Source organism: Bacillus lumedeiriae, assembly GCF_044891285.1.
Lineage (GTDB): Bacteria > Bacillota > Bacilli > Bacillales > Domibacillaceae > Pseudobacillus > Pseudobacillus lumedeiriae.
This window is the reverse complement of sequence record NZ_JAUIYO010000003.1, coordinates 57672-115342: the sequence shown is the minus strand read 5'-3', so window position 1 is coordinate 115342 and position 57671 is coordinate 57672. Positions and strand designations below refer to the sequence as shown.

Genomic DNA, 57671 nt, shown 5'->3' with positions numbered 1-57671 from the left:
GAAGAACCTTCCTGGCACTTAAGACGAGCCATGTACTGAGAACAAAAGGCATCGTCAAAGTGGGAAGCCCATACGGTAAAAGCCAAGTAGCTACACTTGCTGTGAGCGGTACTGTCAAACAAGCGGCAATCACACCCGAGAGTGGTGCCAAGCGATGACGATCTTCATTAAATACTACAGATACAGCTAAAATCGCTAATATGGCATTATATCCGTAAAGCCCCTTATAAATCAAAGTATGCTCCCCGCCTAGTGCATACGACACGAGCAAAGCAGCCGCATTTCCTGCCACAGCATAAAGGCCGAGCTTCCATCCAGCCCAAAATACCGCAATAAAAAGCAGAATCCCAGATAAAATACTGTGGAGAAAGAAAGCTTGTCCGATTCCGTTGAGAGCTCCTTCCATCCAATCTATCTTTCCGGTTATGTCCAGCTCCCAATGAGATAAATCTTGGGGAACTAGGCCAGTAGTTAATTGGAAAGTCTTTAACCGGTAAGAAACGAGCAGCAGAAACCATGTCAGTATAATGAAAGGAAAGGTAAGAACCGGTATTCCTGTCTTTCCCATTAGGTGCATCATAGCAGCTGTAAAGACTGCTGCAATTGCAGCTCCGGCAAGCGCGATAATCCACTGATAAGGTCCAGTGAAAAACAAGATCAGCGCAATTCCTGTCAGTACAGAGTTATATCCAAATAACCCTTGATTCACGCTGTTTTCATCGGCTCCCCCTAATTTTCCAATGATCGTTCCTATCAAAGCCGATAATAGAGTAATGATACCTAAAGCATAAGACGAAGTTGTAATTGCCAATAGAATGATAAAACCAGTAACAGCATTTTCAATCAATATAACTTGAGAAATTCCCTTCAGCGATGCCGAGAGAAGAGAAAAAAGCGGCCCTTGATTGTAAAGTTTGTGATTGTTTAGCATCATGATCTCTCCTTTTTCTAACTTTTGTTATCATTCCTCCTTCATGGCCTTTAATATACGTTGTTAGAAAGACTTAAACCCATACTGGGATTCATGGTTTTTAGAGCACCTATTTGTGATTGTCGACAAAGCAAGTGAAATGTGTACACGTCGCAAACTAAATTCTACTGACAAGTGTCTTGTCAGTGACTTGATTTATTGTGCGAAATTGTTTACAATCCACTATGTATTCCTCCTCGGTTACAAAATACGAGTAATTTCGCCAAAGTTTTACAATCTCCGCAACATACTAAGAGGACTCACCTCAATCCAAGTTAACCTTATGAATAAAGTTTTCAGTAGCAGTTTAAATAATTATATGATGGGCCATTCTTATGAAAGGATGTGTTGAATCAAAACAAAAATTAATTTCACCTCGGTAATGTTTTATTGAGGAGGTTTTGTTTATTTCGTTACTACATAATTTAAGGAGGCTTTACGATGCAATTATTACCCCGTGAAATAGACAAGCTCATGATTGTAGTAGCTGCTGATCTTGCTAAACGACGGAAAGAAAGAGGTTTGAAATTAAATTACCCGGAAGCTGTAGCACTTATTACTTACGAAGTGCTGGAAGGCGCACGAGATGGAAAAACAGTTGCTCAATTAATGGAATATGGTGCAACGATTTTGTCCCGCGAAGATGTCATGGAAGGCATTCCAGAAATGCTTGATGATATTCAAGTCGAAGCGACTTTTCCCGATGGAACAAAGCTTGTGACAGTGCATAGTCCAATTAGATAAAAAGGAATGGGAGGCATCATCCATATGGAACCGGGACAATTATTTTTAAAAGAAGAAGAAATCGTTTGTAATGCTGGAAGAACAACATCCAAACTTTTTGTGACGAATACAGGCGACCGGCCCATTCAAGTGGGGTCTCATTTTCACTTTTATGAGGTAAACGAGGCGCTTCAATTTAGTAGAGAGGAAGCTTATGGGAAACGATTGAACATTCCAGCAGGTGCAGCTGTTCGTTTTGAACCTGGGGATGAAAAAGAAGTCGAATTGGTGGATTATGCTGGAGAACGCCGCGTGTATGGCTTTAACAATAAAGTCGATGGATCGTTAGAAAGAGAGGGCGAGCAATGAGTTTTAACATGTCGAGAAAGCAATATGCTCAAATGTACGGACCAACTACAGGTGATTCTATACGCCTCGCGGATACAGACATCATTATTGAAATTGAGAAAGATCATACCACGTACGGTGACGAAGTCGTATTTGGCGGCGGGAAAGTGATACGTGACGGGATGGGAGAGCATCCTCTTGTGACACGAGGAGATGGAATACCGGATACCGTCATTACGAATGCAGTAATCTTTGATTATACTGGCATCTATAAAGCAGATATTGGCCTTCGCGATGGGAAAATCGCCGCAATCGGAAAAGCGGGTAATCCGTTAATCATGGACAATGTGGATATTGTGATTGGAGCGGGTACAGAAATTATCGCCGGAGAAGGAATGATTGTGACGGCCGGTGGAATCGACACTCATGTTCACTTTATTAATCCAGAACAGATTAGAACGGCACTAACTTCAGGTCTTACTACTCTAATCGGAGGAGGAACGGGTCCTGCTGCAGGATCGAAAGCGACAACCGTTACACCAGGTGAATGGAATATGCATCGAATGCTCCAAGCAGCGGAGGGGATGCCAATTAATGTTGGATTCACCGCGAAAGGACAAGCTGCTACTGAAGAGCCGCTTGCAGAACAAGTGCGTGCAGGTGCCATTGGATTGAAAGTTCATGAAGACTGGGGAGCTACAGCTTCCGCTCTGGATCATGCATTAAGTGTAGCTGAAAAGTATGATGTACAGGTCGCTCTTCATGCCGACACCTTAAATGAAGGCGGATTTATGGAGAACACGATGGCAGCTTTGAAAGATCGCGTCATTCATATGTATCATACAGAAGGTGCAGGCGGCGGACATGCTCCCGATTTAATTAAATCAGCGAGCTTTATGAATGTTCTGCCATCGTCTACTAACCCGACGTTACCATATACGGTGAATACGATCGATGAGCATCTTGACATGTTAATGGTGTGTCACCATTTAAATCCATCTATTCCTGAAGACCTTGCTTTTGCCGATTCGCGTATTAGACGTGAAACGATTGCTGCAGAGGATATACTCCAGGATATGGGAGTATTTAGTATGGTAAGCTCCGATGCACAGGCAATGGGGCGTGTCGGAGAAGTTGTTTTACGCACGTGGCAAACAGCAGACAAAATGAAGAAACAGAGAGGGATCATGCAAGGAGACAGAGAGCTCTCGGATAATAACCGTGCGAAGCGCTATATTGCCAAGTATACAATCAATCCAGCCATCACTCATGGTATTTCCGAATACGTTGGTTCAATCGAAGTAGGGAAAATTGCTGACCTTGTTCTTTGGAATCCAGCATTTTTCGGTGTAAAACCCGAAATGGTTCTTAAAAATGGATTGGTTGTAGAAGGGTTGATGGGGGATGCAAATGCGTCTATTCCTACACCACAGCCGATTATCTATCGCCCAATGTATGCGTCGGTTGGAAAAGCTTTGTCGAAGAGTTCTATTACGTTTATTTCTCAAGCCGCTTTTGATGATCACGTACCTGAGAAGCTTGGTTTGGAAAAAATGATTCTTCCGGTTCGCGGCATTAGGAAATTAACGAAAAAGGATATGAAGCTGAATGCTGAAACGCCAGAAATAACTGTCGATCCACAAACTTATGAAGTAAGAGTAAACGGAGAGCTTATTACATGTGAACCAGTGGATAAAGTACCGATGGGGCAACGATATTTCCTGTTTTGAGGTGAATGTATTGATAGTTGAACATATCGTAACAAATATTGAAAGCATGGAAAGAGAAGAGATTGAGAAACGACACATCGAAAAAGTCTATCTTGAAAGCGCTGATTTAGTGAAGCGGATTCAAAGAGTAAAGACAGATCATGGCAAAGAAATGGGCATTCGCTTAAAAGCTCCGCGTGACCTTGTCGCCGGTGATGTTCTATATATGGATGATAAAAATCTCATTGTCATAGATGTCTTATCCGATGATTTATTAGTAATCAGTCCGCGCAGCCTGAAAGAAATGGGAACCATCGCCCACCAGTTAGGGAATCGCCATCTTCCAGCCCAATTTGAAGAGAACGAGATGCTTGTTCAGTACGATTACCTTGTGGAAGAATTGCTGCAAGAACTGCAAATCCCTTATAAACGTGAAGACAGAAAAGTTAAACAGGCCTTTCGCCATATCGGGCATAGTCATGGATAGAAACGTTCTTTCATTATTTCAACTATGCGATTCTAACTTTCCAACGGGAGCGTTCAGCCATTCATATGGTCTTGAGACATATATTCAAGAAGATCAAGTTCACGACCAACAATCGTTTTTACAGTGGCTTTATGTTTACTTAAACGAGCAGCTCATTTATTCGGATGGGCTTGCTTGTCATCTCGTATATGAAGCGCTGGAAAAGGAAGACTTTCAAAAAGTATGGAAGCTGGATCGAATGCTGACCGTGCAGAACTTGCCGCGAGAAACGAGGGAAGGTACTCAAAGGATGGGCGAGCGGATGGTAAAGCTCGTAGAAACCTTATATGATGTTCCTATTTTGACACAATACGGAGAACGGATAAAGGACAAGCAGTCATTTGGCCATCCAGCCATTGTTTTTACGATAATAGGGCACTATCTAGGCGTTTCAACAACAACTACTACGTTATATTATTTGTACTCGGTTGTTTCGAGTCTTGTGCAAAATGCCGTACGGGCGATTCCTTTAGGACAAACGGCAGGACAGAAAATCATTCAAGAGATTCAAGAGGCTTTAGTTGATGCAACAGCAAAAATTCAGACTATAGATGAAGAAGACTTCGGTATCGTTTCTCCAGGGTTGGAATTATCTCAAATGCAGCATGAACGCGTGAATATTCGCATTTTCATGTCTTGATATTGATGAAAGGGAGTGCTTTTATGGAACCTATTAAGATTGGGGTAGGAGGACCTGTTGGTGCAGGAAAAACGATGTTAGTTGAAAAGCTGACACGACATTTGGACGGGGAAATTAGTATGGCAGTCGTGACGAACGATATTTACACAAAAGAAGATGCTAAATTTTTAATGCAAAACGGGGTGCTTCCCGCAGACCGTATTATCGGTGTAGAGACAGGCGGATGCCCTCATACTGCGATACGTGAAGATGCCTCTATGAATTTCGCTGCAATTGATGAATTACAGAGGAAACACCCGGACGTCGAACTAATCTTTGTGGAAAGCGGCGGGGATAATTTGGCGGCGACGTTTAGCCCTGAACTCGTTGATTTTTCGATTTATATTATTGATGTTGCTCAAGGAGAAAAAATCCCCCGTAAAGGCGGACAAGGGATGATTAAATCTGATTTATTTATCATTAATAAAACAGATTTAGCCCCTTTCGTTGGAGCAAGCCTGGACGTAATGGAGGCGGACACGAAAGTTTTTCGCGGGGACAAGCCATTTGTTTTTACAAACTTAAAAGATAATACAGGGCTGGATCAAGTGATCGACTGGATTAAGAAAAATGCCTTATTAAAAGGATTGGAATAAGATGTCGGAATGGACAGGGGTTTTACGTTTAGATGTAGAGGATAGAGCGGGAAAAACCGTCGCAAAGAACGCATATTTCCAAGGGGCATTTAAGGTTATGCGTCCGATTTACCACGATGATTCCGGACAGGTTTGTTATTACATTTTAAATCCGGGCGGAGGCTACTTAGACGGCGACCGCTATCAAATGCAAATTTCGCTGGAGCCGCAAGCGCGACTAACTTTAACAACTCAATCAGCAACGAAAGTGTATAAAACTCCTAATAAATATGCTTATCAAGAAACAGAAATTTCTCTCAAAGAGGGCAGTTACCTTGAATATATACCCGATCCGCTTATTGCCTATCGACATGCGCGCTACAAACAAAAAAATGTGATTCGTATGGAGAAAGGTGCCACACTCCTTTATTCTGACATTATTACCCCAGGGTGGTCTCCAGATGGCGAACGATTCAGTTATGAGAGGGTTCAATTAATAAATGAAATCTATATGGATAATGAGTTGGCTGTTTATGATCATATTAAATTGAGTCCATCTGTTCAAAAGATAGATGATCTGGGATTGATGGAGGGCTTCTCTCATTTAGGTTCCATGATTGTAGTAGGCGAACAAACGAACAATGACCTTCTTGATCAGTTATATCATGCTGTTCCTACGAACACAGATGAATATAAAATTGGTTTATCGCATCTTCCCATCCCGGGGTTTACTATTCGTATGTTAGCGCATTCGACACAAATAATTGAGAGGGTATTTGCTGAATATCATCGTATGATTAGTCAAGAATGGTTTAATACAAGCCCCAGTTCCTTAAGAAAATATTAATGCTTCATCCCTGGCAGTCTCGTTGATTGCCAGGGACTAAACATGAAAATGCGGCTAAAGAATGTTGATCTTTGCGGCTTTTTTAATGTCGAAGTTTTTGGATGATTACTATTCGTTTCGAACATCAAACCATGTTACAATTTTTAAATGAATCATTTATATATTAAACACGTATTGTAGTGACACGAATGAGTAAAAATGTGTTACTAGTTTGACAATCTTAGTCATGACAAAGTCTAGTAAGTAAATATTGCAAGATTAGAAAAAGAAAGGGAAGATATATGATTCGCTTCATTATTTCAAGGTTATTGGAGGCAGTTGTTGTACTGTTTATCGGAAGCATCCTTTGTTTTGCTTTTATTCGTATGCTGCCCGGCGATCCGGCAGCAGCTATGTATGGGGATCAGCTTCTAAAAATGAGCCAAGCCGATCAAATTCGTATTGCCGAAAATCTTGGTTTAAATGATCCTTTGTATGCTCAGTATGCCAAGTGGCTTATACATGTGCTGCAAGGGGAATGGGGCCATTCGTATAGTACAGGGGAAGAAGTAAAAGTCATGGTTGCTCATGCGATTGAACCAACGGTTGTACTCATGCTCGCCTCAACGGCTATTATTCTTCTACTCTCTCTTTTCTTTGGCATTGTTACCGGCCTTCACCGGCACTCTTTTTTAGATCATGCTGTAACCATTGCTAGTTTTGTATTGATGTCACTTCCGTCTTTCTGGTTTGCACTCATGATGATGTTGTTTTTTTCTGTTTATTTAGGGATTTTACCGACATCAGGTATCGGTACAGAAGGAACAGGGGATTGGCTCCAACATCTTATCATGCCGTCTCTCGTTCTAGCATTATCCCACATTGGTTATTATATCCGGATATTGCGCAATCATATTGCCGTCACAAAAGAAAAAGAGTTTGTCTGGGCGCTGCAGGCACGCGGGATTTCAGAAAAAACGATTCTTTATAAGCATTTACTTCCTAATGCATCGCTTCCTTTTCTCTCCTTTATGGGGATGTCACTTTCGCTTACACTCGCTGGATCTGTTGTAGTAGAGACATTGTTTTCGTGGCCGGGTCTGGGGAGATTATCATTGAAATCAGCCCTTGCCCACGATTATCCCGTTGTCATGGCAACGATCTTATTGAGTATGAGTGTTGTTATTATTGGCAGTTTAATTATTGATCTCATTTGTGCCTGGATTGATCCGCGAACACGAGGTTATCTACTGAAGGAGGGGGACAGATGAGCAGAAAAAGAAAGTGGATCGTGAATGGGATCGCAGGTGCATTGTTTTTATTATTTGTTGTTACTGTATCAGCTCCTCTTCTTACCCCCTATGATCCATTGGCTGTAAGTCTATCAACCGTTTTACAGCCTCCAAGTACTGTTCATTTATTTGGCACAGATGAACTTGGACGTGATGTACTCACACGTTTGTTATATGGAGGCCGTGTATCACTTGCAGTTGGAATGGCTGCGATGATCATTGCTGTTGTGATTGGTGCCGGTTATGGGGCAGTCAGCGGTTTTGTTGGAGGTAGTATTGACCGCATCATGATGAGAATGCTTGATACACTCATTAGTATTCCTAGTATCCTTTTAATGATTGGCATTCAAGTACTGCTCCCACATAGTTTACTGACGGTTGTATTCATTATTGGCATAACAAGCTGGATGCCTATTGCCCGTCTTATCCGTACAGAAGTCCTGTCGTTAAAGGGCGAGATCTTTGTTCAAGCTTCTGCTGTTGTTGGGGCTTCATCGCTGCAATTGTTAGTTAGACATTTATTACCGCAATGTTTGCCGACCATCACGGTGATGTCTATTAGCGGTGTCAGTCATGCTATTTTAGCTGAAGCGACGTTAAGCTTTTTTGGAATCGGCATACCTCCGCATGAACCTTCTTGGGGGAATATGTTAGCTGGAGTACAAAACTATTTGTTATCCGGGATATGGTGGATCGCTGTATTTCCAGGTCTTTGTATTACGTTTACTGTTTTAGCAGTTACATTTCTTGGAGATCTATTGCAAGATCAGTTTGCACTGCCGCAATTGAAGAAAGGCGGAAGAAAATGATGGACGAGCCAATATTAACAGTTGAAAACCTTTCCGTTCTGCTGCAGACAGGTGAAGAGAAAAAGCAGTTGTTGAAAGATATTTCATTTCATGTGCCCAAAGGAAACATTGTCGCCATTATAGGCGAAAGTGGTTCGGGAAAAAGCCTGACGGCAAAGACGATGCTCGACTTACTGCCGAAAGGAATCGACATCGCTTCCGGCCGCATTCATTTTTTACATGATGATGTGCTTGCCATGAATAAAAAACAGAAGCGTCATTACCGCGGAAGGCAGATAGGGTTTGTTTTTCAAGATACATATGGAACATTGGATGCTATTCGAACGATTGGGCAGCATTTTCAAGAATTATTTTCTGCTCATACAAAAGTTTCTAAACAAATAGCAAAAGAGAAAACGATTGAGTTATTACGCCAGATGCAATTATCAGATCCAGAGAATGTATATGATGCCTTTCCGCATGAACTTTCTGGAGGAATGAGACAGCGGGTTCAGCTTGCGTTAGCTTTGGCGCTCGATCCAATGTTATTAATTGCTGATGAACCGACAACGGCGCTCGATTTATACATTCAGGCTGATATGCTTCAACTGATGAAAGATTGGAGCACACGTACAGGCGGGAGTGTGCTGTTGATTACTCACGATCTCGGAGTAGTGGCAGAGATAGCCGATTTTGTCGTTGTGATGAAAAACGGAACCGTTGTGGAGTCAGCACCCGTGACCCAACTATTTGATGCGCCTGTTCATGAACATACGAAGCAATTGCTGCATTATTATCAGGAGTTGACAAAGACACGGGAACAGTCTGAACCTATTAGTCATGAGCCGCTGATCACAGTGAAACACGCCGCCAGGACTTATGTGAAAAAGAAGTGGTTTCATAAACAGTGCATAGAGGCAGTAAAAGATGTGAGCTTTCACATTCAAAAAAGAGAGATTGTTGGGCTGATTGGTGAAAGCGGGAGTGGAAAAAGCACACTTTCCCGCTTGCTGCTGCATGTAGAGACCCCTGAACGAGGGGAACTTATTTGGAGCGGTGCACTCCCGTTTCGAAAAGGGATTCAATGGGTGCATCAAGACCCGCTTGCGTCATTTGATCCTCGTTGGACTGTAGAGAAAATTGTCGGTGAAGGGCTTGATTATTGGAAAGAAAAAAGGAAAAACAAACAACAACTAGTAAAAGAGGCTGTACAAAAGGTAGGGCTCGATGTAACGGTCTTAACCCATTTTCCCCACGAGCTTTCTGGAGGAATGAGACAGAGAGTTGCCATTGCCAGAGCGCTAGTACTACAGCCGGAGCTTCTTATTCTAGATGAACCTTTTGCAAGTCTCGATATGAGCTCTCAGGCAAGTATGCTTTCACTTTTGCGACAAATTAATCAACAGGAAGAAACAGCTATTCTGTTCATATCCCATGATATTCGGGCAGCGATGGTCCTTTGTCATCGTATTCTTGTCATGGAAAAGGGAGAGAAAGTAGACGAGGCTCTAGCCCATCAGCTGCCTGCGTCCTTGAATTTCTATACACAGCGTTTATTAGCATCGATGCTTGCGATTCATCCGAGCAGACGTTTACAAATAAAAAACATGAAAGAGGAGAGAGAGTATGAATATCAAAAGGGCTAAATCCATTCTTTTGCCGCTGTCCGTCACTAGTATGATTTTATTGGCTGGGTGTAATAGTGATCAAGTACCAACTACCTCTTCCGTGATAACGAAGCAGCTTGTATACGGAACGGAAATGGAAATAGAACAGGTCAATCCGGTATTAGACGAAAATCAAGAAATTGATAGTCTCATATTTCGTGGACTGACAAAACCAACGGAAACGAATGAAGTCGCTCCAGATTTGGCGAAGGCATGGGATATTTCTCCTGATCATCTGATTTACACATTCACGCTGCGGGATGATGCCAAGTGGGAAGATGGGCAGCCTGTGACGGCCGAAGACGTTAAGTTTACTTTAGATAAAGTAAGAGACCCCCAAACGAATACACCGATCGCAGGAGAATTCAGCGAAATAAAATTGGTTGAAGTGTTAAAAGAAAACGAAGTAAAAATTACATTGAGCAACCCATTCCCGCCATTGCTTGATAAATTAAAAATTGGCATTTTGCCCAAGCATCTTTTACAAAATGAAGATATAAATACAACGGATTTCAATCAGCATCCTGTCGGAAATGGGCCATTCAAATTAAAAGAGTGGGATCGTGATCATACAATTACGCTCGTACGTAATGACAACTATTATGGGACGAAGCCAAAGCTTGAGGAAGTGGTCTTCACACCTATTCCAGATCCTAACACACGTGCCCTGCAATTAAAAACGGGCGAGATTGACCTTGCTTTGATGGAGCCTAATCAAATGAAAAGTGTGAAAAAGGATGAGAAGTTTGTTGTGCATACGATTCCGACAGCTGATTATCGGGCCGTTATGTACAACTTCCGCCAGCCGTTATTCAAAGACGCAAAAGTTCGTCAAGCAATGAGTTTTGCGATTGATCGTGAAGCAATTGTGAAAGGCATGCTGTTTGGTAAAGGGGAAGCCGCGTACGGCCCGCTTCAAAAATCGTGGGCCAACGCACCTCAAAGAGAGAGGTATGCTTATCATCCAGAAAAGGCAAAAGCATTGTTGGAGGAAGCGGGATGGAAAAAAGGCAGTGATGGGGTACTCGTAAAAGACGGCAAACGATTTGAATTTGAGCTTGTTTCACCGATTACGGATCCTGTGCGCGTATCACTTGCCAATATTGTAGCTCAACAGATGAAACCTTTAGGCATTTCCGTTATTCCTAAGCCATTAGATTGGAACGCGATTAAAATTGATGAAGTGGATGCCTTTTTAATCGGGTGGGGCAGTGAATTTGATCCAGATGATCACACTTATCGCATATTCCACAGCAGCCAAATTGGTGATGGACTTTACAATATGGGGGCTTATCGCAATGCAAAAATAGACGAACTTTTAACACAAGCCCGCACAGCCGATGATCAGGAAAAGCGAAAAGAACTTTATGGACAGTTCCAGCAGGAGCTGGCATTAGACCCGTCCTTTAACTTCCTGGTGTACTTGGATGCTTTATATGGTGTCAATAAAAAAGTGAGCGGGATTAGCAATCGTACATTAGGACACCATGGATTCGGCGTTCTATGGAATATTGAAGAATGGGATAAACAATAAAGGTGGTTAGTAGTATATGCAAGATTCTTCATTAAAAAGATTTGGCGTTTCAATGGAGGGGGGACTCCTTCGGAAGTTTGACCACTTGATTAAACAAAGAGGATATGAAAATCGTTCCGAAGCTGTTCGAGACCTTATTCGTGATTCACTCATTCAACAATCGTGGGAAGACAATGAACAAATCGTGGCTGGAAGCATTCTTCTATTCTATAACCATCATCAACGAAATCTGTTAGAGGAATTGATGCACATCCAGCATAGTATGCACGACTATATTTTAGCTACCACACATTTGCATCTAGATCACGACAACTGTCTTGAAATCATTATCGTCAGAGGGAAAGCAAAAGATATTCGGCAGCTCAGCCATAATCTCACGAGTTTAAAAGGCGTAGACTATGGGAAGTTTACAGTGGCACCGGTAGGAAAAGTATAGTTCCTGTATTATATGGAAGGTAAAGGGACTGTCCTAATCAAAGGGGCTTCCCTTTGTTAGATGGTTCTTTATACTTGTTCGTTGATTACCATTCCAGGCGCTTCGCTTTCCGCACAGGAGTCTTCGCGCCTTCTACTACAATCAACTCAATGAAATATCAACGTTTGAACTTTGTCAAAAAGAATAAGAAAGTTAGAACAAGAACCTAAGGTGGGATAGGTTCTTGTTTGTGTTGCCCATAATTTAAAAAAGCGGGCAGCATCCACTGAAAAACAGCAAAAAACGTTGAAGTAAGAAGAGGAACTTCTCTCGTGTGCACTGAAACGATCCAATAATACTCAAAATTTAATCTAAAGAAAGACTGACTTCGTCTCTTTTTTCTGTTCTAATCCGATAGATCATCCACTTCAAATTGAGAGGAAAGTAACTCCATACTCTCCATATCCCAATCGAATGTTAAAATAGCAGATTGTACGGATGTATGTGAAAGGAGATGTTCTCCATTTTTAATAACGAGACTTTTAGCTCCCCAAAAGGTAACGGTTTTGTCTTCGCCGGTACGATTACAAACAATAACAGGAAGTCCGGTATCGATGGATCTTTGTTCCCATTCCCCGGCGGGTTCGTGCAAGCCTGGACCCCAGGCAGATGGAGCGACTAAGATCTCTGCTTCTTTCGCTAATAAAATGTCAGCCACATTGTTTGTATAAGCATCTGCACAAATCATGATCCCTGCTTTGATTCCTTCCACATCGAAAGGTTCAATAACTGTGCCTGAGCTTGACCAAGTGTCCGTCACACTGGACACTTTTCTTTGTCTGCCTATTAGTTCTCCCTTTCGGTTAATGACAAAGACGGAATTATAAAGCTCCCCATCAGCTGATTTCTCCGGACAGCCGAGAAATACATTTGTCTGTAAAGACTTCACTAAATCAAAAAAATGGGTCATCCATTCGTCTGGCTGCACCTTAATCCAATCAGTCCCAATCTTATGGGAGAATTGCAGCCCGCTGACAGCTAATTCTGGTGTGATGATCCAATCGGCCTGTTTGGATGCTGCGAGTTGAACTGCTTTTTCAATAAGAGTTCGATTATATTCAATATCTCCTGCAATAGGCAATAAGTGTAATAAAGCTATTTTTAATTTCTTCATAATGACTCCTGTGTTTTTAATAGGGAAAGGCCCCGATATCTTTCATCGTATAGAATTACATTGCAGGAAACAGCATTCTGTCTTCGGAATTTGTGGAAGCTTTTAAAATAGACTGGTCTAGTAAGTTTTCTAAAAAAATAACCTTTCCCCTTTGATTTCAAACCAAACGTTTTCCAGAAAACCTATTAACAGGACCCCCATAATAAAGGCTAGAATAGAAAGCACAATTTTATAACGCAGGCGAATTGACTGGAAGCGCTTATAGGGTTTATCGATCAGGGCAAAAAATATGATAAAAAAAGGAAGCGATAGACATATTGCAATAAAGTCAACACGAGTAAACGGCGGGCTGATGTATTCATCAAAATAAACATTGGCAACAAACATTGCGCTAAATAATATAAGCTGGCACACGAAAAACCTAAAATGATTCATCAACAGCAGGCCCCATCCGATGTGATTTGTGATTCGACAATAAATTTCTTCCTTTTTAATGACACTGAAAGCTAAACCAAGAGCGGTCAAAGCGTTTCTCAGCTAAATCTCGTCTGCTGATGCAATAATAAATCATACCGCAGTCACCCCACATGACATCCAGGTTTTCTTCATCAGAATCAACTTGAAGCAACAGTATCATTTCATCTTCCTCTGCTTCGACATAGTCGCACACTTCATCAAACACTTCCCCTTGGATTGATATTGGCAAGCCAAATATTTGATGTTCCGGACTTCCTGGGGAATGCCATTCATCGTGCAGCTCTTCAAACTTTTCTTCATCTTCTTCTGTTTCAAGGAAAATATAAGGCAGCTTTTCCACAATAGAAAAATTCATTTTACATGGCGGATAGGATGCTTTCGCTCGTTCTACCGGCCGCAGCATTGTCACGTCGCCATCCCAATGAAGTACCCGCCAGCCATCTTTTTGATCGGGTTCGCCGTACACCACATCGTCGTCTTCTTCCCAGTTATCGTAGTAGAAGAAATAGAGCATCCCTTCTTTGGGAAGTTGGTTTTCTTCGAACGCCAGAGCAGCGAGTTCGGTTAAATTTACTTGCCCGATAAAGTTGAGCGGAATGTTTTTATATACGGGATACTCCATTTCTTCCGGTAAATCGGGTGCACCGCCAAACTTTGAAATCCCAGGCGGCAGGGAAGCAGAGCGTTTCGGTGTAACTGTTATACATTTATATACACTAGCTATAATGTCATCCTGCACATGAGCGAGTCCGTGCTTTTCGATTAAACTTGTTAAGTTCTTCTCCATTATCTCTTCTCCTTTGCGGAATAGAACGTTTGTTCCTATTTATATTATAGGATATAATTCCAAATGTGGCAAGGGAGGATTATTGATTACAGAACGGTTGGTCTTTCAACAACTTGAATTGTATTTAATTTTCCAAATATCGATATAATGTCGATTTACTAATTCCTGTTTCCTCTTTTATTTCGTTCAAGCTATATTTCTTGCTTTGATACATACTAATGGCACGCTTGACGTTTTCATCAGGCTTTCTTGGCCGGCCGGCTGTGATCCCTTTTTGTTTAGCTTCATCCAGCCCTTTTTTTGTTTTTGCACTAATAACATCACTTTGGAAATCGACTAGGTGCTTCACAATATGACTAAATGAATATCCATTTGTATGACCTGTATCGATTTCCTCTTTAATCGAGTGGATATAAGCTCCTTTCACTTCAATGGATTCTAAAAGCTCCACTAAGTGACGAGTTGAATCTGCCAATGCAAAAAGTTTAGCGACAACGATTTTATCCCCTGATTTAAGGCGATCGATCAGCTGTTTCAGTTGTATTCTTTTCTTCGCAGAAGAGTGCTCTTCCACAATGATTTCCTCACAGTTGAGTTTTGTTAAAACCTTCAATTGATGATCACAATTCTGATCATCGTGATAAGGCCTTATGTAACCGATTAACATAGAAATTCTCCTGACTATAAAGAAGTTCTCTCTTATCATATCATAATTTACATTTGAAAAATTTCCGAAAAAGGTTCCATTATGGGAAAAAAGGTGATAGACTATTTTTTGTTTCTATCGGACCCGGCTTTTAAGAGAGTTGAAAGCTAATAAAAATATAGTATAAATGAGGTGTAGAACGAAGTGTTAGAAAAGATAAAAAGAGAGTGGTTTTCAAATATAAGGGCGGATGTTCTGGCCGGCATTGTTGTCGCGTTAGCATTAATCCCCGAAGCCATTGCGTTTTCCATTATTGCGGGAGTCGACCCGATGGTGGGGTTATATGCTTCTTTTAGCATGGCTGTTGTTATTGCTTTTGCCGGTGGACGCCCCGCAATGATTTCTGCCGCAACCGGTGCGATGGCGTTATTGATGGGACCGCTGATTAGAGAGTACGGTCTGAATTATTTGTTGGCTGCTACGGTGTTAACAGGTGTCATTCAAATCTTTTTTGGTGTATTTAAGGTAGCCAAATTGATGAAGTTTATCCCGAGGGCAGTTATGATTGGTTTCGTCAATGCACTCGCTATTTTAATTTTTATGGCACAGATGCCGCATTTTATAGACGTTCCAACGATGACGTATATTTTTGCAGGCATTACGCTCATCATTGTCTATGTTATGCCGCGATTTGTTAAGACGATTCCAGCGCCATTAATTGCGATTATCGCTCTGACAGCTATTGCTATTTATGCAAACATGGACTTGCGGACAGTAGGGGATTTAGGAGCGATTACAAGGTCATTACCAGAGTTTATTATTCCAAATGTGCCATTTACGTTTGAAACATTAGCGATTATTTTTCCTTATTCTATTGCCTTAGCGATTGTTGGGCTGTTGGAATCGTTATTGACATCTTCTATTGTGGATGACATGACAGGAACGGAAAGTAACAAAAACAGAGAGGCGAGAGGACAAGGAATCGCTAATATTGTTACAGGTTTCTTTGGGGGGATGGCCGGCTGTGCCATGATCGGACAATCCGTCATTAACGTCAAATCAGGAGGCCGCGGCCGCTTATCTACTTTAATTGCAGGGTTGTTTTTAATGTTTTTGATTATCGTGTTGGGAGATCTCGTCGTACAGATCCCGATGTCTGTTCTTGCAGGAATTATGATTATGGTATCGATTGGCACATTTGACTGGTCTTCCTTCTCTTATTTGAGAAAAGCTCCGAAAAGTGATGCCGTCGTTATGCTAGTAACGGTTGCAATCGTTATTGCGACGCATGATTTATCTAAAGGGGTTATCGCTGGAGTCATTTTAAGTGCGATTTTCTTTACAGCTAAAATTTCTAAAATTAAAGTGAACAAACAAGTGGAAAAAGAACGTACAACTTTCACAGTAGAAGGGCAATTATTCTTTGCTTCTGTGGACAGCTTTGTAGATGCTTTTGACTTTACTGTGGACCATAAAGAGATCCTCATCGATTTTTCAGGCGCGCATATTTGGGATGATTCCGCCGTCGGTGCAATTGATAAAGTGGTGATGAAGCACCGCGAAGGACAGAATACCGTCATGATGAAAGGGTTAAATTCATCGAGTCAAAGAATCGTTGACAAGTTGGCTGTAAGTTGTCCGGCTCTTATTGTGAAGTAAGGGCAGTGCTTTGGAAAATGGAGAATGTTAAATAGTGAAGAGCCTGTCTGCTTTCTATGTGAGAAAGCACAGGCTCTATTTTTTAAAAGGGGATGTTAATGACTATTGTGTTGAGCTTATCCTAACTAGTTCAATGAGTGGGATGCTGTATAAATGAGTTGTATATATAAGTATATTATTATATATTAATAAACGAAATAGGAGGTGTCGGTAAAAGTGAGCATAAATTCAACGGCGGAAATGGAAAAAACCGCAAATGTCTTGAAGTTGCTAGGGGACAAAACACGGTTAACGATGATGAAGTTGCTGCAAGTGAATGAATGCTGTGTATGCGAATTCGTGGAGATCTTTAAGATCAGCCAGCCCGCCGTCAGCCAGCATGTGCGTAAACTAAGGGATGGCGGCTTAGTAAGAGAAACGCGCAAAGGACAGTGGATTCATTATTCTATCAATACAGAAAGCGAGCATTATGAGTTTGTTCAAAGCCTTTTGAATGATCTTCCGAGTCAAGAGAAATACTTAGAGGATCTTGAAGCACAAGGCTTGCGCATCATTTGTGAGTAAACATATGGAGGATTAGATTGTGACATCAATACTATTAGCATCATTGATTTTTTTAGTTACGCTCGTATTCGTCATTTGGCAGCCGAAAGGTTTATCGATTGGCTGGTCTGCCTGCGGGGGAGCGTTACTCTCTTTATTTGTCGGCGTTGTCGACTTTCAAGATGTAATCGACGTGACTCAAATCGTGTGGAATGCCACATTAACGTTTATTGCCATCATTATTATTTCATTAATTCTTGATGAAGCTGGTTTTTTTGAATGGGCAGCTTTACATATGGCAAGAGCGGCGAAAGGAAATGGCGTCCGTATGTTTATTTATGTGGCCATTTTGGGTGCGCTTGTAGCGGCCTTTTTTGCTAACGACGGAGCAGCTTTGATTTTAACTCCGATCGTTTTAGCGATGGTTCGTGCTCTGAAGTTTAAGGAAGCCATGGTGTTTCCATTTATTATGGCGAGCGGTTTTATTGCGGATACAACGTCTTTGCCGCTCATTGTCAGTAATTTAGTAAATATCGTTTCAGCTGACTTTTTCGGCATTGGATTTGTGGAGTTTGCCTCGAGAATGATCGTACCAAACTTCTTTTCTCTTGCAGCCAGTATTTTGGTTTTGTATCTTTTTTTCCGTAAGAGCATTCCAAAGAATTACGATATGACACAGCTGAAAAAACCGGTAGAAGCGATTCGGGATGATAAAATGTTTCGCTTGTCTTGGGTCGTATTGGGCATTTTGCTGGCTGGATATTTTGCTAGTGAGTTTTTACATATTCCTGTTTCCATCATTGCGGGAATTGTTGCTATTTTCTTCTTATTTATGGCGAGAAGAAGCCCAGCGGTTAATACGCGGACAGTCATTAAAGGGGCGCCGTGGGCAATTGTTTTCTTCTCGATCGGCATGTACGTCGTTGTTTACAGTTTAAAAAATGTAGGGCTGACGAACGTGTTAGCGGATCTCATCCAGCTGACAGCAGAACAAGGGTTATTTGCCGCTACGATTGGAATGGGCTTTATCGCAGCGATTCTCTCATCTATTATGAACAATATGCCGACGGTCATGATTGACGCATTGGCCATTGCAGATACGAATACGAGCGGAGTTGTAAGGGAAGCTCTCGTTTATGCGAATGTCATCGGTTCTGACTTAGGTCCGAAAATTACACCCATCGGTTCGCTTGCTACTTTACTATGGCTGCATGTTTTATCTTTAAAAGGAGTTAAAATTTCATGGGGAACTTACTTTAAAACAGGGATTATTTTAACGATTCCAACGTTGTTTATTACATTAGCTGGATTATATATATGGCTGCTTATTATTCATTAATTAAAGGAGACAACCAATATGGCTAAAAAATAATTTACTTTTTATGCACAGGAAATTCATGCCGCAGTCAAATGGCAGAGGGATGGGCGAAAAAGTATTTAGGCGATGAATGGAATGTATATAGTGCAGGTATTGAAGCACATGGATTAAATCCTAATGCTGTCAAAGCGATGAAAGAAGCAGGGATTGATATTTCTACCCAAACGTCAGATATCATTGATTCTGAGATTTTACATCATGCGGATTTAGTCGTGACGCTATGTGGCGATGCCGCAGATAAATGTCCGATGACACCTCCGCATGTGAAGCGGGAGCATTGGGGATTTGATGATCCGGCAAAAGCGGAAGGGACGGAAGAGGAAAAATGGGCATTCTTCCAGCGTGTGCGTGATGAAATTAGTGAAAGAATAGAACGTTTTGCCAAAGCAGGGGCGTGATGTTTAAAAGCTGTACAGAGTAAAGGAGTTATGTAAGTGATAAAGGTCATTATTTTATTCATACTCGCAGGAGCAGCGGAAATTGGAGGAGGGTATTTAATATGGCAATGGCTGCGTGAAGGACGTCCAAGATGGTTCGGATTACTTGGCGGCATCGCTTTATTTTTATACGGCGTCATTGCCGCTTTGCAAGTCTTTCCTAACTTTGGACGAGTCTATGCGGCTTATGGAGGAGTGTTTGTCGCCCTCAGTTTATTGTGGGGATGGTGGATCGATAAAAAAACGCCCGATTCCTTTGACTGGATGGGCGGTTTCATCTGTTTAGCCGGTGTTGTTGTGATACTGTGGCCTCGAGGATAAGTTCTTAATGGTATGGCAGTTTTAGCTCCAAACGCAGAATGAGCGTCTGGAGCTTTTGCTATACCATGAAATAAGCAAGAATAGAAAGGCAAATGGATGTAATGGTCATGGCGATTAAAGGTTTTAATGCTTTTGTTTTTAAATCGCGAAGGCTTACGTTTAGTCCAAGCCCTACCATTGCTGCTGTTAGACACCAAGTAGTCACACTGGCAACCCCATCAAGGAATTCTTGTGTAACAGGAATAGAGTGCCCCAGAACGTAGCTTCCAAATAGGCTCATGAGGAGGAAGCCGATTAAGAACCATGGAAATTCTACCTTGGCATCTGATTGATTTCCCCCTGATTTTCGTTTCATCAAGTACATAAAAATAAAGCATAATGGAACGAGAAGGAAGACACGGCCTAATTTTGCGAGTAAGGCGATCGCTAATCCATCTTGGCCCGCGGGCGCCCCTGCTAATGCGACGTGGGCAATTTCATGCAAGCTGATGCCGGACCAGATGCCATAATCAATCGCTGACAGCGGCAAAATGGGTCTTAAAATTGTATAGGCAATCGCGAAGATCGTACCGACTAGCGCGATGATCCCCACACTAATCGCTGTATCGTCATCTTCGGATTTCACGATTGGCGCTATTGCCGCAATGGCAGCCGCCCCGCAAACGCCCGTGCCTACCCCGAGAAGAAGAGAAATCATTTTATCAGCTTTCAGCCATTTAGCGAGCCCAATCGTTAAGAAGATGGCGAATGCAATGACCCCCACATCACGCGCAAGCAGTCCTAGTCCATCGTGTAAGACGGTATCAATATTTAATTTCAATCCATATAAAATAATTGCCGCTCGCAGCAATCTCTTAGAAGAGAAAGCAATGCCCAAACGAATGGTTTCTGGATAGCCAAAGATTTGCCGATATGCGACGGCAATGATAATGGCACAGGCTAATTGACCGACATGATCGAACACGGGTACTTGGGCTAATAAATAACCGAGCAGGGCGATGAGAAAGGTAAACGCGATCCCGCTGATCCATCCAGTGAAAGAAGAGTCTTGTTTCTGCTTCATGGGCTCTTTTTTGACTTTGACATTTTGAATAGTCATTTATTACTCACCCCATTGAAATTTGTTGTAACTTCATCGTAAAGGAAGATATCATATAAGAAAAATAAATCATTATGATAATGATGATAAGTAAATAATATGATAGATAGAAAAAATGGGAGGATGAAACATGGATCAGCTTTTGCTTGTTTTTATCACAGTGGCAGAGAAGAAGAACTTTTCCCGTGCAGCGGAAGAATTGCATATGACGCAGCCAGCTGTCAGTCAATATATTCAAACGCTTGAGCGGACGATCGGCTCTAGGCTGTTGGATCGGACGAACAAATATGTCCGATTAAATAAAGCAGGGGAAATTGTCTATCATCATGCGAAGGAAATGGTGGGATTATATACGAAAATGCAAAATTTGGTGGATGACCTAACGAATAAGGCAAGCGGAGAGCTGGCTATAGGAGCGAGTTATTCGTTCGGGGAATATGTGTTACCTCATATTATTGCTTACTTGCGTGAGCACTATCCGTTAATTAAACCAGCTATCACAATTGGAAATACGAAAGAAATTGAACGGTTAGTCGTCAATCGCCAATTGGATGTTGGGGTTGTAGAAGGAGAATTCCAACATGAAAAACTGACATTTGAGCCATTTGCGGAAGACGAAATGTATGTTGTCGCTTCTATTGATCACCGATTGGCCCGTAAAAAAGTGATGAAGTTTTCGGAATTAGAAGTGGAAACATGGATTGTCCGTGAGAAAGGGTCAGGTACGAGAGAGGCAACGGAAAAAATGTTTCAGCTGTTTGAGGAGACACCGGTACAATTAATGGAATTTGGCAGCACGCAAATTATTAAAGAATCCGTTGAAGCTGGATTGGGGGTATCACTTTTTTCCAAATGGGCCATTCGGAAAGAAGTGACAGCTGGTTCGCTGTCTGTTTTGAGAATGAAAGGAACACCGATCAAAAGGAAATTTTCTCTCGTTACAACAACAGATCCCTTTCAGCCGAAAGCTGTTGAAGTGTTTATGAGCCTGCTAAGAAAGGATTTCGCAGAGGCTGTGCCAGAGGTGAAGATATAATGGGGGATTAAAGCATAGAGATGCGGGGGAGAATAAGGACTCAATATGAATGAGAAAGGAGAAATGAAAGATGGAGAAAAAAGAAATTAAAAAGAAAACCCCTCATCAAATGATGTCTGAAGAAAACAATGGATTGAGCAGCATGCAAGAAGTTTCATATCAAGACGCATTTAACAAAGCGGATGGCCGATGGAAAGAGACAGGGCAAAGGAAAAAATGATGTTCCGCCCGCAAAAGGGGGAAGCTCGCAAGTGAGCGAACGTTCCTCGTAAATGGGTGACATCTGACTATAAATGAGTCAACAGCAAAAATAAGCAAGGGAGGTCCTCCCTTGCTTATTTGATTAGCTAAATTCAATAGTCATGTGTAAGTAAAAAATCCCTCATATCCGTATTCATTTCTTTAAGAGAATGCCGTGAAGGAAAGTGCCCCATATTGTAAGCTCTCCATTCCAGCAGCTCTCCAAAGATGGCCGCGGCTTTTTTGAACAGTTTGGATTCGGGGAAAAAGACGTCCTGCATTGCCGCGATAACCAATGTAGGTGCGTGATATGATTGTAGTTCTTCTTTCTTTGTCAGTTTTGGCAGACGATGTTCGAGTGTTACGTGCTGAAAGATCGTACCAATGATGTCTTCATCTATATCTTTCATGCTGCCTGCGGACATGGCGTTAGTGACGGCTTTAATTTGCTTTACCGAATCATTCAGTTGATAAAGCGTAAATGGCAGCAGCATGCTTTTCATCGTCCACCATTTAGAAAAGGCACAAATGCCGGCTGGAACGACTAAGATAGCGCAGGATACTTTTTCTGGATAGAAAGCAGCCAGTCTTAGAACGATGCCGCCTCCATAGGATACACCCGCAAATGCACAAGATTGGATGGCATAATGGTCTAACAAATCATTGACCCATAGGGCGAAGCTGTCGTCTTCGGGACATACTCTCGTTTCATCGCTGTAACCGGGATGACCAATCGTATCGGGAGCATAAATCTTGTAGTCATGAAACAGTTCTTGAAACCACGAAAGGGTCATTGGGTTTACACAATTGGCGCCATGAAAAATAAATAACGGCTTGCCGTCTTCTTTTCCTAATTTCAGTACATGTGTTTTGCCAAAGCGAGTCGATACATACTCTCTCTCGATTTCACAGTCAAATAACCGCAAATAGTTTTCATACTGGGATAAAATATGCCTTTTGATATGCGGCTGATCGTAAATAGACGGATTCCCCATGTACCTGTCTCCTTTATCTTTTTCCTTTAGGATAGCCAGAATGATTCCTGGATACTCAAAACTTGTGACTAGTGGCATAAGTTAACGCTTATGTGCATGATTTACGAGGAGAAAATAACATATAAAAGCGGTAGTAAAGGGTGAATTCATTGAAAAAGATCGTATGTAGTTTCTTATTGTCGGCCTTCATCATGCTTGCGGGAACAGCGAATACGTTTGCTCAAGAAGTCAGTCAAACGGACATGGAAGACATTTTGATTACACAGTTTCATAAACAAATCACTTACTCGATAAAAACCGCGTACAACCTGCGTTTCCCGCAATTTGAAGAGGCTAAAATCGTCACTATTCACAAAGAAGCACTTCCAGAACCTTCAGAGGAAATGAAACCCGGCACCATTTACGAAATAAAGATAAAGGTGAAGGTATTAAATGTGCCGCGGGAAGACAACTCACTAGTGATTACATTAAGCAATGATCATGCAAGAGGAGATTTTGTTGTAAAAGAGGCAAAAAAAGAATAAGCTAGCGCGCATATTATTGGAATTCCCGCGCACAATTGACAAACATTCGCGCATTATGAGGGAAAAGAAGGCTTCCCCAGATTTGAAGGAAGCCTTCTTAATTGACAATACTCAAAATGTATTCAGGTATTTTTATCTATATTTTGCAGCCCATCATTTAGCTTTTTTGCCTCATTTTTATAATAAAGGTAGAAACAGATCCAAATAACAGCATATATACCGATAAATATGGCTGTAAAACAGAGAATGTTTTCGAGGTCAAAAGTGATCCAGCCAACTCCGAGAGACAGGATGAAATTGAGAATGATCACGGTGGCAAAATGGAGTGCCGTCTGCTGTGGCAGCCGAAGGGAACTTATTTCGAAATAAAGGGGAGAGACTGTAAAGAACCATCCGCAAAACATTGTGCCGAACGCGTTTTTAATAAACAGTTCCCCATTAAACCACTCTGTTCCACCGAAATACACAACGCTCATCGTTGTCATGACAGCGATAAATGCACCGAAAAAGATACCGATCAAACTTCGAAACAAAAAGGTTTTCATCCTTCTTTCCTCCTATTAATTTTTAACGCGTCTTTGATTGAGTTCACATAATGTCTCGTTACATATTCTTTCTTTCCTGATTTAAAGTGGACGCAAAGTGTTCCGTTAAAGGATGCTTCGAAATGACTTAGTTCGTGAAGATTGGCAATGACCGATTTTGACAGCCGGACAAATTGTCTCGGCGAAAGCAGCTCTTCAAGCTCGTACAGTTTTTCCTTCACTTTAAATTCGCCGTTAGCTGTGACAGCGAATACCGCGTCTGTCTGGGAATAAAAACAGTGAATATCAGCGGGTTTTAAAATATGCTGCATCTCTCCTTGCTTGCCGACGATAAATTCTGTCTCCCTTCCTTTTAAAAAATCGAGAATCTCTTTAATCGAATCATCCACTTCTTGACATTGAATCGTCACCTTTGTTTCTTCGTAATCGTTGTTAATGTCTAGTGACACTTTCATTGCTGCCTTGCCTCCTTTCTTATTTGCTTTTTAACCATATTCTAGTCGAGTGCCGGGAAAATGTCTGTCATATAGAGAGATTTTGTGAGTAGTCATTTTTTGATGTGGTTTGATCTTACTCCCATTGTATGATGGGATGGCTTTTTGGAAGCCATTATACAGGTAAGATGCAGGAAAGGGGAGGTGACTGGAAGACTTTGTACGGTGAAATACAATATGTAGGAGAGATGAGCAGTTAATGGATAATAATGAATGTCAATGATGTCTTTAGGAAGAGGAGGAATACAGGAAGAGTTGGTTTACTCTTCAGGTTTTGCAACTGTTTTAGCTTTGATTTATTTAATTTAAAACAAAGTGCCAGACCTCTAAATTGGAAGAGAGAGTCTGGCACTGATACTATAAAAACGATTGTCAGCTTTTCGGTAAATTTAACTGCCACGATACCCCGTATTTATCTGCAACCCATCCAAACTTTTCACTGAAAGGGGAGGGAGCTAACGGCATTAAGACGGTACCGCCTTCGGATAACTTCGCAAACACTTGGTCGATTTCTTCTTCCGCATCACAAGTAACAAACAAGGACATGGCAGGGGTAAAGGGATGATCGTCCCCGTTATTATTGTCGATGCACATGAATACTTGTCCTTTTAATTTAAACGAGGCATGCAGAACCGAGCCTTCCTTGCCGCCTTGATTCGGCCCGTAACGCAGAATATGAATAATTTCTGATTCATCAAAGATGGACATATAATGATTCATCGCCTCTTCAGCCGTTCCAGTAAACATTAAAAATGTGGTAATTTTTTGATTAGACAGTTCCACTGATTAACCACTCCTTTTTAAAAGTGAACGTATGTTCTTATGTGTGTATTCATATTTTCTCCGAACAATTCCGTCTTGTCAACTGCGAATCAATTACATTCATGAGCCGTTTGAATAAAGGTTTCCAGCTGTACGTCCACATTTCCTTTGAGCGCTCGGCTGATCATGCAAGATTTTTCTGCTTTTTCAGCTAACTTTTGTGCCAGTTTCTTGTCTTTGTCAGAGGCGTTTGATTTTAAAATGATATTTGGGCGATGGATAATGGTTTGATAAGTAATCACACCATTCGTCACATCCACAATGCCTTCCGATTCCATCGTCAGATCTTCTTTCTCGAGTCTGCTTCGCTCCATCATCGCGGCTAAGGTAATAATATAGCAAGTAGCCGCCGCTCCAAGCAGCATTTCATCTGGATTTGTCCCAATCCCCGGTCCATTCATTTCTGGAGGGATTGATACTTCCGTTTTTAAATTGCCGGCCTCAATTTTACCTGCATCATTGCGAAGGCCAGGCCAATGAGCTTTTAAATGAAAATGGTGCAGTGCCATATGATTTGTCTCCTCTTTTATAAAATTTTTAAGCTTTACATAAAAATCCTTCACACACATGTCAAAATATTCACCGTAATGTCAAAATAATCACTGTTAAAATGAAGTTGATTATCGTATTATAAAGAGGACAGTAAATGTTCAGAAAATTCATTCTAAACATCCAACTTTGCTGGGTACATGTCATCTTAGAAACTATTACAGTGTAAAGGGGTGTAATTATGCGCTTTAAACATAAAAAATCGTTTGAAGAACTAGTGAACGAAAATAAACAACAAATTCTTAACGATAAAATAGCTTTAGAAAAAATCGAAAAGCGTATAGAAGAGCGTCATGAATTAAAAAAGCTAGCCTAACAGAGCTAGCTTTTTTTTATTTTTAGTTGATGGCCTAGTGTGCACATTTTAGTCGTGTTTATAAAAAATATAGCACTATTTTATTCTTGTGTTTTTTCGCTTCCGTCGTTTAGATATGTTATGAACGCTCTGCCCAAAGCTTCATCGGGTTTTCCTGTCCTTTATTCAGCGGCATGCGGATCATGGAAATGGTGCGTTCTTCTTTTGATTTTTTCAAGTCTTCATAGATCATTTTTGATTTTTCTAATCCTGCTGCCGCTGCATCTTCTACCTCTGCACAGTAAAAGACTTTCTCGATGCCTGCAAAGTACATTGCGGTTAAGCACATAGCACAAGGCTCCCCGCTTGCGTACATCGTGTAACCGGATAGATCATTGGTTTGTAATTGCTCCTGCGCACGGCGGATCGCCAGCAATTCCGCATGCCCGCTCACATCATATACTTTGTGCAGTTCATTGACACCTTCAGCAATCATATTGTCATCTTTGACAAGTACAGCACCAAATGGCTGTCCGCCTTCTTGTACATTCTTTACAGCTAATTCCACTGCTCGTTCCATAAACTTGTCCATTTTCAAACCTCCGGAATAAATAATGATCAGAACTATTATAATGCACGAATAGTTATTTTTCCTAACGGTGCTGTGATTAAAATTTGTTGGCAGAAGGCTTTCGGACTAGAGTGCTGTTCACCTTGAAGCCGGCCTGCGCCCATATTCAGTCGAGTCCCGGCACGATGCGGTCGACTGCCACTAATATTCGGCCGCCCGCCGCCTCTCAAAGATTTCCTTCGAATACTATGTATACCCCACAAATATATTTAATGGTGAGGCAAACTTTCATTAACGAAAGGCAGGTGCTTGTTGTGCAGATTCATGTTGTTCAAAGGGGCCAAAGTTTGTATGGCATTGCTCGAGTGTACGGAACTTCGGTGCAGTCTATTGCAGAGGCGAATGAATTACCTGATCCTTCGCGGCTTGTCGTGGGGCAGGCGTTGGTGATACCAATTGTGGGAAGCTATCATTGGGTTCAACGAGGACAATCCTTATCCAGCATAGCAAGAATATATGGAGTGTCTGTCAATGAACTTGCACGTGTGAACAATATATCCGCTTCGGCACCTCTCCAGGTGGGGCAGCGACTTTATATCCCACCGCGGCCGAAATCGGCGATCGACTCATTGCTATACGTTGAGCCGCAAAGAACGGTTTCTCAAACGATGATCACTGAAGTGCGCAATCGAGTCAATGATTTAACTTATCTTGCGATGTTCAGCTATCAAGCGAAACGTGACGGGTCTGTAGATCGCCCAACGATTGATAATATACCGAATATTGCTAGTTCTGCGGGAGTTATTAACGTTCTCGTTGTTACCAATATAGAGGATTTTCAGTTCAGTGCTGATCTGGCTCATGCTATATTTACCAACGAGGCAGCACAAAATCAGTTATTTGGAAACCTCATTCAAATTGCCAATGAAGTGGGATATAAGGATATTCACTTTGACTTTGAAATAATGAGGCCTGAGGATCGGCAGTTATATACGAACTTTCTGAGAAGAGCGAGAGACAGGTTTCATGCTGCTGGGTTGATGATATCGGCTGCAGTTGCCCCGAAAGCAAGCGATGTCACAACAGGAATTTATGGAGCTCATGATTATAGGGCCATTGGCAGCATCGTTGATTTTGTTGCTCTTATGACATATGAATGGGGATTTACGTACAGTATGCCTCAGGCGGTCAGTCCAATCGGTCCGGTCCGTAATGTGGTGCAGTACGCAGTGAGTGTCATTCCGCGAAATAAAATTTTGTTAGGGCAAAATTTATACGGGTATGACTGGGCGGCTCCTTATCCGCCGGCAGGAGGACCCCCAGCACGTGCGGTCAGTCCTCAGCAGGCCATCGCCATCGCACTGAGGGAAAACGCTCAAATTCAGTATGATTATCAAGCTCAGGCACCATTCTTCCGATATATCAATGATGCAGGAGTGCAGCATGAAGTGTGGTTCGAAGACGCACGCAGCATTCAAGCAAAGTTTAATTTACTTAAGCAGTTTAATCTAAGGGGGATTATGTATTGGAAGCTAGGCCTTTCCTTCCCGCAAAATTGGCTGCTGCTGCGAGACAATTTTACTATTAGGAAAAGAGGGTAATTTTTATCCGTATACAGTCCGGTTGAAAAAGTAACAAGTTTTTTCAAAAAAACCTATTCCAATAGGTTTTTTTGATTAGAAAAAAGTACAGTTTAAGAGGAGGTGAATAATTTTTATTTGTGTCAACAAAAAATGTGTCGGAAATATAAAAATAAATTGACAATTTTGTGAATTTAGTGAATAATAAATGCAAAGGAGGATGGATAAAATGGAATCAAGAGGAAAAATGTTAAATGCCGTAAAGTATGCTGGAGGCTCATTACTGACAATTGGATTCATCATTTTTTTAGCAGGATTACTTGAAAGCGGTTACAGTGTGTTGACTCCAGTTGGTATTGGAATGGTCAGCGGGGCTATATTCATCTTTTTAATGGGGGTCTTCTTCGTAGCAACAGAAGAAATGTATGAGAAAACAGATAAAGGAATTGAAGTAGCATCTCCAATTCAAACAAAAAAGAGCACCATTGCAGGCGCTCCTTTTGGTAGATCTTAATAATTAAACGTAACCCCAGATCATGCAAAGTAATGTACCGAAGATCGTTACTAGTGCAATGATCAATGCATAAAAGATGTTCGTGTAGATTGTGCCTTTATCGCCAGTTTCACCAGCATGCATAAATACAACTAACTGAAGGCCAGCTTGTATGAATGCTGTGATGAGAAGAACTGTCATGCCTACTGTAAATGACATGTCTAGGAAGTAAACAAGCAGAGCAGCGGCAGTCAGCACCATCGAAAATACAAAGCCCATTACCTGATTGCGAGGAAATAATTCGCTCATGTTTACATCATTCCTTTCAAATAGACGAAGCTGAAGATGAAGATCCAAACGACGTCTAGGAAATGCCAGTACAGAGAAAAGATAAATGATTTATTAGCTGTTTCAGGAGTTAACCCGCGTTTTTTCACTTGCATAAGGATGAATGATCCCCAGAATAAACCAAGGGTAACGTGCGCTCCGTGCGTTCCTAACGTTGTTAATAGGATCGATGTAAATGCACTTGTCTGTATTCCTGCTCCAATGTGAACATAGTGAACGAACTCATAAATTTCAACGGCTAGGAATCCTGCGCCAAGAAGAAGGGTGATAGCAAAGAATGACATCATTGCTTTCTTCCGGCCAAGACGCATCGCATGAATTCCAAGACCGATCGTAAAGCTGCTCGTTAAAAGAACGATTGTTTCAATTAATACTGGAGTGATTTCAAAGATCTCTGCTCCAGAAGGACCATTACCTGTACGATCCACTAATGTGAAATAGGAAGCGAACAGCGTAGCGAAAAGCATGATTTCCGCACCAAGAAAGATCCAAAAGCCTAAGATTTTTAACTGATTTTCTTCAGTACTATATTCAAGTGGCAGCGAGTGATTGATTTTCATTAGCTAGCACCTCGTATTTTTGATTCTGTTTCTTCGATTTCTTTCACAGAAATGTAACGGCCGTGATCTTTTTCAAATGAACGATGAGTCATACAAGCAAAGATTCCGATTGTAGCAATAATAGCTGGAACCCACATGCTGAATATTAGACAGAATCCCCAGATGAAAAAGATACAACTCATGATAAACGGTACACCGCTGTTATTTGGCATGTGAATTTTCTCATATTCACCTTTGAACAATTCATGACCGTTCTTCTTCGCATCCCAGAAAGCTTCGCTTGATGCTACTTGTGGCACAATAGCAAAGTTATATTCTGGTACTGGACTATGTGTAGCCCATTCAAGAGAGCGTGCATCCCATGGATCAGCGCTGATATCGCGTGAAGCATAACGAGTACTGTAGTAGACGTTATAGGCGATTAGGATGAAGCCGACTGCCATAATGATGGCTCCGACGAATGAAACCATATTTAATGGCCCAAATCCAGTTGATTCAGAGTACGTATACATACGACGAGCCTGTCCGTCTAAACCAGTAACATACATAGGCATGAAAGCTAAGACAAAGCCGATGGCGTTAGCCCAAGCTGCCCATTTACCGATTCTTTCATTTAACATGAAGCCGAACATTTTTGGCCAATAGTAAGTGAGACCAGCAAGCATAGCGAATACTACACCTGGAATAATTACGTTATGGAAGTGAGCGACTAAGAACATTGTATTATGGTACTGGTAGTCAGCAGCTGACATCGCAAGCATAACCCCAGTTACCCCGCCAATTGTAAATAGCGGAATGAAAAGCATTGAATAAAGCATTGGAGTAGTAAAGACAATCTTACCTTTCCAAAGCGTGAACAGCCAGTTAAAGATTTTAACCCCTGTCGGAACAGCAATGGCCATTGTTGTAATCGAGAAGATACTGTTAGTCAGTGCTCCTTGACCCATTGTAAAGAAGTGGTGCGTCCATACTAAGAATGAAAGCAGTGAAATGATCACCATGGAAGCAACCATTGATTTATAACCATACAAGTTACGACGTGCAAACGTTGAAATAACTTCACTGTAAATACCGAACGCCGGTAAAATTAAGATATAAACCTCAGGATGTCCCCAAACCCAGAACAAGTTCGCCCAAAGCATATCCATACCGCCATTATCTACTGTAAAGAAGTTTGTTCCAAACAGACGGTCCATTGTTCCCATTGCAAGCGCTACTGTTAATACAGGGAAAGCGAAAATAATGATGACGTTAGCAACTAAACAAGACCATGTGAACATTGGCATTTTCATTAATGTCATGCCAGGTGCTCTCATTTTGAAAATGGTAGTAATAAAGTTAATACCAGTCATTAATGTACCAATACCAGCAATCTGAATCGCGATCATATAATAGTTCGTTCCTACAGATTGGCTGAAATCGTTACCTGCAAGCGGGAAATAAGAAGTCCAGCCTGCATCTGGAGAACCACCAACGACGAAAGAGATATTAAATAGCATGGCACCCATAAAGAATAACCAGAAGCTTAGTGCATTCAAACGTGGGAATGCTACGTCACGAGCTCCAATTTGTAATGGAACAACGAAGTTCATTAGGGCCATAATAAATGGCATAGCCATAAATAAGATCATAACGATCCCGTGCGTTGTGAAAATTTCATTATAGTGCTGCGCATCTAACAGCTTCATATCTGGTGCGGCAAGTTGAGCACGCATCATAACCGCATCTACTCCGCCACGGAATAGCATAATTAAAGCTGAGATTAAATACATAATACCGATACGTTTATGGTCAACTGTCGTTAACCATTCACGCCACAGATAACCCCATTTTTTAAAATAGGTCAAGCCGAGAAGGATCGCAACAGTTGTAAGACCAATTGCTACCATTGATGCGTAAATCGCAGGGCTTGGATGAGGGATAGCAAATCTCTCAAAGAACTCCATACTTTTGTGGCTCCTTTCAGGAAATAAAGTACTTGTTACATAAAGTTAGTTGTGATAAAGCTTAGAAATTATTCGTGATGATGCTCCTCAGAACTGCTTGATTCGTGATGATGTTCGGACTGTTCATCAGAATTATCTGTTCCGTGGTGATGTCCAGCATGTTCGCCTTCAGGAGCTGGCGCAAATTCTAAGTGAGTTCCAGTATACGTCGAGCGTCCAAGATGACCAGGTTCCAATAACTCATCAAACTTTTCTTCAGTTAAAGGTTTAGCCGTTTCTTTTACCTCGTCTACCCATTCATCAAATTTAGTTTGAGACATCGCTGTTACGTCGAACGTATTTTCAGCGAAGCCTTTACCGCTGAAGTTCGCATTTCTTCCCATGTATTCACCTGGAACATCGGCTGCTAAGTGCAATGTAGTGACCATGTCAGACATGGCATACTTTTGTCCGCCAAGCTGCGGAATCCAGAAGCTTGTGATTGGTCCGTATGAATAAAGTTTAAATTCAATCGGACGATCTGTTGGAATGTACAAGTAGTTCACCGTTTCAATATCTTGTTCTGGGTAACTAAAATGCCATTTCCAGTCAGAAGATGAAGCATAAATAACTAATGGTTCTTTATCTCCGTATCCTTGTGGTTTCGCCTCTACGATATAATTGCTTCGAACAGAAACAATTGAAAGGATAATGACAATGATAACTGGAATCCCTACACAAATGGCTTCGACTAATGTGTTGCCCTCAATATGAGGAGGCTCATAATCTGGACTTTGTTTCGAAGCACGGTACTTGATTAACACGAATACTAAAATAGAAAAAACAACAATAACAATGAATGACATAATCCCAATGGATAGCATAATGTCACTGGCCTGCCTTGCAGCTTGCGGGCCTTTAGGATCGAGGACCAGTAATGGTTCACAACCTGCCAGCACTGTAGCCATAAGGAAAACAACGAATAAAAAGGCCTGTTTCAATTTCATGGATGTACCCCTTTCTTGTATATTAGAAGTTTAATAACATAAATAAGTATGGCGAAAGTGAGGCGTCTCTCACCACGATGTTTTTATCTTAATATCATTAATTTAAATAAACAACAGGTTGTGATAGTTATCACAAAATGTTCAATAAAAAAGTTACGATATATGTCACAAAATAGTTAATAAAGCAACAGAGCAGGAACGGCAAACCACATTTTCCATGAAATTGGGACAAAAAAATGTTTCAATGAGTAAAAAAATATATTGCGTACATCATGAAGATGATTGTGGATAATTGTCTTCCGAGCTGCGAAGTCTAAGAAAGGGAAAAAAAGGGGAAAGTGCTAGGGGGTCAGTCTCTTTTGGTTTTCGTTATATTGGAATAGCTTTAGTGGGTGTTCTTAGTATAAAAATGGTCTTAAAGGTTAATCTATTATGGATGAATCCTATGTAAAGGGGAGTTAGCAAAATGACTCAATCGAAACGGCAAGAAGAACGGCAATGGAAAACAAGGAAACAATCTCAAAACCCGCATGGCAAAGTAAAGTCTTTTGAACAGCTGGCCGAAGACGCGGGAAGAAATGAATCCAATCACAAGTAAACAATAGCTAAAGTAAAAGAGGCTGTCCCACCAAGGTCTGATCTCACTCTCAATATACTTCATACAGTGGATGTTCATTCTTTTAGTATAAAGTATATTGGTGATATGGGATCGGAACCTATGTGTTCTTGGGAGAGCCTCTTTAGCTGTTTTTGGGACAGTTCTTTGTGTGAAATGTCTTAGGTGACTTTTTTTAATTTTGTATCCGCCATTTCAATTGGTACGATTGGTGCATCCCTTGCAATTGAGAATTCATTAAGCATCCGCAATGGATTAATTGCCTTAGTAGGATGGAGCGCTTTTACGATCTTTCTGGGGTTTTTAGATATAAAGTCTAAAAGTGCCTGCTATGCTATTGTAGGGCAGCCGATCATTCTAATTAGAAAAGGCCAAATCATGGAAGATGTCCTTCGTAAAGTACGATTGGATACCGATTCTCTAAACACTTTATTACGAAAGAAAAATGTATTTTCTATTTCCGACGTGGACTATGCCATCTTTGAAACAGATGGGACTCTTTCGGTTATGAAAAAAGAATCAAAGCAGCCTGTAATGAAAAGTGATATGAATATTCAACCATACAATGATGATGTTTTTCCCATTTCCATGGCAGTTATTTCTGATGGAAAAATAGATGAAGAAAACTTGAGAAAATTAAACCTTGATAAGAAGTGGCTGGATCAACAACTTCAGTCAGCTGGTGTGAACTCAGTTTCCGATATCTTTTACGCAGAAGTTCAAAAGGATGGCACATTGTATATCGATAACAAAAGTGATCTGCTTCATTGACTTTCAGTTGCTTGACAGACACAGAGGATATATTCTGCTGTTTCTTTTTTTACTAGACTATGATTCCGCGAATTCATCGAAAATGGCATGTATGCAGAACCCCGAACATAAACTTAATGTGAGTCTTTCCAATTATGGTCAAACAAGGGGGAGGTTACATGAATAAAACGAATTCACAGCAGGAGCAAACGGATCAATCCCCAGTAACTTCTAGTCTTAGACTGGCCTTAATAGCAGTCGCTCTTACTACACTTGCCGATGCCATTGCAACGGTTGCCGCTTTACAGGCGATAGATGAAGCCATCATTGATGATGTAAAAGCGAAACAGGAGCAAAAGGAATTAGATGAAAAGCTTGAAAAGATGCAACAGCAAATTGACCAATTGACAAAGGAAATAGCAAAAATGAACATGTCTAGGTGAATGTTACGTCACGGATCATCACTTTGCTTATTTTTTAGGATAAATAAATGAACATCGAGCCACCTTATATAATAGAAGGTGGTGTAGTTGTTTATGGAATTCCCTACGATACATACAAATTTCTGGGACGCTGTCATTGCCGTACCGGTAGTGATGATACTGACACAGCTCATCAAGGTGTTTTTCAAAACACGTAAAACATTCGTTCCATTTGTCGCGCTGTTGATCGGATTATTCATCTCTGTTTTTATCAGCCACAGGGGTCATATAGTGGCCGGGCTGTTTATGGGATGGTTTTACGGTTACGCAGCCGTCGGTTCCTACGCTTCTTTAAAAACAAGCATTATTGCTTATTTGAACAAAAAGTGAGGAAGGACCGTCAGTAACAGAAAAAACAACTTATTCGCTTCAAGATAATGGCCGCATAAAGCGGTTTTTTTGTGTTGTATGAAAGTATTAGGAAAACGTTTGATAAACTAGAAGTACATAAAAAATGAGGAGAGATCATCTGATTATCCATATATTGAAAGGTGGAGGGAGAAGAGATGAATAGTAAAGCGTGTATTTATTCATTGACTACTGCGTTAGAAGAGCATCGTCATCTGGAAAATGCTATTGCGATGGAGAAGTATATGAAGGGGTTGTTTTCTTTTATCGGTATTAGGGCACCTGAAAGAAAGAAGATCTCCGCACATTGGCTGAAAAACGTCGGCACGATCCCAAACGAATCGTTGCGATCCTTTATCACCGGGCTATGGGAAATGCCTGAAAGAGAATATCAATATATTGCGCTAGACTATCTCATTAAAAAGAAAAAGCATGTAGTAGAAACTGATATCGATTTGTTAGAATACTTACTTGTCACTAAATCATGGTGGGATACAGTGGATCTAATTGCCAGCCATCTCGTTGGGACTCTCTTTTTTAACTATCCACATCTTATTGAGCAGCGCGGTGAGGAGTGGCTTCAGTCAGAAAATATATGGCTCAAGCGGACGATGATCCTTTTCCAATTAAAATATAAAGACCAAACGAATGAACAGCTGCTGTTTTCTATTATTGAGCGTACGGCTCATATTAATGAGTTCTTTATACAAAAAGCGATTGGGTGGTCGTTAAGGGAGTATTCTAAAACGAATGGGGATGCTGTTGTTCGTTTTATAGAAAATCAGGAATTGTCGAATTTAGCGAAGAGAGAAGGATTGAAATATATACGATCATAATTTGATAAACAAACAATCAATTAACGGATTAAAAGGGGGAGAGTGAAGTGCGCTTAAGGGATATGACAATGGAAGAGCTAGAGGAGTTAGAACAAACGCTTCATGATCAGGAAGAAGAAGGCAACTATTCTCTATATTCTCAGAAAATAGCGGTGTATGAAGAAATGCATCACAAATTGAAAAAACGAGCTCAAGAGAAAAATGAAGATCAGAGCTATCTAGAATATGTCACCAAGAAGCTTGTGTTTTATCTCATTCATTATGGAACGTATCTTAAAATGCAATATGAAAAGGATGAAACTGCGGCTGTTCGTTGTTTAAAAAAAGCCTTAACGTATGATCGAAGAAATCCGATCGCGGCGTACAGGCTTGGTTTTTTATCATACAAACGAAAGGATTATACGAAAGCCTTAATTTATTTCCAAGAGGCGATCAATCATCAAAACCGTTATGAAGAAGCAAGGTATCAATTGAATGAAACGCAGCTAGTCCATGCTCATCTCTATTTAACGAACAGCGCCTTGCATATTGCTAAACATACATATGAACGGATGGATGAGCTGCCGCGTAATAGCCGGCAGGAGCTCCCAAATTATCAATTTTCCACTCTGTATGAGAGTTTGGCAAAGAATGAGCGGTACTTAGAAAAACACGCCTTTTATAAAATCAGCCAAGAGGAAAAAACGACATGTGCAAAAGAAGAGTGTGAAGAGCTTATGACTCATGAACCTGAAAATACGATTGTTTTATATTTTAACGATCGAACTATTAACCTGCTTTTTAATGAGGATCAAGCAAACATCAGTCAAGAACGTGGGGACATCCTGCGGTATTTGCTGTTGAACACTTCTAAAGATTCACCAGCTACACGAAATACATTGAAAAACTTTTTTCTTCAACTGAATGCTAGGGAAGAGGTCAATATAGAAAACTTTAGGCAAAAGATTCGCCGGATAAGACATGACATGAGGGAATGCAGAATTCCAGACGTCATTCAAACGACTAATTACGCGGGAGAAACAGCTTATTATTTTGACCAGTCATTGCCATACATTGTGATGTACCGTGTAGATGAAGAAATGGGGGGGGGGATAAAAAGGCTGTGACAGGGGTGTCACAGCAGCTATGAGACACTAAAGCCATAAACGAAAAGGAGATGATTAGATGAAAAATTGGAATCGTTTATTCATCCGTCAAGGGTTTATGGTGCAGGAACAAAGCCGAAATGTATGGATCTGCTGGGAGGAAAGCGAAGAGAATATGAGCTTTTTACTGGAGAGCTTAAGAACACTTTCTATAGAGTATACATTTGAACATGGAATCTTATCCATTTTAAGTCCGGCAGTCTCTGAGGAAGCGTGGTTACGTTGTATGGGTGCTAGATACCGGGGTACTGGAGAATGGCCATGGTTTCATTCCGGAAAAGAGGAGCCAAAGATAAAGGAGATAGACACATATATGTCCGGGATGGTCCGGCAGCTGCATCGTCTCGGGCTTCCTGTCATTCATTGCAATGGCGGCCGCGGGCGGCGAAGACCGGTCATTGAATTTGCTTCATGGGTCGATATGGAAAAGGCAAGCAGCGTTCTGCAAGCGGCTGGGTTATCCAAAATTTTGGTGAGAAACCGGCAAATAAACATATCTGTGTCGCGCGATCAGCTTCTGAACATCACTGAAAAGCTTAACAATGTTCAAAAAGAATGGCTGAACGAAGAAGCAGCAAGTATGAAAAAACAGCTATTCCTTCACCAGCTCGAACAGTGTTTGTCTATTAATGGGGAAAGTGGAAATGAAGATGAGATACGCCAATTTGTCGTGGAGCATTTACACCCCTATGTAGATGTCGTTGCCGTAGACCGAACTGGAAATATTCTCGCCCAAAAAGTGTGCGGAACGGGTCAGGGACCTGTTATTTTGTTAAATGCTCATTTGGACACAGTCGATGTCATTGAGAAAGGAAGGGAAATAATCAAGGAAGGGGCGATTTGGTCCAGCAGTAAAGGCATATTAGGAGCGGATGACAGGGCAGGAATAGCTGTCTTGCTAGAGCTTGCCCAGCGCCTTCATGAATTCCAATTCAACGGCAAAGTCAAATTCATTTTTACCGTTGAGGAAGAAATCGGTTTAATCGGGGCGAGAAGCGTGGATGACTATTTTCTATGGGACGTAGACGCTGCCTTTGTCGTTGACCGCCGCGGCACTGGCGACATCGTTACCTCATTCGCCGGGTACGAACCATTTTGTGCCGAGAGCTACGGTACTTTTATCGAAGAAACTGCAAAGAAACAAGGCTTAACAGGCTGGAAGTGCACAATCGGAGGAAGCAGTGACACGAGAATTTGGGCTTCCCACGGCATTCAAAGCGTCAATTTATCGGCTGGTTATCACAACGAACATACCCCGTCCGAAACGCTCGATACCGATGCCTGTTATGGGACACTCCAGCTGTTAATAGGAGTGTTTCAAGAAGCGAGAGAATTGAACAGAGTCATTCGGCGGATTAAACACCGTCATCGAAGAGTACGCCCCAATATGTAAAAGCTGTTTAATCATGTACAAAAGAATCCCAGCCTTTCAGTGCTGGGATTCTTTTGTACATCTCAAATAACCTTGAGGGGAGGATGTTTATTTTTAAAACAATGCTTTAACTTTAAATAGTTTGATGTTAAAGTATTTTTGGAAGCCTTGTTCGATTGGACTGTTTACAAAGAATATCTGATCATCTTTAACTTCTATATAAAGGGAGAGATAAATATGGGACGTGTACAAGGAAAAGTAGCTTTAGTGACTGGTGGAGCTTCTGGCATTGGATTGTCAGCTGCGACTTTAATGGCAAAAGAAGGAGCGAAAGTGGTCATTGCTGACTTTAATGTAGAGGGAGCTAAAGAGGCAGCGGCTCGTATAAAGAAACAAGGCGGGGAGGCAGTTGGTGTATTTCTAGATGCATCAAAGGAAGACTCCATTAAAGCGGCGGTTGATTTTACTGTGGAGAAGTATGGAACGATTACTGTTCTCTTTAATAATGTCGGCTTAACAAACCCAAGAAAAGACATAGACGTGGTCAATATGGACTTAGCTGAATGGGACCGCGTCATGGATGTAAATGCGAAGAGCGTGTTGTTAGGCAGCCGTTTTGCCATCCCTCACATGATTAAAGCAGGCGGAGGATCGATCATTAATACAGCTTCCATGGCAGGATTTGCCGGCGACTCTATACGTTCCGCCTATGGAGCTTCCAAAGCAGCAGTAGTCAATCTAACAAAGTACATCGCTGTTCAATATGGCAAGGACAGAATCCGATGTAACGCTGTCGCACCAGGACTCATTTTAACTCCTGCTGCTAAGAATAACATGCCTCCAGCTGTATTGGATATTTTTGCGAAATTCAATGCACTCCCGTATCACGGGGAAGCTGATGATATTGGAAACACGGTTTTATTCCTCGCTTCTGATGAGTCAAAATTTATCACCGGACAAACCATTCAAGTAGAAGGCGGCCACTATATAGCTAATCCGAGCATCGCGGATTTTAATGAATTTGTCGCCAAATCACAATCGGAGTAACTGCTTATCTTAGTAAGGTACCAGAACAGATTGACATAGTGAAACTGAAACCCAGCGGTGAAGTTTACGAATAAACACATATCTAGAGAAAAGCTTAACTTATTTACAATGAGTTAGGCTTTTCTTTGTTTTACCTAATATGAAACATTTTTTGGTAGAATAACAGTACATGAAAATAAGGGAGAGATCACTATGCCTGTTTATAATAAACTCGTCCGCGACCGTATTCCAGAAATCATTGGAAACAGCGGAAAAACATATAGTACACGTATTCTTGATGAGAAAGAATATGAAAGTGAAGTCCGCATAAAAATGAACGAAGAACTGGTTGAATATGAAGAAGCTGTAAGTGACGAAGAAGCTATTGAAGAACTAGCTGATCTGCTGGAACTGATCCATGCCGCTGCTGCGATTCATGGAGCGGATTTCAATCAACTAGAAACAATCCGCCGGCAAAAAGCCGAAAAGCGCGGTGGATTTGGTGAGCGGATTTTTTTGATTGAGGTGGAAGATGACTAAGCTGCAGTTAATTACTCAAAACCTTGTGGATACGATTATTAAACTGTCAGAAGAAGCAGAAGAAATCTATATTTTAACGTCTTTTGTGATGAAGTCGGGTGTAAAGCGGATTCTTCCCGCTTTACAGCTGGCTGCTGTGCGTGGGGCAGAAATTAAAATTTGTACTGGCGATTATTTGCATATTACCCAGCCTGATGCCCTGCAGCTGCTTGTAGAAGAACTGCCTAAAGCGGAAATTCGCATGTGGCAGAGCGGCGGGAAATCATTTCATCCAAAAGCGTACCTATTTCGAAAGGCAGAGGAGGGGCATCTTATCGTCGGCTCTTCGAACTTATCTGCTTCTGCTTTGACGAGCGGCATTGAATGGAATCTTCATGCACCTCCTGCGGCTGATGAAGAAATCTTTGAAGAAGGACTCGCCCAATTTGAACGTATTTTTATTCATGAATTCACCGTTCCTATTAATAAGGAAACCGTTAAGCAGTACCGGAAAACCTATGATCATTTTCATAGAGAACAATCTATTGTAAGAACTTTCACAGAAGCAGAAGAAATAGAAACAATGTTTTCAGAGCCGAATGATCAGACGCAGATCGTTGTTGATCCACCAGAAACGTACATAACAAAAAAAGAAGAACTGACTCCCCGGCCAGCGCAGCAAGAAGCGCTTGAAGCACTGGAGAATACACTTGAAGAGGAATATGACAAGGCTCTTGTCGTTATGGCTACCGGGCTTGGAAAAACGTATTTAGCGGCTTTTTTTGGAAAAAGGTTTAAGCGGATTTTATTTGCGGCTCATCAAAAAGAACTGCTGGTCCAGGCAAAGAAATCATTTCTACACGTCATGCCGGAACGATCTGCCGGTTTATTTAATGCTGACGTTAAAGAGAAAGAAGCAGATACGTTATTTGCTTCCATTTTTACACTTGGTTTAAAGCACAACCTGGAAAGTTTTCAGCCAAATGATTTCGATTTAATTATTATTGATGAATTTCATCATGCGGCCGCAAGATCCTACCAGTCCGTACTAAACTATTTTCAGCCGAAGTTCTTGCTTGGCATCACAGCCACACCGGACCGCATGGATAATAAGGATGTATATAGCATTTGTGGAGGCAACACAGCTTATCGTATTCATTTCATTGAAGCCATCCAGAAACAGTGGCTCGCGCCGTTTGTCTATTACGGAGTATATGATGACACCGACTATTCCGCTCTGACATGGCTTGGAACGAGGTATGATGAAGAAGAGTTGCTGCAAGTGCAGTTAAAAGAAGAAATGGCCAAGAAAATTGAAACAGCTTGGAAGGAGCATCGCCAGACAAGAACGATCGGTTTCTGTTCATCTATTAAGCAAGCCGTCTTTTTAAGCAGTTATTTTAACAGCAAAGGCTGGAAGACTGCTGCCATGCACTCACAAATGAAAGGATATTCCCGCGAAGAAGCGATCCAAGCGCTCGATTCTGGAAAATTGGATATCATTTTTACTGTGGATTTATTTAATGAGGGAGTCGATATTCCTTCTGTTGATACGCTTCTATTCGTCCGGCCCACACAGTCGCTCACCGTCTTCACACAGCAAATCGGCCGCGGCCTGCGCATAGCGGAAGGGAAGTCGCACTGTGTCATCATTGACTTAATCGGTAACTACCGCAATGCGGATATTAAACTGCAAGTGCTGGACACTGATCCAGGTGCGAATAACAGGAAAAAGAAATCAGTCATCCCGACTGTTCCTGAAAATTGCCAGATTGAGTTTGACCTTGAAGCAGTGGAATTGCTGCAGGAAATGAATCGTAAAAAGAACCCAAGAAAAGACCAGCTGTACTACTCATACGAAGATCTAAAACTGGAACTTGGAAGACGCCCAACCTACCTTGACTTTCATTTAAAAGCGAACGCCGACAGCAAAGCGATCAAAGAATTTTACAAATCCTATCCAGGCTTTTTACACAGCATCTATGAACTGGATGAAAGGGAAGAGGAAGTATTTTTACAGCATCAAGACTGGTTCAAAGAAGTCGAAAGGACAAGCATGACGAAAAGCTATAAAATGGTTGTCCTGCTCTATATGCTGTCAAAAGGACAAGACAGTTGGCTTGAACCGGTTACACCGGAAGAAGCGGCACCGTTTTTCCATAGCTATTTAACATCAAAAGAATATAGAAAACGCATCGACTTTTCCGATAACCAAGGAAGACAGCTCATAGAGTACGACGAAAAGAAAGTAGCCGCCCTCATAGCGAAAATGCCCATGACGAAATGGAGCGGATCAGCGAACGGGATGATTTCGTTCAAAAACAATCAGTTTCGCATTCATATCGATGTTGAAAAAGAACATGAAGAAACTTTGTTCCAATGGACGAAGCAGATTTGTGAGTATCGTCTGCATCGGCACTTTGAGCGGAAGGGGGAGAGTTTGGATAGGGTGCAGTAGGAGAGTGAATATAAAAAACCAGTATATATCTTGTCAAAAATAAATTTTTACCCCTAAATCTAGTATGAGTGTGGTAATGAATTAATTTTTTATAATAATTATAATGGAGCCATTTCCAAAATCAGTGAGCACTGGTTTTGGAAATGGCTTTGTTCTCTAGGCACAAAAGGTTTCTCAACCGGTTATTATACAAGTGGCTTGATTGGCATTTAATCGATTTAATTTTCTGTGAGAAATAGGAATTGGGGCCTTATTAAAGACGCTATGATGGTACTTGCTTAAATAATACTTTCCAAAAAGATATCCTTCATTCTTTCAAAGCGTTTGCGAAGTATGTTCAGGTACCAATCTTTTTCTATAACATCCATATCTCCTTGCTTTGGAATCGATATGTCTGTACATGAAATAAACAATAATTTTTCAAATAGGCTTCTTTGTTCCTGAATTTGGTTATCTGTATAGTTACATTTTTCTTTTAAATATATTAAGTATTCTTCAAAACTCTTTTCTTTTTTCTTATTATTAGAATCACTTGGGATAAATGATAGGTTAGCTACACAGCTTATAGGCAGCCCATTTGTTTGACTTGCTGCTTTTTTTAAGCGCTCAACTGGAAGTATGTGATCGATCTCATATAAATGATGAGCTTCATCAAAAGTTAGTAATCCTTTATACAAGTATTTTAAGAATAGAACCTCTTTGTCACCGATATTTACCCGTTTTGTTTCTTTACGTGCGAGTTGTTCTTCAAACCACATGGTTAAGATGCTATTCCATTGTTCTTTTGAAATAAATTGTCCATATCTAAGACTGTCAACGAGTGGTAATGAATCACTTTTAAGTGGTTCAACAATTATCTTCTTGAGTTTAGAATCACTTGAACCACGCCAATAATCCCTTAACAAATCATACAGATAGTGAGCAGGTAAAGTTTTCTCCAGCCGTTTCTTATCTTGTTTCCACGTTGGGCGTTCAATAAGGTTTTCATCGAAACGAAGATGGAATACACATCCAATTAGTGCTACGATCTGACTTTCGCCATGAAAGATTTTGTAATCACCGGCAGCTTTTTTCTTTGCCCGATGGGCTTGAAAAGCAAGAACTGGCCGAAGAGCTTGTTCAACGAAATCAATAGCCTGCAAAATAGCATTTTCAAAAGTCTGTAAATTTATTTCTAACATTCTATCTTCCAGGCTGTTTAATTCTTGAGATGGTACAGCTCGACAAATAGAAGCGATATTGAACGCTAAGGAATCTGTAGAATCGGTCTGTCCAGCCTTTCGCTGACCAAATAACAAGGGATGAGAGTCCTGTAGAAATTTCCCCATCCCAAAAAGGTATTCAAATAGGGTAAAGGTGGCATCTGTATGATAGAGCTCTTTGCTGTTGTAGTTATCAATTTGGAATCCACTTTCAATAAGCTTTTCGTATTTTAGTCTAATAGCATCAATAATCTTTTGGTTTTGGATGCGAAACTCTTTCTCCCACGTTGCAGCAAAGATTTGATAACGATTTAACTTTGTTCCTCTTGAGTTAATTCGTTCAAATATCTCAGGTAAGTTGGACTCTTGACCATAATAAACAACAACGGGGATTTCAATTTTTGATATATCCGAGGAAGTTTTAATAGAATCAATAAACGATGAGAGATTGGTTAGAATATCCTCAAATAATTCATCAGAAATAGAAATTTCTTTTAATAAGAGTTCTGACTTTAAGTGCTTTGTTAAATAATAAGACGTAAACTTCTCCTTCTCAGTAAAACCACTTCTTTGTTTTACCCACTGTTCGATTTTTTCACGAATCCATTCTTCGTCATTATTTGAAAGAGAGGGAACATGATCAAGCAGGAAGTGTATGTAGTCATCCTCTATTTCACTTTTTGAAAAATATTGTGTAGGATTTAAGCTATATTCCAAAATTGTAGATGTTCTTTGCAGTCCATCTACTAGTAGGAAGTCCTCACCATTGCTTTTTTTATAGAAAAGTAGTGAACCAAAAGGGAAACCTTGTTTTAGGGTATCAATAAATTTTTCTTTTTGGGGCTGTGACCAGACAAGGTTTCGTTGAATCTTAGGTACTCTAATGTTGATGGCTGCATTGGTGTTATCTTCCTGAGCATGAATTCCATCGACGATCTCCTGTATACGGAATTGTTTTACCTGGGTATAGGATTTTATGTTCATATGTCACCTCTAGTTGATATAGATTGATTAAGTCAACTCTTTAATTTTAATATTATAACAGAATGGTATTCATCTTTGGTTAAGTGGATCATTTTGGTAAAGGTGAAGAGTTATAGAGAGATGATGGCCATTGAATAATGTGTATTCAGAAAATATTTCATGTGAATTTATTCCGAATAGGCAAAAGCAACTGTAATGAGTCACTCTGGAGTTGAAGATAAATACATCTTCTCATAGGTATAAATCTTCTAGAAACCTTCATCAGCATTAATACGCAATCCCCAATACCCGTCACCTTTTTGTCTAATCGGATAGAAAATATCACGATGATCTCCAGGAGTTCCTTTAAAACGGTGAGTGTCACTTGAGTGATCATAAATTAAAGTACGGATTCTTGATTCAGGAATTTGATACGGGGTGAGGTCAATAGAGGGGTTTTTTTGAACATGTGAGTAAATTTCGTCGAGAGAAGCGGTGCCCCCTAGATCGTGTACAGCCTTAATGATAGCTAGTAGCAAGTTTTTAGAAGCAGGCTTTTGATTCATTGGTTTCATCATCTCTTTCCCCAGTGTTTGTCTTTATTTTAACAGATTCAGAAGATAGTGGGTTAATATACCCGCGGATCAGCGAACGGGATGATTTCGTTCAAAAACAATCGGTTTCGCATTCATATCGATGTTGAAAAAGAACATGAAGAAACTTTGTTCCAATGGACGAAGCAGATTTGTGAGTATCGTCTGCATCGGCACTTTGAGCGGAAGGGGGAGAATTTAGGTAGGGTGCAGTAGAAGAATGTGTGATATGTGATATGGCTTCACATGTTTTAAGCCGAATGAGCTTCGTTCTTTTTATGAGGAACGGTGTTTATTCGGCTAGAACTGCTCTAGAATTAGTTAGTGTGGTTTTGAAATACAGTTTGACCAAAGTTCTATATTCAATTAAATAGAATTGACCTTAAGCGAAGTTGTAAAGGGCTATATTGTTGAGCATCACCTTTAAAGAAACCTGGAAATTCATGTTAACATATAGATGAGTGTGTAAATAAAGCTTTAGCAGCATGAAAATGAATTATATGGGGTAGAGTGATAAAGGTGAAGAAAAAGTTAGAAAAACGACTTACATACTTATATTCTGGCGAATTAATTTCCGTCATTCTTTTTATTTTTGTTAGTTATCTTCTTAATCGTGCATACCCAAGCCTCCAATTATACTCACTATATTCTTTTTGGGTATCCTTTCTTTTTTTGGAATTTCTCCTGCTACAAGGAACAATTTATTGGTATTTAAAATTGCAGCGATTAAGAATCGAAAATACGTCTATATCGCCCATTCGGATAGTTCGACAATTGCAGTATTTTAAGAAGTTGAATATGGTTCTGATTATTGTCTCAATCATTGTGTTCGCTGTTGATTTTGTTAAATGGTATCCCTCGTTCCCATTAGGAGGGTTATCGATTGCAGGGTTTGTTTATATTTTTGCCGTTTTGGAGTATATTAACTACTTTTATGTTCAACTTTCATACGATAATATCTCTGATATTAAATATTTGCTCAAAACCAAAAAGTTAAAGCGAGCATGTATAAGCAAAGATTTTAAACGAAATTCATACATAAAAAGTATATGATAACGACCTTCCTTTGTAGTTACAATTTTACTAGCAGGCTCTTTATGTATTTAAGCAAACGTAAGCAGGATTATGAAATAAGCCTATTCAATCATTGAAGTATATTGAACAATCTAATCTGGATGAGATTGTAAATTATAAAAGGCGGAAAAATGATATGGAAATAGAATTACTAAAAACATTCTTATTGGCAGCGAAGAAAGAGAACTTTCGGGAAGCTGCGGAAGAATTGATGATGACACAATCAGCTGTTACAAAACAAATTCAAAAACTTGAAAAAATATTGCATATCCAATTGTTTGATCGGGTCCAAAAACGGGTTATTTTAAATGCAAATGGCCATTATTTTTTACCACGAGCCATTCAATTAGTAGAGTTTGAAGAGCAAATAGTTCAGGAAATGAAAGCATTCCAGGCTGGATATTCCCGAAAGGTTTCTTTAGGGGTAGCTCCTCAAATTGCAAATTCCACGCTGCCCCTTATCATTCAACATTTTAAACATCTTCAACCAGATGTAATTACTCAAATTGAGATCTTACCATCAAATGAGATTGGTGAGGCTGTTTTTCGGCAGCAAATTGATATCGGATTATCGAAGGTTCCTTCAACTAGAGAGCTATTAACAACGATGATTGCGAATGAACCTGTTATGATTGTAGGTCCTCAGCCATTCGATGCAGAGGATTTTCAAGTATTAATAAAAAGTTTTCCCATATATACACATGCATTTTCTCCGTATTGGGAGCAAATTGAACGTCATTTGCCAAGGGATTGCCAAATAGAGAGACTGAACCAAACAGAAGTAATTAAAACTTTTATTAAACAGGGGATGGGGATTGCGTTCTTGCCCAAAAGTGTTGTCCAAACGGAAGTAGAAAAAGGAGAACTTTTTGCGCAAATTCCTCAAATAGATGATGACATTCTTTCAGCCACATTTGTTTATACGAAATACGTACATCCTTTATTTGACCGATTTATACAAACATGTGTCACTATATATAAAAAATGAAAAGCCGCTTAGATGTGTAGAGAGTATCTAAGCGGCTTTGTATTAAGGCTTTTCTGCAATGAAACGAAGGCGCCAATAATCTGCAACCCAACCATTTTCTTTATAAAGCTGAGGACGTAAAATACGTTCACATTCGCTGTAAATGGCTTCTTTTTCATCATTTGTAAGATGTTTGAACATATTGTTGCTAAACATTTCAAGCCAATTACGAATCCCCTCTTCTCCAATTAAAGGTGTTGGCCGTTCATAATGCTCGATGGTTATTACGTTAAAACCAACATTGATAAGAAGCTCTGCCATTTCCTCTTTTGTCGGAAATACCCATGGAAATAAAGTAGCATCATACGGAATTGATAGACGATCGGATGCTTCCTTTATGGCATCCACAATAGATTGGATATTATTAGCTCCACCTAATTCAGCCACGAAACGGCCACTAGGAAGAAGAGCATCATAACAATTTTGAACAACCTTCTGCTGATTTTTCATCCAGTGAATGGCGGCATTTGAGAACACTGCATGAAATTGTGGATCAAAAGAAAACTGCTCGCCATCTTGCACACTAAAATGGATATCAGGGTACTTTCTTTTAGCAGCTTCAATCATAGACTGCGCAGCATCAATGCCAGTAACAGCAGCCCCACTTTTGGAAATATCATAAGCTAAATCTCCTGTACCACAACCAACATCTAAAATGTGTTCTCCCTTTTGTGGATGTAGGAAGTAAACAAGATCTTCACCAAAATTTGAAACAAACTGGTGTTTGTTATCATAAAGTGCTGCGTTCCAATTGGTCATTTACATCATCTCCCAAATGTTGATACATTCAGATTATCATGTGAGGTGTAAATTAATCTAATAATTAATTAATCACAAGTTGATTCCTAATGGGAATTAACTTGTGATTAATGAACTATTTTTAATATTATCGTGATATAGATAGTGAGCGATCCGTTTATTTTCTGTATATTATTGTTTTACTAAACATAATGCTAACCAAAGATGTACATTTCGGTACTGAAATGTACGATTTTTCTGGAAACGGCGCACTTTTTCAACGTGTATATTTTCGCTGATAAAAAATATGTATCATAATTTTTCAAATTTCTACTAATAATATTATTTAATTAATATTATCTGAAAATATGTTGAAGGTGTATAAACTTACATTTGTACAGTCGGTCATAATTGGAAAATGGGTGAAAAGGAATGAAGAAAAGGTGAAAAAGAAAATTTACTTTAATCATGATGGCGGCGTCGATGATTTAATATCCTTATTTTTATTGCTAAAAATGGACACTGTTGAACTCACAGGTGTTTCAGTCATTCCAGCAGATTGTTATTTAGAACCAGCGATGTTTGCAAGCCGTAAAATTATTGATCGCTTTGGTAAAGGTGGCCTTGCTGTAGCAGAGTCAAATTCTCGTGGTAAAAATCCTTTTCCAAAAGATTGGCGTATGCATGCGTTTTATGTTGATGCCCTGCCGATTTTAAATGAATCTGGAAAAGTTGTAACACCGGTGGCGGACAAACCTGCACATCTTCATTTAATAGAAACGATTCGTGCAACTGAAGAAAAAACAACCTTATTATTCACAGGACCGCTTACCGATCTTGCCCGTGCATTAGATGAAGACCCTGGAATCGAAGAGAAAGTTGAACGACTTGTTTGGATGGGGGGGACATTTCGTGAAGCAGGAAATGTGCATGAGCCTGAACATGATGGAACAGCGGAATGGAATGTGTTTTGGGACCCTGAAGCAGCCGCTCGTGTATGGGACACCAGCATAGAAATTGATTTAGTTGCGCTTGAAAGTACAAATCAAGTACCGCTGACTTTAGACGTGCGTGAGCGTTGGGCTAAAGAACGCAAATACCTGGGTGTTGATTTTCTTGGCCAATGTTATGCGATGGTCCCGCCACTTGTTCACTTTACAACGAACTCTACGTACTACTTGTGGGATGTGTTAACGACCGCATTTGTTGGCAATAGTGATCTTGTGAAAGTACAAACGATTACCAGCATTGTACACACAGACGGCCCAAGCCAAGGCCGCACAGTTGAAACCGCTGATGGACGGCCTGTGAATGTTGTTTATGATGTGGATCGTGATGCGTTCTTTGATTATATGACTGAATTAGCAAAAAAGTAATAGAGGGGACTTCTAAATGTTAGAAAAAAAACGGGTTATTATTGATACCGATACAGCTGGCGATGATACGATCGCCATATTAACCGCGCTTCATTATTTCCAAGTAGAAGGCATTATGATCACTGGCGGCAATGTGCAATTTGATCAGCAGGTTGAAAATGCTCTTTATACCATTCAAGTAGCTGGAAAGAGTGGACAAGTTCCCGTTTACAAAGGACATGAGCGTCCATTAATGGGACTTGGTAAAAATGAGCATCGTACAGTTGAAGATGTACATGGTAAAGATGGAATGGGGGATTCGTTTTTTGAAAAAGCGGTCCAATCTCCTGCAGAAGGACATGCAGTAGATTTTCTTATTGAAACTATTCACAACAACCCTGGAAAGATCCATTTATTAGCGATTGCACCGCTGACGAATATTGCGATGGCGATTAAAAAGGATCCGACTGTCGTTCCGAAGATTCCTCATCTATACATTATGGGTGGAACAAATAATGCGTTAGGGAATATTACTCCGAGCGCTGAATACAATTTCTTCGTTGATCCTGAAGCAGCGAAAATTGTACTTCATTCAGGTATCCCAATGACAATGGTTGGCTGGGAAATGTGCACTCAATATTCAATTATGGACGATAACGATCATCATGACATTGAATCTTTAACGACAGCTGGTTCGCAATTTTTTAAAGATGTCAATAAAGTTGTGATGAAATTTAATAAAAGTGTTCACAAATTAAATGGCACAACACATCCAGATACATTACTGGCTGCTGTTGCAGCAAATGAAAAAATGATGACAAAATCAAATCTCTATCATGTAGATGTTGAAACAGCAGGTGAACTAACAAGAGGTTACAGTCTTGTAGATGTTAATAATCGTTTGGAACGTACAAAAAATGTTCGAGTTTGTGAAGAAATTGATCGGAACACATTTAAAGAGATGCTAATCGAGGTGCTGCGTTCGATAGTGTAAGAAGGGAGAGGGCAGTTCCAAGTCTTCTCATTTTTATAACCTATGCCATTCGATAACGAAAGAAAGGACAAAGTATATGCAATTTGTTTGGGGAATTATAGGAATAACAGGGATTTTATTAATAGCCTTAGCCTTTTCTAAAAATCGTAAAGCCATTAATCCGAGAACCGTAATTGGCGCCTTTGCCATTCAGTTCGTTTTTGCTTTAATGGTATTGAAATGGGAATTTGGAAAAAAGATTCTCCAATCTGTTTCACTGATTGTCCAAGCCATAATTGACTCTACTAATGCTGGAATTCAATTCTTGTTTGGAGGGGTGCTAGGTGCGGAAAATGCAGGTTTTACTTTTGCCTTTCAAGTATTACCTATTATCATTTTCTTTTCTTCACTCATTTCAGTTCTTTACTATTTAGGAGTCATGCAGTGGGCAACTAAGATCATTGGCGGGTTTTTAGCAAAAGCGCTAAAAACAAGTGAAACTGAATCTATGTCAGCGGCTGCGAACATTTTTTTAGGGCCGACGGAAGCCCCGCTAGTCATCAAACCTTATATCGAAAATATGACAAAATCGGAGCTATTTGCTGTGATGGCAGGAGGACTCGCATGTGTCTCTGGTGCAGTTCTAGGTGGATACGCAATGCTCGGTGTTCCTTTAGACTACTTGCTGGCTGCTGCTTTTATGGGAGCTCCGGGTGGATTGTTATTAGCTAAGATTATCACTCCAGAAACAGAAGGCCAAAATAGGGTTGAGCGTATTCAGATGATAAAAGACACTGAGTCAAGGAATGTCATTGATGCAGCTGCTCGTGGAGCGGCAGATGGCTTGAAAATTGCTGCAGGTGTTGGAGCGCTGTTACTTGCGTTCATCTCCCTTATCTTTTTGCTTAATACGATTATTGGATCAATTGGCGGGATTTTTGGATTTGAAACGTTGACTCTAGAACAAATCCTAGGCTATATTTTTTCACCGATTGCATTCCTTATTGGTGTTCCATGGGATGAAGCACTGAAAGCCGGTTCGTTTATAGGCCAGAAATTTGTGTTAAACGAATTTGTAGCTTATACTGCTTTTGCTCCAGAGATTGCTAACCTGTCTCAAAAAAGTGTCGTTATCATTAGCTTTGCACTTTGCGGATTTGCTAATCTAGCTGCGATTGCTATGATCATCGGTGGATTAGGAGGAATTGCACCTTCAAGAAGACAAGATATTGCAGAGATGGGTTTACGAGCAATCGTTGCGGCAACATTAGCTAATCTATTAAGTGCAGCGATTGCTGGTATGCTCATTTAGACAGGAGATTCCCCTGTCTTTTTTATATCCAGAGGACAAAATGAAAACTTTATAAGGATATTCCGCATTTTGTGAGTCGATCTTATTATGAGAACAGACGGCTAAACTAAAAGAACAACAACATTCCGCTGACTGCAGGAGTTGCCACCATGGCTGTTTTTAAAATGGCCTTTGGCACAAGGTTCGTGAATTTAGCTCCAATGTAGGCGCCGAGCATGGTGCCGATTAGTACTTGTACTAATAAAGTAACGTCTAGGAATCCTTCTGTTGTAAAGCCGATGCCGCCTCCTATGGCGATAGGGACGATCACGAGCATAGTGGTTCCGACCGAATGGCGGATGGACAGTCCTAAAAAGGTGAGTAGTCCCAACTGGATAAAAGGAGCTGATCCGATCCCGAATGTGCCGGAGAGAATCCCTGTTATGATGCCTAATAGGGCTGCTTTGATAATGAAAGCAGGTTGGGTAAATGATTGTTCTGCTTCTTGTTTGTTTTTTAAGAAAAACAAACGAAAGACTAATAGGAGAGCGGAAAGAACCAACATGCTTCCTGTTAAGTAATGCATATCGTTTGTTGGGATCATGGAAGAGATCTTTGATCCAGCAAAAGAACCTAATGCTCCAAATACTCCGACTAATAATCCAGTCTTTAGAGCGATATTTCCTTCTTTATAATGGCTGATTGTTCCTGACAAGGTTGTAAAAGCCATGGCTGTTAAAGAAGTAGCTAATGCGATATGGATAGGAATTTTAAAGAGCAGGGTTAAAATCGCAATGATAAATCCGGCACCGCCTGCTCCGATGAATCCAACAATGGCTCCTAAAGCCAGCATGGTAAGTATAATCGTCATTGATGTCACTCCATCTAATTAAGAATGTGATAATGAATGTCTACAGACCATTGTAACATGATCGTATCATCTGATTTTAAAAGAAGGCTCTGTTCATGATGATTGTTTAATGGAGTGAGACTCCTGCGGCAATTAACAAGGGGACAAGGCCTGATCATACACAAATTATTGAAAGAGCAAATAAGAGTCGTCTTCTAAGTTGAAAACATATAACTAATCATCGCTTAGACAGCTTATTATGTTGAATTATTAAAAAATTTAAAATTATTTGTCAATTATTAGGGACAAATACAATTTTGTATGATAATCTAAAGATACAGTAAAATAAAATGAAATTCACTAGGGGTGCCTGATGGCTGAGAGAAGGAAACAATGTTTCCTCGACCCTCTGAACCTGCTCTGGTTAGTACCAGCGAAGGGAAGTGATGTTGTTGAACGTTAATCCTATTTGGTTAATTGCGGAAGACAGGATCACTTTAAAGTGACCTGTCTTTTTTTGTTGAAAGAGTGGTCATTATCATTGCATATAAGGAGGAAGATTTATGAAAGGTCTAAGGTTTGGTCTGGAATGGTATTTGAATCCGAACCATCTTCCGTTTTTAGTAGGAATCGATAAAGGGTGGTTTGCGGAAGTGAATTTAGAGGTTGAGATGATAGAACCCGCAGAGCATTTTGATGCAATGGACGAGATTTACAAAGGAAGGATGGAGCTGGCTGTTACTGAGCCGCTTCACTTAGTACAAGACCGGCTGCAAAATCATGATGTGATCGGATTTTCTAGGTATTTGCAGTCAGATAGTGGTGTCATGTTTTTGAAAAACAAGGGGATTACAAGGCCGAGAGATATGATTGGCAAGAGACTAACTTACCCGAGCGCTCCTGGACCAACGGGATTGGCTTTTATTAAATCGTTAATCGAGGCGGATGGCGGACAATGTGATGTGCATGATTTAATTCCTGTCAACAAAGGGTTTTATCATACAGATGCTTTAATTAATGATGAAGCGGATATCGCTTTTTCTGTACAACAGCACCATGAATTAATCGAGGCGCAGGAACGCGGGTATGAGCCAGGATTTTTCTCGTTAAAGGAATGGGGGCTTCCTGCGGGAGGGAATTTAATTTTAATTACGTCGAGAGAAGTTCTAAGTAAACAATATCAAGAGATTAACAGATTTACAGGGGTGTTGAAAAGAAGCAATGAATTCATCGGAAACCACCCTGAGGAAGCGAAAGAGATCTATTATCAATTCAAGAAAAAGGACCCGAATGACACAGTCGAAGCAGCGATTATGGATGCTGCGTTACATTGTTTTACAGCTGATTTTTCTATGTCATTGGATTATTTCGATCATTTACAGAAGTGGCTGAAGGAAGTAAAACTGACTGATTCGCTGGTAGATCCTAACGAATATTGGACAAACGAGCTAGTGTTAGAAACATCTAAAGGAGGAAGAAATCATGGAAATTAAAGATCAGGTAGTGTTGGTAACAGGAGCAAGCAGAGGATTAGGGGCAGAAATTGCTAAAGCGTTTGGGCGTGAAGGGGCGCGTGTCATTGTTAACTACTATCAAAGTGAACAGAAAGCGCAGGAAGTGGCACAGAGTATTGGTGATCATGCGATTGCTGTTCAAGCGGATATTACGGATAAAGAACAGGTTCAGAACATGTTTGGCCAGGCGGAACAACATTTTGGACAAGCCGTGACGACAGTTGTTAACAATGCTCTTGTTAACTTTAAGTTTGATGCTGTGAATAAGAAAGATGCGAAAACGATTGCTTGGGAAGATTATGACACACAGTTAGAAGGAAGTGTGAAGGCCTCTTTACATACAACACAGGCTGCTCATGAAGGAATGTCTCGATTGAAGTTTGGAAGAATCATAAACATTGGAACGAACTTAGTACAAAATCCTGTGGTTCCGTATCATGACTACAATACAGGAAAAGCAGCGTTAATCGGGTTTACGAGAAGTATGGCGCGCGAACTTGGTGTAAATGGCATTACCGTAAATATGGTTTCGGGAGGATTGCTGCAAACGACAGATGCCAGCGCTTCGACACCTGATGAAGTATTCGAGCTGATTAAGGAAAGTACGCCGTTACAACGGGTAACTACTCCTGGAGAATTAGCGGACGCCGTTCTGTTTTTCGCGTCACCATGGAGCCGCGCTGTTACGGGGCAAAACTTAGTCGTTGACGGCGGGTTAGTTATGGATTAATAAACAGGACAATTTTCCAGAACGGCTGCTCTCGGCTGTAGATAGGGAACCGATACGAATGTCAGGGAGGGTGAAAAGATATGCAAAAGAAATCATTAACGATAAGAGAAGTGATTTTAACAATCATTATTGCGATCCTATTTGGGGCTGTTTATAAAGTGTGGGGAACTGTTTATACGGCTTCAAGTGCGGTCGTCCCATTTTTAGGCCAAATTGTTTATCCGATGTGGTTTGTGGCAGGCATCGTAGCGGCTTATATCATTAGAAAACCAGGCGTTGCTTTTCTGGCAGAATTTGCTGCTGCTTCAGGCGAGCTTTTATCAGGAAGTCAATTTGGGCTGCCTGTATTGGTAAGTGGGTTTTTACAAGGGATAGGGGCAGAGCTTGTCTTTGCTGCCTTTAGATACAAGCGCTGGGATCTCTCTGTGGTTTTGTTAGCCTCTTTAGCTGCTTGTGCCGGGAGCTTGCTCGGAGATTATGCGATTCGCGGATTTGGTGCAAAAACGTTGTTTATTCAGGTAACAACGATCTTTTTCCGGGCGCTGGGTTCGATTGTCGTTTGCGGGTTATTTAGCAAATGGCTGTCCGACAAATTAGCGAAAACAGGCTCGTTAAATAACTATGAAATTGTTTATTCAAACCAAAAAGTCTGGGGGAATAAATAATGGAGCCGTCTTATCTTGGCTGCAGTGATTTATATGTTCAGTTCTATGAACGTACTGAACCGACCCTTACTAACGTGAACTTATCAATAAAAGAAGGAGAAAAGGTGTTACTTCTGGGTCCCAGCGGATCCGGAAAGAGCACCTTGCTTCAGGTTCTTTCTCGTTTGATCCCAAATACCATTTTTGCTCATATGAAAGGGGAAGTATGGGGACCTGCACAAAAAGGTGTCTTATTTCAAGATCCAGACAGTCAATTTTGTATGCTAAAGGTAGATGAAGAAATCGCGTTTAGTTTAGAAAACAGGGGAATTCCGCCAATTCATATGCCCGAAATGATACAAACAGTAAAAGAACAGGTAGGTCTTGGTGATTTAGAAGGGGAGACGCCTATTCACTCCCTTTCAGGAGGGATGAAGCAGAGGCTGGCATTGGCAACGATCTTGGCATTGGAACCAGACGTATTGTTTTTGGATGAGCCCACTTCTCAGCTCGATCCGATTGGAACAAAAGAAGTGATTGATATACTAAAACAGCTCAATGAAAATCAGACGATGATATTGATCGAGCATAAATTGGAAGGGGTGTTAGAGTGGATCGATCGTGTCATTCTTTTTAATGATCGGGGCGAAGTGGCTGCTGATGGCGATCCACACGTTATATATAAAGAGTACGAGCAGCTTATTGAACAGTATGGAATATGGAAACCGCGTCTATGGCCTTCCACATGGGAGCAGTTGTTAAGGGAAGAGAATTTAGACATAATAAATCGCTGGAAAAGGAAGACGCGGATAGAAAAGCAGTCACATGTCCAGCCGTTAGTGACGGTAACCGACGGAGCCCTTCGTTTGGGCAATAACACGGTGTGGTCAAACGTAAATGTAGAAATTAATAAAGGTGACTGGGTAGCTGTGATGGGACCGAATGGTTCTGGAAAAAGTTCTTTTTTGAAAACCATTATGGGGCTCTGTACGTTGAAAGAAGGCTTCGTTAATTATCACTTTCCTTTTCATTCACAGAAAAAAGCAATCAGACCGGAAGTATTGTCGAAGAGCATTGGCTTTGTGTTTCAAAACCCTGAGCATCAATTCGTTACGGATTCTGTTGAGGATGAAATTTCGTTCGTTGGTAAAGTAGAAGGATGGTCTGAAAAGAAAACGATGGAGCGAACGGAGCAGTTAATTGAAGAATTTAGTCTGTCCCATTTACGGAAAGCCAATCCATATACGCTGTCAACTGGACAGCAGCGCCGTTTAAGTGTAGCCAGTATGTTATTAAAAAAGCATGAAGTATTGCTGCTGGATGAGCCGGCTTTTGGTCAGGATGCAAGAATGACAGATGAATTAGCCAAACGAATAAATACCCTTAATGAACAAGAAACAACGATCGTTATGACTACGCACGATGTAGAGTTTGCTTATCAATATGCAAACAAACTGATCATCTTTGCTGAAGGCGGACTTTTATTCGCAGGCTCTCCGGAAGAATTGTTCTCCAACTCACCGTTATTAAAACGAGCCAAATTGCATGAGCCTCTTTACATTGAATATGTAAAACGAAAGAGGATCCCCGAAGAAAAGGGTGTGGTCTTTTCATGATACTAATAGGGAGAAGTCGTTTTTTATCGCAGATCAATCCGTCCATTAAGCTCATTTTTCACTTGCTTATGATGACGATCATATCGATCATCAGTGATCCGCTGACAACATTTTTGTGTATGCTTATTCCAGCAATGATTACTTTTGCTTTTATTAAAATTCCATTTAAACATATGGTGATGTATGTTCTTTTGCCTTTTTTTGTTCTTTTTATATTAAGTGTTTGGAGCATTTTCGCATTTGGCAAGGGGGAAACGGTCTGGTTTTCATGGGGATGGTTTCACTTCACAAAGGAAGGGCTTTTAAACGGATTAACTATTGGATTTCGCACACTAGGCTATTTATTTTATGGCCTTATTTTTGTATTAACAACGGATGTAACAGAATTTGTTTTAAGTTTAATGCAGCAATTGAAGATGAAACCAAAATGGGCATACTCCATTTTAGCAGGTGTCCGTTTTATTCCGATATTCAAGGCAGAATTTGAACAAATTCGTGCAGCACATCGAATAAGAGGTGTTCACCGTGTAGGGGGATTAGGCGGTAAAGTTAGGTCAATGATTCGTTTCACGATTCCGCTTCTCTCACAAGGAATTCGTAAAGCTGAACGTGTAGCCATCGCACTAGAAGCACGGAATTTTGATGGATCTTGGAATCGTACATTTTATCACAAAATAGAATCAGGAAAGATAGACGTACTTTACGGTTTACTATTAATTGCTCTGCATGTAGCGATTATTTTCTTATCGCTTCATTTCGGCTTCATACAATGGGGAATTCTCATGTAAAATGAAGTTCAAGTGTAACGAGTGGTCAACCACTTGGTAAAAAAGTAGGGAAGGATGAAAATAATGCTGCAAACATTCACCTTAAAAACGAATCAACGTGATCAAATGATTGATGTGACACATCATGTGGACGATTTCGTTAGAGAACAGGGCATAAAGGAAGGGGCTGTGATCGTTTATTGCCCTCATACAACAGCCGGGATT

General features: G+C 40.6%; 64 protein-coding genes and 1 riboswitch (2 of these 65 cut by a window edge). Of the genes, 44 read left to right on the top strand and 20 right to left on the bottom strand.

Annotated features, from left to right (window positions below; genetic code table 11):
- On the bottom strand, window positions 1-934 hold the 5' portion of the coding sequence (locus QYG89_RS06735; RefSeq protein WP_404315896.1) for an urea transporter. Its footprint begins 11 nt before the window's first position; only the first 934 of its 945 coding nucleotides appear in the window; the start codon lies at window positions 932-934; the stop codon falls past the left edge of the window.
- A gap of 477 nt (window positions 935-1411) precedes the next feature.
- On the opposite strand from QYG89_RS06735, the gene QYG89_RS06730 reads away from it, so the two are divergent.
- From QYG89_RS06730 to nikR, 12 genes are all read left to right on the top strand, one after another.
- Complete coding sequence (locus tag QYG89_RS06730) at window positions 1412-1714, top strand: urease subunit gamma (RefSeq protein ID WP_404315894.1); 303 nt, start codon at window positions 1412-1414, stop codon at window positions 1712-1714.
- Between the two features lie 24 nt (window positions 1715-1738).
- Window positions 1739-2062 (top strand): urease subunit beta, encoded by a 324-nt coding sequence (locus QYG89_RS06725; RefSeq protein ID WP_404315892.1) that lies wholly within the window; start codon window positions 1739-1741, stop codon window positions 2060-2062.
- Entirely contained in the window at window positions 2059-3771 is a 1713-nt protein-coding gene (ureC, locus tag QYG89_RS06720; protein WP_404315890.1) for an urease subunit alpha, read from the top strand. The genes QYG89_RS06725 and ureC overlap by 4 nt, the downstream gene beginning before the upstream one ends.
- 10 nt (window positions 3772-3781) lie before the next feature.
- The gene (gene ureE / locus QYG89_RS06715; protein ID WP_404315888.1) at window positions 3782-4237 is read left to right on the top strand and encodes an urease accessory protein UreE; all 456 of its coding nucleotides are present in this window, start codon (window positions 3782-3784) and stop codon (window positions 4235-4237) included.
- On the top strand, window positions 4230-4916 hold the full coding sequence (locus QYG89_RS06710) for an urease accessory protein UreF (RefSeq protein WP_404315886.1): 687 nt from the start codon (window positions 4230-4232) through the stop codon (window positions 4914-4916). The genes ureE and QYG89_RS06710 overlap by 8 nt, the downstream gene beginning before the upstream one ends.
- 23 nt (window positions 4917-4939) lie before the next feature.
- A complete protein-coding gene (gene ureG / locus QYG89_RS06705) occupies window positions 4940-5551 on the top strand; it encodes an urease accessory protein UreG (RefSeq protein ID WP_404315884.1) in 612 nt (203 codons plus the stop codon).
- 1 nt (window position 5552) lies between these two features.
- Window positions 5553-6377, top strand: coding sequence for an urease accessory protein UreD (locus QYG89_RS06700; RefSeq protein WP_404315882.1), 825 nt, complete (start codon window positions 5553-5555; stop codon window positions 6375-6377).
- Between the two features lie 281 nt (window positions 6378-6658).
- A complete protein-coding gene (locus QYG89_RS06695; RefSeq protein ID WP_404315880.1) occupies window positions 6659-7627 on the top strand; it encodes an ABC transporter permease in 969 nt (322 codons plus the stop codon).
- Window positions 7624-8457, top strand: coding sequence for an ABC transporter permease (locus QYG89_RS06690; protein ID WP_404315878.1), 834 nt, complete (start codon window positions 7624-7626; stop codon window positions 8455-8457). Before QYG89_RS06695 ends, QYG89_RS06690 begins: the two co-directional genes overlap by 4 nt.
- The gene (locus tag QYG89_RS06685; RefSeq protein WP_404315876.1) at window positions 8454-10082 is read left to right on the top strand and encodes an ATP-binding cassette domain-containing protein; all 1629 of its coding nucleotides are present in this window, start codon (window positions 8454-8456) and stop codon (window positions 10080-10082) included. Before QYG89_RS06690 ends, QYG89_RS06685 begins: the two co-directional genes overlap by 4 nt.
- Complete coding sequence (locus tag QYG89_RS06680) at window positions 10063-11637, top strand: ABC transporter substrate-binding protein (protein WP_404315874.1); 1575 nt, start codon at window positions 10063-10065, stop codon at window positions 11635-11637. The genes QYG89_RS06685 and QYG89_RS06680 overlap by 20 nt, the downstream gene beginning before the upstream one ends.
- 16 nt (window positions 11638-11653) lie before the next feature.
- Complete coding sequence (gene nikR, locus QYG89_RS06675; RefSeq protein WP_404315872.1) at window positions 11654-12073, top strand: nickel-responsive transcriptional regulator NikR; 420 nt, start codon at window positions 11654-11656, stop codon at window positions 12071-12073.
- Window positions 12074-12458: 385 nt separating this feature from the next.
- On the opposite strand, the gene QYG89_RS06670 is transcribed toward nikR, so the two are convergent.
- From QYG89_RS06670 to QYG89_RS06655, 4 genes are all read right to left on the bottom strand, one after another.
- Window positions 12459-13226 carry a carbon-nitrogen hydrolase family protein gene (locus QYG89_RS06670; RefSeq protein WP_404315870.1) on the bottom strand — a complete coding sequence of 256 codons (768 nt, stop codon included), beginning with the start codon at window positions 13224-13226 and terminating at the stop codon, window positions 12459-12461.
- Window positions 13227-13355: 129 nt separating this feature from the next.
- Entirely contained in the window at window positions 13356-13661 is a 306-nt protein-coding gene (locus QYG89_RS06665) for a hypothetical protein (protein ID WP_404316198.1), read from the bottom strand.
- A 55-nt stretch (window positions 13662-13716) separates the two neighbouring features.
- Entirely contained in the window at window positions 13717-14490 is a 774-nt protein-coding gene (locus tag QYG89_RS06660) for a YwqG family protein (RefSeq protein ID WP_404315868.1), read from the bottom strand.
- A 124-nt stretch (window positions 14491-14614) separates the two neighbouring features.
- The gene (locus QYG89_RS06655; RefSeq protein ID WP_404315866.1) at window positions 14615-15157 is read right to left on the bottom strand and encodes a recombinase family protein; all 543 of its coding nucleotides are present in this window, start codon (window positions 15155-15157) and stop codon (window positions 14615-14617) included.
- Between the two features lie 183 nt (window positions 15158-15340).
- Between QYG89_RS06655 and QYG89_RS06650 the strand changes: the two genes are divergently transcribed.
- The 5 genes from QYG89_RS06650 to QYG89_RS06630 all read left to right on the top strand — a co-directional run bounded on the left by QYG89_RS06650 (window position 15341) and on the right by QYG89_RS06630 (window position 19474).
- Window positions 15341-16795, top strand: a complete 1455-nt coding sequence (locus QYG89_RS06650) for a SulP family inorganic anion transporter (protein ID WP_404315864.1) — start codon at window positions 15341-15343, stop codon at window positions 16793-16795.
- Between the two features lie 240 nt (window positions 16796-17035).
- Window positions 17036-17359, top strand: a complete 324-nt coding sequence (locus tag QYG89_RS06645) for an ArsR/SmtB family transcription factor (RefSeq protein WP_404316197.1) — start codon at window positions 17036-17038, stop codon at window positions 17357-17359.
- Between the two features lie 19 nt (window positions 17360-17378).
- Entirely contained in the window at window positions 17379-18677 is a 1299-nt protein-coding gene (locus QYG89_RS06640; protein ID WP_404315862.1) for an arsenic transporter, read from the top strand.
- A gap of 29 nt (window positions 18678-18706) precedes the next feature.
- A complete protein-coding gene (arsC, locus tag QYG89_RS06635) occupies window positions 18707-19114 on the top strand; it encodes an arsenate reductase (thioredoxin) (RefSeq protein ID WP_404316195.1) in 408 nt (135 codons plus the stop codon).
- A gap of 36 nt (window positions 19115-19150) precedes the next feature.
- Entirely contained in the window at window positions 19151-19474 is a 324-nt protein-coding gene (locus QYG89_RS06630; RefSeq protein ID WP_404315860.1) for a YnfA family protein, read from the top strand.
- 58 nt (window positions 19475-19532) lie between these two features.
- Here QYG89_RS06630 and QYG89_RS06625 read toward each other — a convergent pair whose 3' ends face one another.
- A complete protein-coding gene (locus QYG89_RS06625; protein ID WP_404316194.1) occupies window positions 19533-20537 on the bottom strand; it encodes a YeiH family protein in 1005 nt (334 codons plus the stop codon).
- Window positions 20538-20703: 166 nt separating this feature from the next.
- Here QYG89_RS06625 and QYG89_RS06620 point away from each other — a divergent pair, with 166 nt between their 5' ends.
- A complete protein-coding gene (locus QYG89_RS06620; RefSeq protein ID WP_404315858.1) occupies window positions 20704-21609 on the top strand; it encodes a LysR family transcriptional regulator in 906 nt (301 codons plus the stop codon).
- A 70-nt stretch (window positions 21610-21679) separates the two neighbouring features.
- Entirely contained in the window at window positions 21680-21829 is a 150-nt protein-coding gene (locus QYG89_RS06615; protein WP_404315856.1) for a YfhE family protein, read from the top strand.
- Between the two features lie 133 nt (window positions 21830-21962).
- Here the strand turns inward: QYG89_RS06615 and QYG89_RS06610 are convergent, their stop codons facing one another.
- Window positions 21963-22844 carry an alpha/beta fold hydrolase gene (locus QYG89_RS06610; RefSeq protein WP_404315854.1) on the bottom strand — a complete coding sequence of 294 codons (882 nt, stop codon included), beginning with the start codon at window positions 22842-22844 and terminating at the stop codon, window positions 21963-21965.
- Window positions 22845-22993: 149 nt separating this feature from the next.
- Here QYG89_RS06610 and QYG89_RS06605 point away from each other — a divergent pair, with 149 nt between their 5' ends.
- Window positions 22994-23368 (top strand): hypothetical protein, encoded by a 375-nt coding sequence (locus QYG89_RS06605; RefSeq protein WP_404315852.1) that lies wholly within the window; start codon window positions 22994-22996, stop codon window positions 23366-23368.
- 122 nt (window positions 23369-23490) lie between these two features.
- Here the strand turns inward: QYG89_RS06605 and QYG89_RS06600 are convergent, their stop codons facing one another.
- From QYG89_RS06600 to QYG89_RS06585, 4 genes are all read right to left on the bottom strand, one after another.
- The gene (locus QYG89_RS06600; RefSeq protein WP_404315850.1) at window positions 23491-23913 is read right to left on the bottom strand and encodes a DUF3021 domain-containing protein; all 423 of its coding nucleotides are present in this window, start codon (window positions 23911-23913) and stop codon (window positions 23491-23493) included.
- Complete coding sequence (locus QYG89_RS06595) at window positions 23910-24368, bottom strand: LytTR family DNA-binding domain-containing protein (RefSeq protein ID WP_404315848.1); 459 nt, start codon at window positions 24366-24368, stop codon at window positions 23910-23912. Before QYG89_RS06595 ends, QYG89_RS06600 begins: the two co-directional genes overlap by 4 nt.
- A 411-nt stretch (window positions 24369-24779) precedes the next feature.
- Complete coding sequence (locus tag QYG89_RS06590) at window positions 24780-25190, bottom strand: VOC family protein (RefSeq protein WP_404315846.1); 411 nt, start codon at window positions 25188-25190, stop codon at window positions 24780-24782.
- An 89-nt stretch (window positions 25191-25279) separates the two neighbouring features.
- A complete protein-coding gene (locus QYG89_RS06585) occupies window positions 25280-25738 on the bottom strand; it encodes an OsmC family protein (protein WP_404315844.1) in 459 nt (152 codons plus the stop codon).
- Window positions 25739-25959: 221 nt separating this feature from the next.
- Here QYG89_RS06585 and QYG89_RS06580 point away from each other — a divergent pair, with 221 nt between their 5' ends.
- Window positions 25960-26094 carry an FbpB family small basic protein gene (locus tag QYG89_RS06580; RefSeq protein ID WP_404315842.1) on the top strand — a complete coding sequence of 45 codons (135 nt, stop codon included), beginning with the start codon at window positions 25960-25962 and terminating at the stop codon, window positions 26092-26094.
- Between the two features lie 118 nt (window positions 26095-26212).
- On the opposite strand, the gene QYG89_RS06575 is transcribed toward QYG89_RS06580, so the two are convergent.
- Window positions 26213-26665 carry a nucleoside deaminase gene (locus tag QYG89_RS06575; protein ID WP_404315840.1) on the bottom strand — a complete coding sequence of 151 codons (453 nt, stop codon included), beginning with the start codon at window positions 26663-26665 and terminating at the stop codon, window positions 26213-26215.
- Between the two features lie 293 nt (window positions 26666-26958).
- Here QYG89_RS06575 and QYG89_RS06570 point away from each other — a divergent pair, with 293 nt between their 5' ends.
- Together QYG89_RS06570 and QYG89_RS06565 are read left to right on the top strand one after the other, a co-directional pair.
- Window positions 26959-28245 (top strand): LysM peptidoglycan-binding domain-containing protein, encoded by a 1287-nt coding sequence (locus QYG89_RS06570; protein ID WP_404315838.1) that lies wholly within the window; start codon window positions 26959-26961, stop codon window positions 28243-28245.
- Window positions 28246-28453: 208 nt separating this feature from the next.
- Entirely contained in the window at window positions 28454-28738 is a 285-nt protein-coding gene (locus tag QYG89_RS06565; RefSeq protein WP_404315836.1) for a hypothetical protein, read from the top strand.
- Window positions 28739-28741: 3 nt separating this feature from the next.
- On the opposite strand, the gene qoxD is transcribed toward QYG89_RS06565, so the two are convergent.
- The 4 genes from qoxD to qoxA all read right to left on the bottom strand — a co-directional run bounded on the left by qoxD (window position 28742) and on the right by qoxA (window position 32557).
- The gene (gene qoxD, locus QYG89_RS06560) at window positions 28742-29026 is read right to left on the bottom strand and encodes a cytochrome aa3 quinol oxidase subunit IV (RefSeq protein ID WP_404315834.1); all 285 of its coding nucleotides are present in this window, start codon (window positions 29024-29026) and stop codon (window positions 28742-28744) included.
- A gap of 2 nt (window positions 29027-29028) precedes the next feature.
- Entirely contained in the window at window positions 29029-29625 is a 597-nt protein-coding gene (gene qoxC / locus QYG89_RS06555) for a cytochrome aa3 quinol oxidase subunit III (protein ID WP_404315832.1), read from the bottom strand.
- Entirely contained in the window at window positions 29625-31571 is a 1947-nt protein-coding gene (gene qoxB / locus QYG89_RS06550) for a cytochrome aa3 quinol oxidase subunit I (RefSeq protein WP_404315830.1), read from the bottom strand. Before qoxB ends, qoxC begins: the two co-directional genes overlap by 1 nt.
- A 68-nt stretch (window positions 31572-31639) precedes the next feature.
- Complete coding sequence (qoxA, locus tag QYG89_RS06545) at window positions 31640-32557, bottom strand: cytochrome aa3 quinol oxidase subunit II (protein WP_404315828.1); 918 nt, start codon at window positions 32555-32557, stop codon at window positions 31640-31642.
- Between the two features lie 466 nt (window positions 32558-33023).
- Here qoxA and QYG89_RS06540 point away from each other — a divergent pair, with 466 nt between their 5' ends.
- The 10 genes from QYG89_RS06540 to QYG89_RS06495 all read left to right on the top strand — a co-directional run bounded on the left by QYG89_RS06540 (window position 33024) and on the right by QYG89_RS06495 (window position 42109).
- The gene (locus QYG89_RS06540) at window positions 33024-33155 is read left to right on the top strand and encodes a DUF6254 family protein (RefSeq protein ID WP_404315826.1); all 132 of its coding nucleotides are present in this window, start codon (window positions 33024-33026) and stop codon (window positions 33153-33155) included.
- A 183-nt stretch (window positions 33156-33338) separates the two neighbouring features.
- Entirely contained in the window at window positions 33339-33944 is a 606-nt protein-coding gene (locus QYG89_RS06535) for a DUF421 domain-containing protein (protein WP_404315824.1), read from the top strand.
- 158 nt (window positions 33945-34102) lie between these two features.
- A complete protein-coding gene (locus tag QYG89_RS06530) occupies window positions 34103-34366 on the top strand; it encodes a hypothetical protein (RefSeq protein WP_404315822.1) in 264 nt (87 codons plus the stop codon).
- 93 nt (window positions 34367-34459) lie between these two features.
- Window positions 34460-34735 (top strand): hypothetical protein, encoded by a 276-nt coding sequence (locus tag QYG89_RS06525; RefSeq protein WP_404315820.1) that lies wholly within the window; start codon window positions 34460-34462, stop codon window positions 34733-34735.
- 176 nt (window positions 34736-34911) lie between these two features.
- The gene (locus QYG89_RS06520; protein ID WP_404315818.1) at window positions 34912-35589 is read left to right on the top strand and encodes a DNA alkylation repair protein; all 678 of its coding nucleotides are present in this window, start codon (window positions 34912-34914) and stop codon (window positions 35587-35589) included.
- Window positions 35590-35636: 47 nt separating this feature from the next.
- A complete protein-coding gene (locus QYG89_RS06515) occupies window positions 35637-36695 on the top strand; it encodes a tetratricopeptide repeat protein (protein WP_404315816.1) in 1059 nt (352 codons plus the stop codon).
- Window positions 36696-36753: 58 nt separating this feature from the next.
- On the top strand, window positions 36754-38127 hold the full coding sequence (locus tag QYG89_RS06510) for a M20/M25/M40 family metallo-hydrolase (RefSeq protein ID WP_404315814.1): 1374 nt from the start codon (window positions 36754-36756) through the stop codon (window positions 38125-38127).
- Window positions 38128-38343: 216 nt separating this feature from the next.
- Window positions 38344-39153 (top strand): SDR family NAD(P)-dependent oxidoreductase, encoded by an 810-nt coding sequence (locus tag QYG89_RS06505; RefSeq protein ID WP_404315812.1) that lies wholly within the window; start codon window positions 38344-38346, stop codon window positions 39151-39153.
- Between the two features lie 192 nt (window positions 39154-39345).
- A complete protein-coding gene (locus QYG89_RS06500) occupies window positions 39346-39672 on the top strand; it encodes a pyrophosphohydrolase domain-containing protein (RefSeq protein WP_404315810.1) in 327 nt (108 codons plus the stop codon).
- Window positions 39665-42109 (top strand): DEAD/DEAH box helicase family protein, encoded by a 2445-nt coding sequence (locus QYG89_RS06495; protein ID WP_404315808.1) that lies wholly within the window; start codon window positions 39665-39667, stop codon window positions 42107-42109. Before QYG89_RS06500 ends, QYG89_RS06495 begins: the two co-directional genes overlap by 8 nt.
- Window positions 42110-42387: 278 nt before the next feature.
- On the opposite strand, the gene QYG89_RS06490 is transcribed toward QYG89_RS06495, so the two are convergent.
- Both QYG89_RS06490 and QYG89_RS06485 read right to left on the bottom strand, forming a co-directional pair.
- A complete protein-coding gene (locus QYG89_RS06490) occupies window positions 42388-44295 on the bottom strand; it encodes a DUF262 domain-containing protein (RefSeq protein ID WP_404315806.1) in 1908 nt (635 codons plus the stop codon).
- 248 nt (window positions 44296-44543) lie between these two features.
- Window positions 44544-44852, bottom strand: a complete 309-nt coding sequence (locus QYG89_RS06485) for a hypothetical protein (protein ID WP_404315804.1) — start codon at window positions 44850-44852, stop codon at window positions 44544-44546.
- Between the two features lie 534 nt (window positions 44853-45386).
- Here QYG89_RS06485 and QYG89_RS06480 point away from each other — a divergent pair.
- Together QYG89_RS06480 and QYG89_RS06475 are read left to right on the top strand one after the other, a co-directional pair.
- On the top strand, window positions 45387-45920 hold the full coding sequence (locus QYG89_RS06480) for a general stress protein (RefSeq protein ID WP_404315802.1): 534 nt from the start codon (window positions 45387-45389) through the stop codon (window positions 45918-45920).
- Between the two features lie 157 nt (window positions 45921-46077).
- Window positions 46078-46929 carry a LysR family transcriptional regulator gene (locus QYG89_RS06475; protein WP_404315800.1) on the top strand — a complete coding sequence of 284 codons (852 nt, stop codon included), beginning with the start codon at window positions 46078-46080 and terminating at the stop codon, window positions 46927-46929.
- A gap of 42 nt (window positions 46930-46971) precedes the next feature.
- Here the strand turns inward: QYG89_RS06475 and QYG89_RS06470 are convergent, their stop codons facing one another.
- Window positions 46972-47727, bottom strand: a complete 756-nt coding sequence (locus QYG89_RS06470) for a methyltransferase domain-containing protein (protein WP_404315798.1) — start codon at window positions 47725-47727, stop codon at window positions 46972-46974.
- A 422-nt stretch (window positions 47728-48149) separates the two neighbouring features.
- Between QYG89_RS06470 and QYG89_RS06465 the strand changes: the two genes are divergently transcribed.
- From QYG89_RS06465 to QYG89_RS06455, 3 genes are all read left to right on the top strand, one after another.
- Complete coding sequence (locus QYG89_RS06465; protein WP_404315796.1) at window positions 48150-49082, top strand: nucleoside hydrolase; 933 nt, start codon at window positions 48150-48152, stop codon at window positions 49080-49082.
- A gap of 16 nt (window positions 49083-49098) precedes the next feature.
- A complete protein-coding gene (locus QYG89_RS06460) occupies window positions 49099-50055 on the top strand; it encodes a nucleoside hydrolase (RefSeq protein ID WP_404315794.1) in 957 nt (318 codons plus the stop codon).
- A 76-nt stretch (window positions 50056-50131) separates the two neighbouring features.
- The gene (locus QYG89_RS06455) at window positions 50132-51346 is read left to right on the top strand and encodes a NupC/NupG family nucleoside CNT transporter (protein ID WP_404315792.1); all 1215 of its coding nucleotides are present in this window, start codon (window positions 50132-50134) and stop codon (window positions 51344-51346) included.
- A gap of 106 nt (window positions 51347-51452) precedes the next feature.
- Here the strand turns inward: QYG89_RS06455 and QYG89_RS06450 are convergent, their stop codons facing one another.
- A complete protein-coding gene (locus tag QYG89_RS06450; RefSeq protein WP_404315790.1) occupies window positions 51453-52196 on the bottom strand; it encodes a sulfite exporter TauE/SafE family protein in 744 nt (247 codons plus the stop codon).
- A 331-nt stretch (window positions 52197-52527) separates the two neighbouring features.
- Window positions 52528-52634: riboswitch (TPP riboswitch) on the top strand.
- 104 nt (window positions 52635-52738) lie between these two features.
- Between QYG89_RS06450 and QYG89_RS06445 the strand changes: the two genes are divergently transcribed.
- From QYG89_RS06445 to QYG89_RS06420, 6 genes are all read left to right on the top strand, one after another.
- Window positions 52739-53668, top strand: a complete 930-nt coding sequence (locus tag QYG89_RS06445; protein ID WP_404315788.1) for an ABC transporter substrate-binding protein — start codon at window positions 52739-52741, stop codon at window positions 53666-53668.
- Entirely contained in the window at window positions 53658-54419 is a 762-nt protein-coding gene (locus QYG89_RS06440; protein WP_404315786.1) for a 3-oxoacyl-ACP reductase, read from the top strand. Before QYG89_RS06445 ends, QYG89_RS06440 begins: the two co-directional genes overlap by 11 nt.
- A gap of 80 nt (window positions 54420-54499) precedes the next feature.
- Window positions 54500-55084, top strand: coding sequence for an ECF transporter S component (locus tag QYG89_RS06435; protein ID WP_404315784.1), 585 nt, complete (start codon window positions 54500-54502; stop codon window positions 55082-55084).
- Window positions 55084-56679: an ABC transporter ATP-binding protein gene (locus QYG89_RS06430; RefSeq protein WP_404315782.1), complete on the top strand. Its 1596-nt coding sequence runs from the start codon at window positions 55084-55086 to the stop codon at window positions 56677-56679. The genes QYG89_RS06435 and QYG89_RS06430 overlap by 1 nt, the downstream gene beginning before the upstream one ends.
- Window positions 56676-57467 carry an energy-coupling factor transporter transmembrane component T family protein gene (locus QYG89_RS06425; RefSeq protein WP_404315780.1) on the top strand — a complete coding sequence of 264 codons (792 nt, stop codon included), beginning with the start codon at window positions 56676-56678 and terminating at the stop codon, window positions 57465-57467. Before QYG89_RS06430 ends, QYG89_RS06425 begins: the two co-directional genes overlap by 4 nt.
- A gap of 63 nt (window positions 57468-57530) precedes the next feature.
- On the top strand, window positions 57531-57671 hold the 5' end (the start) of the coding sequence (locus tag QYG89_RS06420) for a secondary thiamine-phosphate synthase enzyme YjbQ (RefSeq protein ID WP_404315778.1). Its footprint extends 255 nt past the window's final position; the window shows 141 of its 396 coding nt (coding positions 1-141); the start codon lies at window positions 57531-57533; its stop codon lies off the right edge, out of view.

Bases quoted from the DNA above. Each gene is read 5' to 3' on its own strand.
- QYG89_RS06730 (WP_404315894.1), top strand. From the start codon at position 1,412: ATGCAATTATTACCCCGTGAAATAGACAAGCTCATGATTGTAGTAGCT.
- QYG89_RS06725 (WP_404315892.1), top strand. From the start codon at position 1,739: ATGGAACCGGGACAATTATTTTTAAAAGAAGAAGAAATCGTTTGTAAT.
- ureC (WP_404315890.1), top strand. From the start codon at position 2,059: ATGAGTTTTAACATGTCGAGAAAGCAATATGCTCAAATGTACGGACCA.
- QYG89_RS06710 (WP_404315886.1), top strand. From the start codon at position 4,230: ATGGATAGAAACGTTCTTTCATTATTTCAACTATGCGATTCTAACTTT.
- ureG (WP_404315884.1), top strand. From the start codon at position 4,940: ATGGAACCTATTAAGATTGGGGTAGGAGGACCTGTTGGTGCAGGAAAA.
- QYG89_RS06700 (WP_404315882.1), top strand. From the start codon at position 5,553: ATGTCGGAATGGACAGGGGTTTTACGTTTAGATGTAGAGGATAGAGCG.
- QYG89_RS06695 (WP_404315880.1), top strand. From the start codon at position 6,659: ATGATTCGCTTCATTATTTCAAGGTTATTGGAGGCAGTTGTTGTACTG.
- QYG89_RS06690 (WP_404315878.1), top strand. From the start codon at position 7,624: ATGAGCAGAAAAAGAAAGTGGATCGTGAATGGGATCGCAGGTGCATTG.
- QYG89_RS06685 (WP_404315876.1), top strand. From the start codon at position 8,454: ATGATGGACGAGCCAATATTAACAGTTGAAAACCTTTCCGTTCTGCTG.
- QYG89_RS06680 (WP_404315874.1), top strand. From the start codon at position 10,063: ATGAATATCAAAAGGGCTAAATCCATTCTTTTGCCGCTGTCCGTCACT.
- nikR (WP_404315872.1), top strand. From the start codon at position 11,654: ATGCAAGATTCTTCATTAAAAAGATTTGGCGTTTCAATGGAGGGGGGA.
- QYG89_RS06670 (WP_404315870.1), bottom strand. From the start codon at position 13,226: ATGAAGAAATTAAAAATAGCTTTATTACACTTATTGCCTATTGCAGGA.
- QYG89_RS06665 (WP_404316198.1), bottom strand. From the start codon at position 13,661: ATGAATCATTTTAGGTTTTTCGTGTGCCAGCTTATATTATTTAGCGCA.
- QYG89_RS06660 (WP_404315868.1), bottom strand. From the start codon at position 14,490: ATGGAGAAGAACTTAACAAGTTTAATCGAAAAGCACGGACTCGCTCAT.
- QYG89_RS06655 (WP_404315866.1), bottom strand. From the start codon at position 15,157: ATGTTAATCGGTTACATAAGGCCTTATCACGATGATCAGAATTGTGAT.
- QYG89_RS06645 (WP_404316197.1), top strand. From the start codon at position 17,036: ATGGAAAAAACCGCAAATGTCTTGAAGTTGCTAGGGGACAAAACACGG.
- QYG89_RS06625 (WP_404316194.1), bottom strand. From the start codon at position 20,537: ATGAAGCAGAAACAAGACTCTTCTTTCACTGGATGGATCAGCGGGATC.
- QYG89_RS06620 (WP_404315858.1), top strand. From the start codon at position 20,704: ATGGATCAGCTTTTGCTTGTTTTTATCACAGTGGCAGAGAAGAAGAAC.
- QYG89_RS06615 (WP_404315856.1), top strand. From the start codon at position 21,680: ATGGAGAAAAAAGAAATTAAAAAGAAAACCCCTCATCAAATGATGTCT.
- QYG89_RS06610 (WP_404315854.1), bottom strand. From the start codon at position 22,844: ATGGGGAATCCGTCTATTTACGATCAGCCGCATATCAAAAGGCATATT.
- QYG89_RS06600 (WP_404315850.1), bottom strand. From the start codon at position 23,913: ATGAAAACCTTTTTGTTTCGAAGTTTGATCGGTATCTTTTTCGGTGCA.
- QYG89_RS06595 (WP_404315848.1), bottom strand. From the start codon at position 24,368: ATGAAAGTGTCACTAGACATTAACAACGATTACGAAGAAACAAAGGTG.
- QYG89_RS06585 (WP_404315844.1), bottom strand. From the start codon at position 25,738: ATGGCACTGCACCATTTTCATTTAAAAGCTCATTGGCCTGGCCTTCGC.
- QYG89_RS06580 (WP_404315842.1), top strand. From the start codon at position 25,960: ATGCGCTTTAAACATAAAAAATCGTTTGAAGAACTAGTGAACGAAAAT.
- QYG89_RS06575 (WP_404315840.1), bottom strand. From the start codon at position 26,665: ATGGACAAGTTTATGGAACGAGCAGTGGAATTAGCTGTAAAGAATGTA.
- QYG89_RS06565 (WP_404315836.1), top strand. From the start codon at position 28,454: ATGGAATCAAGAGGAAAAATGTTAAATGCCGTAAAGTATGCTGGAGGC.
- qoxD (WP_404315834.1), bottom strand. From the start codon at position 29,026: ATGAGCGAATTATTTCCTCGCAATCAGGTAATGGGCTTTGTATTTTCG.
- qoxC (WP_404315832.1), bottom strand. From the start codon at position 29,625: ATGAAAATCAATCACTCGCTGCCACTTGAATATAGTACTGAAGAAAAT.
- qoxB (WP_404315830.1), bottom strand. From the start codon at position 31,571: ATGGAGTTCTTTGAGAGATTTGCTATCCCTCATCCAAGCCCTGCGATT.
- qoxA (WP_404315828.1), bottom strand. From the start codon at position 32,557: ATGAAATTGAAACAGGCCTTTTTATTCGTTGTTTTCCTTATGGCTACA.
- QYG89_RS06540 (WP_404315826.1), top strand. From the start codon at position 33,024: ATGACTCAATCGAAACGGCAAGAAGAACGGCAATGGAAAACAAGGAAA.
- QYG89_RS06530 (WP_404315822.1), top strand. From the start codon at position 34,103: ATGAATAAAACGAATTCACAGCAGGAGCAAACGGATCAATCCCCAGTA.
- QYG89_RS06525 (WP_404315820.1), top strand. From the start codon at position 34,460: ATGGAATTCCCTACGATACATACAAATTTCTGGGACGCTGTCATTGCC.
- QYG89_RS06520 (WP_404315818.1), top strand. From the start codon at position 34,912: ATGAATAGTAAAGCGTGTATTTATTCATTGACTACTGCGTTAGAAGAG.
- QYG89_RS06510 (WP_404315814.1), top strand. From the start codon at position 36,754: ATGAAAAATTGGAATCGTTTATTCATCCGTCAAGGGTTTATGGTGCAG.
- QYG89_RS06505 (WP_404315812.1), top strand. From the start codon at position 38,344: ATGGGACGTGTACAAGGAAAAGTAGCTTTAGTGACTGGTGGAGCTTCT.
- QYG89_RS06500 (WP_404315810.1), top strand. From the start codon at position 39,346: ATGCCTGTTTATAATAAACTCGTCCGCGACCGTATTCCAGAAATCATT.
- QYG89_RS06495 (WP_404315808.1), top strand. From the start codon at position 39,665: ATGACTAAGCTGCAGTTAATTACTCAAAACCTTGTGGATACGATTATT.
- QYG89_RS06490 (WP_404315806.1), bottom strand. From the start codon at position 44,295: ATGAACATAAAATCCTATACCCAGGTAAAACAATTCCGTATACAGGAG.
- QYG89_RS06485 (WP_404315804.1), bottom strand. From the start codon at position 44,852: ATGATGAAACCAATGAATCAAAAGCCTGCTTCTAAAAACTTGCTACTA.
- QYG89_RS06475 (WP_404315800.1), top strand. From the start codon at position 46,078: ATGGAAATAGAATTACTAAAAACATTCTTATTGGCAGCGAAGAAAGAG.
- QYG89_RS06470 (WP_404315798.1), bottom strand. From the start codon at position 47,727: ATGACCAATTGGAACGCAGCACTTTATGATAACAAACACCAGTTTGTT.
- QYG89_RS06460 (WP_404315794.1), top strand. From the start codon at position 49,099: ATGTTAGAAAAAAAACGGGTTATTATTGATACCGATACAGCTGGCGAT.
- QYG89_RS06455 (WP_404315792.1), top strand. From the start codon at position 50,132: ATGCAATTTGTTTGGGGAATTATAGGAATAACAGGGATTTTATTAATA.
- QYG89_RS06450 (WP_404315790.1), bottom strand. From the start codon at position 52,196: ATGACGATTATACTTACCATGCTGGCTTTAGGAGCCATTGTTGGATTC.
- QYG89_RS06445 (WP_404315788.1), top strand. From the start codon at position 52,739: ATGAAAGGTCTAAGGTTTGGTCTGGAATGGTATTTGAATCCGAACCAT.
- QYG89_RS06440 (WP_404315786.1), top strand. From the start codon at position 53,658: ATGGAAATTAAAGATCAGGTAGTGTTGGTAACAGGAGCAAGCAGAGGA.
- QYG89_RS06435 (WP_404315784.1), top strand. From the start codon at position 54,500: ATGCAAAAGAAATCATTAACGATAAGAGAAGTGATTTTAACAATCATT.
- QYG89_RS06430 (WP_404315782.1), top strand. From the start codon at position 55,084: ATGGAGCCGTCTTATCTTGGCTGCAGTGATTTATATGTTCAGTTCTAT.
- QYG89_RS06425 (WP_404315780.1), top strand. From the start codon at position 56,676: ATGATACTAATAGGGAGAAGTCGTTTTTTATCGCAGATCAATCCGTCC.